Origin of the sequence: Streptomyces sp. NPDC091292, assembly GCF_044757265.1 — a bacterium.
Taxonomy (GTDB): Bacteria; Actinomycetota; Actinomycetes; order Streptomycetales; family Streptomycetaceae; genus Streptomyces.
Genome location: NZ_JBIVUQ010000015.1, coordinates 114,015 through 169,623 on the forward strand (window position 1 = coordinate 114,015; position 55,609 = coordinate 169,623).

Consider the following 55,609-nt stretch of genomic DNA (forward strand, 5'->3'; position numbering starts at 1 on the left):
GTGCGCCTACTGGGACTCCCCGGACGGCACCCTGGAGGACGCCCAGCGCGACAAGCTCGACCTGATCAGCCGCAAGCTCGACCTGAAGCCCGGAATGCGGCTGCTCGACGTCGGCTGCGGCTGGGGCTCCATGGCGATCCACGCGGCCCGCGAGTACGGCGTCCGCGTCGTCGGCGTCACCCTCTCGCACGAGCAGGCGGCCTTCGCCCGCAAGCGGGTCGCCGAGGAAGGTCTCACCGACCGGGTCGAGATCCGCGTCCAGGACTACCGCGACGTCGCCGACGGCCCGTACGACGCGATCTCCTCGATCGGGATGGCCGAGCACGTCGGCTCCGCCCGCTATCTGGAGTACGCGCAGGACCTGCACGCCCTTCTGAAGCCGGGCGGACGCCTGCTCAACCACCAGATCGCGCGCCGCCCGCAGCGCGACGAAGAGGCGTACCACGTGGACGAGTTCATCGACGCGTACGTCTTCCCGGACGGCGAGCTGGCGCCCGTCGGCACCACCGTCGGGCTGCTCGAACAGGCCGGATTCGAGGTCCGTGACGTGGAGGCGATCCGCGAGCACTACGCGCTCACGCTGCGCCGCTGGGTCGCCAACCTGGAGAAGCACTGGGCACAGGCCGTCCGGCTGACCAGCCCAGGCCGGGCCCGGATCTGGCGCCTCTACATGGCCGCGTCGGCCCTGTCCTTCGAGCGCAACCGGATCGGCGTGAACCAGGTCCTCGCGATCCGCACCCCCGACGGGGGCGGGTCGGGGATGGCGCTGCGGGCACGGGTCTGGGGCTGATCCGGCGGATTCACGGATTCACGGATTCACGGATTCACCGGGGCCGACGGCCCCTGCGGCACGGGGAAGGGCCCGTACGGCGATGTCCGCCGTACGGGCCCTTCCCCGTGGTGGTGCGGCTACTCCGACTTGATCGCCATGAGCATGTTCAGCCGCGACGCGCGGCGCGCCGGCCACAGCGCCGCGAGGATGCCGACGACGCCCGCGAGCAGCAGGAACAGACCCATCCGCTCCCACGGCACGACCAGCGAGTACGTCGCCATTTGGGCGCCGATCAGCTCACCGCCCGCCCAGCCGAAGAAGACACCGAGCCCGAGCCCGAGCACCGCGCCGAACAGCGAGATGACCAGCGACTCCAGGCGGACCATCCGCTTGATGCCCTTGCGGTCGAGACCGATCGCGCGGAGCATCCCGATCTCCTGCTGACGCTCGAACACGGACATCGCCAGGGTGTTGACGACACCGAGCACCGCGACGATCACCGCCATGGCGAGCAGCCCGTACAGCATGTTCAGCATCAGCGTGAACATCTGCGCGATCTCGTTGGACATGTCCTTCTTGTCCTGGACCTTGATCGCCGGGTTGTCGCCGAGCGCCTTCTCCAGCTTGTCCTTCACGGCCGCCGATGTGCCGTCGGACGTCTTGAGCATGACCTGCATGTCACGGGCTTCCCGCTGGTGCGGCGCCAGTGTCTTCACGTCCATGATGATCCCGCGGATCATCTCGTTGCCCTCGTAGATCCCCGCGACGGTCAGGGTCTCCTTCTTGCCGTCCTCGAAGGACGTGGGGAGGCGCGAGCCGACCTTCCAGCCCTTCTCCTTGGCCGTCTTGTCGTCCACGACGACGCCGGTACCGGCGACCTTGAACGCGCCGCTGTCGACCGGGAGATCGGTCAGCTCGTTGATCGCGGAGCCGTTTACTCCGGTCAGGTACTCGGTCTTCCCGTCGATCCGGGAGTCCGCGTTGCGCAGCGGGGTGGTCGCGGTGACGCCCGGGACGTCCTTGAGCTTCTGCTCCACCTCGGGCGAGAGCGCGTGGTAGTTCGCCATGCTGACCGTGTAGTCGGCCTTGATGGCGGAGGTCGCCATCTTGTCGATCGCGTTCTGGGCGCTGCCCGCGATGACCGTCATACCTGTGATCAGGGTGAGGCCGATCATCAGCGCGGACGCGGTCGCGGCGGTACGGCGCGGGTTGCGCACCGAGTTCTGCCGGGCCAGCTTGCCCGCGACACCGAAGATCCGCAGGAACGGCGACGACGCGGCGATCAGCGGCCGTGACAGCAGCGGCGTCAGCACGAACACGCCGATGACCAGCAGACCCGCGCCGACACCCATCGGGAGGTTGCCGTCCGAACCGCTCATTCCGGTGGCGGCCAGGACCAGCGCGGCACCGGCGGCCGAGAACAGGGCGCCGATCGAGTTCCGTACCACCAGGGACTTCGTCGTCGCGACGGCGTGCACGCTGCTCATCGCGGCGACCGGCGGGATCTTCGCGGCGCGGCGGCCGGGCAGCCAGGCGGCGAGCACGGTGACGACGATGCCGACGAGCAGGGAGGTCAGGACGGTGCCCGAGGAGACGATCACCGGACCGTCCGGGACGGTCTCGCCCGTCGCGCCGATCAGGGCGCGCAGTCCGACGCCGATGCCGATACCGGCGGCCAGACCGGCGGCGGCGGCGACCGCGCCGACGAAGAACGCCTCAAGCAGCACGGAACGGGTCACCTGGCGGCGCGAGGCGCCGACCGCCCGCATCAGCGCCAGCTCCTTGGTGCGTTGCGCGACGAGCATCGTGAACGTGTTGGCGATGATGAACACACCGACGAACAGGGAGATCCCGGCGAAGGCGAGCATGCCCGTCTTCATGCCGCTCATCCCGGACGCGATCTGCTCGGCCTCGTCGTCGGCGAGCTTCTTGCCGGTCGTGGTCTCGGCGGCATCCTTCGGCAGGACCTTGTCGAGGGCGGCCTTGAGCTGGGTCTGCGTGGTGCCGGCGGCGGCCTTCACATCGATCTGGTCGTACTCGCCGGGCTTGTGGAAGAGCTGCTGCGCGGTCGCCGTGTCGAACAGGGCGAGGCTGCCGCCCGCGGCGACATTGCCGTCGTCGGTGGTGAAGATGCCGGAGACGGTCGGCTTCAGGACGGGGCCGTCGATGGACATCCGGACGGTGTCGCCGACCTTGTAGCCACCGCGGTCGGCGGTCCGCTCGTCGATGGCGACCTGGCCCTTGCCCTGCGGGGCCTTGCCCTCCTTCAGCGGGTAACGGGAGTCCTTCGCGCCCCAGTAGTTGGCGCCGGCGGAGTTGAAGCCGCCGCCGATGAGCTTGCCGTCCTTGTCGGCGATGGCGGCGAACCCGTTGACCACACCGACCGCGGACCCGGTACCGGGCGCCTTGGCCACCGTGTCGAGCGTCGCCTTCGTCAGCGGCTGGTCCTTGCCGACGGTGTCGCCCGTGCTCTCGGTGAACCCCGGCCGAACGGCGACGTCGACCTGATCGAAACCCTTCGACGAACTCTTCTGGTAGGCGGCGGAAATGGTGTTGGTGAAGACCAGGGTGCCGGAGACGAACGCGACGCCGAGCATGACGGCGAGCACGGTCATCAACAACCTGGCCTTGTGCGCGAAGACATTGCGCAGGGCGGTACGGAACATGGAGGCGTCCTGGTGAGAGGGGCGAAAGCCGCGCCCTTCAGGGGCGCGGGGAAGTACGGCAGCCTGGCGACGGCCGGTGGCGTTCCTTAAGGGGCGCGGGGAACTGCGCAATCGGTGAGGCCGACCCCCCACAGGGGCGCGGGGAACTGCGCAACCAGCCACGACGGGCCGTCAGCCGAGCGACAGCCCGCGGACCCCCTTAAAGGGGCGCGAGGAACTGCGCAATCAGCTGGTCCGACCCTTCGCATCGAACCGCTTCATCAGATCAAGCACCCCATCAGCGGTAGGCGAGTACAACTCGTCCACAATCCGCCCGTCGGCGAGAAACACCACCCGGTCGGCATAGGCCGCAGCCACCGGATCATGCGTAACCATGACGACGGTCTGCCCCAGCTCCCGCACCGAGTTCCGCAGGAACCCCAGCACCTCGGCGCCGGCCCGCGAGTCGAGGTTTCCGGTCGGCTCGTCACCGAAGATGATGTCGGGCCGGGCGGCCAGCGCACGGGCCACGGCCACGCGCTGCTGCTGCCCACCGGAGAGCTGCGCCGGGCGGTGCTTGAGGCGGTCGCCGAGACCGACCATACGGATCACGGTCTCCAGCCACTGCTGGTCGGGCTTGCGGCCCGCGATGTCCATCGGGAGCGTGATGTTCTCCAGTGCGTTCAGCGTCGGCAGCAGGTTGAACGCCTGGAAGATGAAGCCGATCTTGTCCCGGCGGAGCTTGGTGAGCTGCTTGTCCTTGAGGGACCCCAGCTCGACCTCGCCGATCCGTACGGAACCGCTGCTGAAGGAGTCGAGCCCGGCGACGCAGTGCATCAGCGTCGACTTTCCGGAGCCGGAAGGACCCATGATCGCGGTGAACTCGGCCTGCCGGAAGTCGACGGAGACCCGGTCCAGGGCGACCACCTTGGTCTCCCCCTGCCCGTAGACCTTGCTCAGCTCGGTGGCTCGGGCGGCCACGGTGGTGCTCGGGGCGGCGATGTGAGTGGTGGTCACGGGAGGGTGCTCCTGTCGGTACGACGATTGAGGGCTCGCGCTCTACGGCTGCGGGCGCCGTGCGTCGCGAAGACCTCTCCATCGTCGCGGCCGATCCCGGCCCTGGAGTCAGCCGCTGTTCCGGTTCCGGGGGCAGTCTTCGGTCGGACCACCGGGCCCGCTCTCATACCTGGGGATGACGGCCGACCCCGAGATGGGGATGACACGGGGTGCGCGGTGGGTCCGGTGCGGGTCCGGTGTCGGTCCGCTGTCGAACAGCGACAGATTTTTGCCGTTGACGGTGAAATTCCGTCATTCCGCGTACGTCGCATGAGACCCGGGGAAGGGTGATTTGCGGGTCCGAACGGCCCGGGACCTGGGCTGATGCTCCCTCAGACCTCAATAAAATAAGACAACATCGGACTGTCGATCTGCTGTCCGAGGGACCGCTCCCGATAGGCTCGGACCCTCGTCGCGGAGCCCATGGCCTGCCCGGATGGTGGAATGCAGACACGGCGAGCTTAAACCTCGCTGCCCTTCTCGGGGCGTACCGGTTCAAGTCCGGTTCCGGGCACCACCGCTCACGCTGCGCCTCCGCGCGACGACGGGGGGTGTGTGCGAACCGGAACTCCTCCGGCCCCCGAACCTTACCCGTGGCCTCCCGGCGCAGCCGCTCGCCCCTGTCGCTCTCTGTTCGCCATGCGTTGCAGAACGGGATGTGCGCTTCGGGTCGGATGTGTGCGCTTCAGTCCTAACCGAGGTCCGGTTGGATCAGGGAGTTCAGTTCGGCGTCGAAGAGGAGTGCGGGGTCGAACGTCATCCCCGTGAAGTGGCCCGCGAGTTCCAGGGAGAGAACGCCGTGGAGCCGGGTCCAGAAGGACAGGGCGCGGTGCAGGACGGCGTTCGGTGCGGGGTGGTCGGCCGCCCAGGCCCTGTGGTCCCCGAGGTGCGCCTCGAACGGGGTCTCGGGGCCGCCGTGCGCGGGGAGATCCACGAAGGTGTCGAGCATCGCCGCCATGATCTCGGACGCGATCGCGGTGATGTCGTCGGGAGCGTGATAGCCGGGCACGGGGGTGCCGTAGACGAGGAAGTACCGCTGTGGGTCGGCCAGCGCCCAGCCGCGCAGGGTGTGGGCAAGGGCGGGCAGGTCGGCGCCGGAACCGGCGGCGGCGCGGACGGCGTCGGCGAGGCTGCGGTACGCGTCCCTGATGAGCGCGGTGATCAGGTCGTCGCGGCTCCCGAAGTACCGGTACAGCGCGGGCCCGCTCATGCCCATCTGCTTGGCGATCGCGTTGAGGGAGAGCGCGGACGCGCCCGCCGCCGCGATCTGTTCCCAGGCGCGCTCCTTGATCTCCGTACGCACCTGGGCGCGGTAGCGCTCGCGCGGGGTCGTGCCTGCGCCTGTCCCCGTGCCCGTCTCGGCCATCCGTCCGCCGCCTCCGTATTCGCGCATGGCGATACTCTCAAGATTTCGTTAGAGGCTATCACGGACCCTCTTGACGCTAACCACTCGCTGCCGTTACAACTTCTAACCAACGGCAAGCCATCTAGCCACAAGGAAGCCTCGAAGCCTCATGACAACGCCGACGACGTCATCCGTGACCCCCACAGCCCGTCGCATCCCCCTCTCCCTCACCCTCTCCGCCTGGGCCGCCCCGGTCCTCGTGCTCGTCCAGTTCTCCCTGGTGGCGGCCGTCCCGGTCGCGATCGCCCTGGTCACAGGGCTCGGCCGCGCCCGCGACCGGGCGGTGCGCCTCGCGGCCGGCCTGCTCGCCGTCACCTTCGCGGCCCCGCTCACCATCTGGCTGGTGCGGCCCGACGGCGCGCCGAGCCTGTCCAAGGACATGCACCCCGCGTTCCTGGCACTGTTCGTCGCCGCGTCCGCCGTACTCCTCACCACCCTCCACGGCGCCCGCCGCCCACGCCTTCGCGGACGGCGGCGCCTTCGGCTCAGGTGACGATGCGGCAGCTGGTGACCGTGGTGTCGTGGCGGCCGGGGATGAAGCGGCAGGTGTTGGTGCCGGTCTGCCCGTCGACGGAGCCGCCGCGACTGCCGGAGGTGTCGGAGCTGCGGGGGGTACCCGCGGTGACGGTGATGGTGTCGTTGCCCGCGCCGCCCGTGATGATCCCGTACACGTTGCCTTCGCCGCCGCGGCTCGTGCCGATGGCGTTGTCCGGGGCGGTGCCTCCGGTGACGCGGATGGTGTCGGGTCCGGGTCCGCCGGTGATCCGTGCCCGGTCGCCCGGATTGGGTCCGTTTCCGGTGCCGCCGCTGTCGCGGCCATTGCCGCCGGTGACGGTGAGGGCGGTTCCCGCCGGGTGGGTTGCGGTGATCTTCCCGAGGTTGGCGGTTCCTCCGTCGATTTGGAGCGAGGGGCCGCCTTGGACGGTGATGCGGCGGGCGCCGCCTCCCGAGGGTCCGGCGATGATTTCTCCCGTGTTGCCGTCACCACCGTCGCCGACGCCGGTACCGCCGGTGACCTTGATCTCTCCACTGCGGCTGCCGCCGCGGACTGTGCCGCGGTTGCCTACTCCGCCATCGACGTAGGCGAGGGCGGTGGTGTTGCCGCCGCGGACGGTGACCGTGCCGGTGGTGCTGCCCTGGATCGCCCCTCCGTTCCCGTTCCCGTCGCCGGGGACGGGGCCGCCATCCCGCAGGACGGTCGTACCGCCCGTCGCCGACACGGAGGCGCTGCCACTGCCACCGTTGACGGTGCCGGTGTTGCCGGTCCCGGCTCCGCCCGAGCCGTAGGCGTTGCGGTCGTCTCCTCCGATGACGGAGACGCTGCCCGAGGCGGCGCCGGTGACGCCACCGGTGTTCCCGGTCCCGCCCTCGCCCTTCCCCTCCCCGCTGCCGCCGGTGAGGGTGATGGCGACCGACCCGGTCCCGCCGGTGACCGTACCCGCGTTTCCGGGCCCGGCCTCCGCCAGATGCGCGTCCCGGGCCGGTCCGCCGGTCACCCGCACCGTTCCCTTGGGGGCGGTGACGTCCACCCGGCCGCCCTTGGCGACACCCGGCGCCGCGGTCGTGTTCGTGGTCACGGTGATGGTGGCGGTGATGCCACCGGAGCGGACCGTGCCGTACACGGTTCCGCGCATAGTGAGGGTGTTCGCCGCCTTGGATCCGCCCTGGACCGTGTCCCCGGCCTTCACCCCGTTGGGGCAGACGATCGTGTTCTGACCTGTGGCGTTGCCCTGGATCACGGGTTTGGCCGCCGTCGTGGTCTGGGCCCGCCCGTTGACGGTGCAGGTCGTGCCACCCGCCGCGGCGGCCGGCGGCGCCACCAGGCCCGTCAAGGCGATCACGCCCGTGACTGCGGCTGCCACGGACGCCGGCCATCCCGTGACATGACGGGCCGGCGCTTCACTTCCTGGATGTGGAGAGGGTGAATCCACGGGACCTCGCACGACAACTCCCTGTACACCGTGCCGCGCCCCGGCCGGGGGCGACTGAACTTCACAGCGTGCCCGCCGCCCGACGGCCCGATCGCTGACCACGGCGAGGCTGTCGCCCGGAGGGAGCAGGTCAGGACACCCGGAACTCGCTGAAGCGGGACGCCGTGTGCAGATCGCGCTCGATGGCCGCCGCCGTCCGCCGCAGCGCCGGGAGCAGCCGGTCCCGGGTGGTGGTCAGAGGTGTCGTACCGGAGTGCTGGGCGACGTTCAGGGCGGCGACGACCCGGCCCCGGGCGTCCCGCAGCGGGACCGCGACCGAGCGCAGCCCCTCCTCCAACTCCTCGTCGATCGTGGCGTACCCCTGGCGCGCCGCCGCTTCGACCGCGCGCGCCAGGGCCCCCGGCGAGGTCAGCGTGTGCCGGGTCAGCGGCCGGGGAGCGCTCGCCGCGAGCAGCGCGTCCCGCTCCCCGGCGGGCAGGTCCGCCAGCAGGACGCGGCCCATCGCGGTCGCGTACGCGGGGAAGCGGGTGCCGGGCGCGATGTGCACGCTCATGATCCGTACGGTCGGTACGCGCGCCACGTACCGGATGTCCGTACCGTCCAGGACCGTCACGGACGTCGACTCGTGCACCTCCTCGACCAGGTCCCGCAGGTGTGGTTCGGCGAGTTCGGTGAAGGGGAGGCGGGAGAGGCGGGCGTAGCCCAGTTCCAGGACGCGGGGGAGTGGCCGGAAGAGGCGGCCGGTGTGGGTCGCGTAGCCCTCCTGTTCGAGGGTCAGCAGACAGCGGCGTGCCGTCGCGCGCGGGAGCCCGGTCGCGTCGGCGAGCGCGGTGAGCGGCAGCCCGTCGCCCCGGGCGGCGCCCAGCGCGCGCAGGACGGCGAGCCCGCGCGCGAGTGACTGGAGGAACTCGGGGCCGAGTTCGGCCTTGGCGTCACGGGTGACGGCACCCCCGTGGTGGTCCGGGTCCTGGGAGCCCTCCGCGCCCCCTCCGACCCCCGCGAACAGCTTCCCCAGTTCGCCCGCCTCCGCCCGCAGCCTCCCCAGCACCAGATCCGCCAGGTCCGCCGCGCTGTGGCGGCTCGTATGGCTGACCGCGCTGAGGGCGGCCGGCGGGCGGCCGTCCGGCGTGCGGACCGGGACCGCGACCGCGACCAGGCCCGGTTCGATCAGTTGGTCGTCCACGGCGTGGCCCGTCTCGGCCGCGCCGGTGACCCGGGCCGTGAAGTCGGACTCCCGGATCTCGCGTGGCGGCACCACGGGGAACCCCGTGTTCAGCGGGTCGGCGAGGCGGCGGGCCCGCCACGCGTCCCACCGCTCCGGCGACCAGTCCGCCGCGAACAGCGCGCCCGGAGCGCACCGTTCCGCCGGCAGCAGGTCGCCCACATGGAACGCCACCGACATCGCGCGGCGCCGCGTGGCCTGCGCCACGAACCGGACCCCGTCGCCGTCCGGCACCGCGAGGGACACCGACTCGTCCAACTCGTCGGCGAGCCGGGCGGTCCGCGCGGCGACCTCGTCCAGCGGGCCGCTCGCCGCCAAGTAGGCGTTGCCCAGCTCCATCAGGCGGGGCGTCAGCGACAGCTCCTGGCCCTGGCGGCGTACCAGGCCGAGGTGGTGCAGGGTCGCCACCACCCGGTCGACCGTGGACCGCGCGAGCCCTGTCGTACGGACCAGGTCTCCGGCCCGGGTCCGCTCGGCGGCGGGCGCCGACGCCAGCGCGCGCAGGACGGCGAGCCCCCGCTCAAGGGGACGGACCGATTCCGCCCCCCGACCGGTGTCGGCCGCCGACTCCGCCCCCGACTCCGCCCCCGACTCCGCCCCCGATTCCGTCGCCGCTTCAGGCATGGCGCTCCCTCGATTTCGTCCGGCGGGCCGTGCCGGGACCGTTGACAGCGGCCCGGACTGGGCAGACACTCCCGCTGAGCACATTATGAACAAAAGTTCATCAGGCGAACAGGCGAACAAGAGGCTACTCCATGCGTACCACCGTGGGCATCATCGGGGCCGGTCCCGCCGGACTCCTCCTCGCCCGGCTGCTGCACAACGCGGGCATCGACTCCGTCGTCCTCGAATCACGCGACCGCTCCTACGTCGAACACCGCCAGCGCGCCGGCATCCTCGAACAGGGCACCGTCGACGTGCTGCGCGCGGCAGGCGCGGGCGAGCGCATGGACCGCGAGGGGCTGCCCCACGACGGCATCGAACTGCGCTTCGACCGCCGCAGGCACCGCGTCGACTTCCCCGCACTCACCGGCGGCCGGTCCGTGATGGTCTACGCCCAGACCGAGGTCGTGAAGGACCTCATCGCGCTCCAGCTCAAGGACGGCGGCCCGCTGCTCTTCGAGACGGAGGCCCTGGAGGTCACGGGCGCGGAATCCGACCACCCCCGCATCGTCTTCCGGCAAGCGGACGGTACCCAGGACGTCCTCGACTGCGACTACGTCGTCGGCTGCGACGGCTTCTGGGGCGTCTCCCGCACCGCCGTCCCCACCACCCTGTCCCGCGTCTTCGAGCGCACGTACCCCTTCGGCTGGCTCGGCATCCTCGCCGACGTACCGCCCTCGCACGACGAACTCGTCTACGCCCGCCACGACCGCGGTTTCGCCCTGCTCAGCATGCGCTCACCCGTCGTCTCCCGGCTCTACCTCCAGGTCCCCGAGGGCACCGACGCCGCCGACTGGAGCGACGAGGAGATCTGGGACGAACTGGAACTCCGCCTGGAGACCGACGACGACTGGACCCTGCGGCGCGGCCCGGTCACCGCCAAATCCGTCACCCCGATGCGCAGTTACGTCCATGAGCCGATGCGGCACGGGCGGCTCTTCCTCGCCGGGGACGCCGCCCACATCGTGCCGCCCACCGGCGCCAAGGGCCTCAACCTCGCCGTCGGCGACGTCGTCACCTTCGCCCGCGCCCTGATCCACCGGCGCGACACCGGCGACACCGGGCCCCTCGACGCGTACTCCGCGACCTGTCTGCGCCGCGTCTGGCAGGCCGAGCGGTTCTCGTACGCGATGACGACGATGCTGCACCGCCCCGACGGCGCCACCCTCTTCGACGACCGCATCCAGCGCGCGAGCCTCGACCGGATCACCAGTTCCCGGTCCGCCGAGGCCGACCTCGCGGAGTCCTACACCGGCTTCCCGCTCGACCTCGACCTCCCCGAAGCCTGACCGGCGCACGTCCCCTTCCCCCGCGACTTCCCCCACGACGAAGTGAGAGAACCGTGACCGCTGAACCCCCCACCCGCTCGGCAGAACCCTCAACCCGCCCGGAACGCTCCTTCCGGGCGGTCGCGCTCGTGATGGCCCTGTGCTGGGTCGCCGTCTTCTTCGACGGGATGGACGTCAACATCTACGGCGCCGTCATGCCGCACCTCCTCGACGACCCCGACCTCGGCTTCAGCCCCGGTCTGGCCGGCACCATCGGGAGCTGGACCACCTTCGGCATGCTGATCGGCGCGCTCACCGCCGGCACCCTCACCGACTGGCTGGGCCGCAAACCGCTGGTCACCGGAAGCGTCGTCCTGTTCTCGCTCGGCTCCGCGCTGTGCGCCCTCGCGCCGGGCGCCGCCCTGTTCGGCGCGGGACGCTTCGTCTCAGGTCTGGGCCTCGGCGGTCTGATGCCGATCGGTCTGGCGATCGTCGCCGAGTTCGCGCCGCCGCGCCGGGCCGCCCTCGCCACCGGCCTGATGATGACCTCGTACCACGCGGGCGGCATGGCGGCCACGGGCATCGGCCTGGCCGTCGCGCCCGACCACGGGTGGCGCTGGGTGTTCTGGGCGGGCGTGCTGCCCGCCGTCATCGCGGTGCCGCTCGTCGTGAAGTGGCTGCCGGAGTCCCCGGGCGTCCTGTTCGCCAAGGGCCGCGTCGAGGAGGCGTACGCGACCGCCGACCGTTATCGCTTGGACCGCCCGGTGCCCGCCGAGGCGCCCGAGGCCGGTGCCAAGGGCCGGCTCGCCGCGATCGGCGCCCTGTTCGCGCCGGGCACCCGCTGGGCGACCCCGCTGCTGTGGATCGCGTCCTTCGCGGGGCTGCTCCTCGTCTACGGCGTCTCCACCTGGCTGCCCGAACTGATGCGCGCCTCCGGCTACTCGCTCTCCTCCTCCGTCACCTTCCTCATGGTGATCAACGCGGGCGGCATCGTCGGCATGCTCGTCGCGGGCCGCACCGCCGACCGGTTCGGGCCGGTCAAGGTCTCCGCGATCTGGTTCGTCCTCACCGCCGCGGGCACCTTCCTGCTCCGCGCCCACCTGCCCCTCGGCGTCGCCTACACGGTGGTCTTCCTCACCGGCGTCTGGCTGTTCAGCGCCCAGGTCATGGTCTACGCGGCCACCGCCCGGGTCTACGCGCCGGGCGAGCGCGCCACCGGGCTCGGCTGGGTCACAGGCGTCGGCCGTACCGGCGCGGTCGTCGGACCCACCCTCGGCGGCGCCGTCATCGCGGGCGGCAACGCGGGCCTCGGCTTCACCACCTTCGCCGTCGCCGCCGTCCTGGGCGCCGTCGCGATCACTCTGGTGCCGCTCGTCCGGCGTAGCCGGCGCGAGGTGGCGCCGGGCGCGGAGCCGGGCGCGGGGTCGACGGCGTTGGCGAGCTGATCCGCCAGCTGATCCGTTAAATCCCGCGAATACCGGGGAAAAGAGCGGGGAACGCCCGGCGTCCGCCGGGCGTTGCCTGTAACGGATGGGGAAAGATCCTCCCTGAGCACTAGGCTCAGGTCTTTGCCCGGCCATTACTCTTGGACCCAAGTGCCACAAAGGGTGGCCATGGAGGAGTGCAATGAGGAGCAGTAACCCGGTCTTCTCGCGACGGGGGTTCAGCCGCGACAACGGTTATGCGGGCTTCAACGCCGCGCCGCAGGCCGGGGGACCCACCGCCGTCGGTACGCAGGCCAACCCGTACGCCACGGGGAACCCGTACGCGACGGCGCCCACCGCGCCCACCAACCCGTACGCGCAGCAGGACCTTCAGTACGGAGCGCCGCCGCAGGCGCCCGCCACCACCGGACGCATGACGATGGACGACGTCATCATGCGCACCGCCACCACGCTCGGCATCCTCGTCGTGACGGCCGCGCTCGCCTGGGCGCTGCTGCCGGTGGACGACGCGAACATCGGCCGTTCGTACGGCATCGGGATCGGCGCCGCGCTGATCGCGATGGTCCTGGGGCTCGTCCAGTCCTTCAAGCGCAAGGCGTCCCCTGCGCTGATCGTGTCGTACGCCGCCCTGGAAGGTGTCTTCCTCGGCGTCGTCTCCAGCGTCGTGGACAACCGCATCGCGAGCGGCGCGGCGATGCAGGCCGTCATCGGCACCATGGCGGTCTTCGTGGCCGTCCTGGTGGCGTACAAAGCGGGCTGGATCCGCGTCAACCGCAGGTTCTACGGCTTCGTGATGGCCGCGGCCATGGGCTTCGTCCTGCTGATGATGGTGAACCTGCTGTTCTCCGTCTTCGGCGGCGGCGACGGCCTCGGCTTCCGCAGCGGCGGCCTCGGCATCGTGTTCGGCATCATCGGTGTGCTCCTCGGGGCGTGCTTCCTGGCGCTGGACTTCAAGCAGATCGAGGACGGCGTCGCCTATGGCGCGCCGCGTGAGGAGGCGTGGCTCGCCGCGTTCGGCCTGACGCTCACCCTCGTCTGGATCTACCTGGAGTTCCTGCGGCTGATCGCGATCCTCCAGGGCAACGACTGATCGCGGGTCACTGACCCACTGACGCGGAAGGGCCCGCGAACCGTCTCCTCGGTTCGCGGGCCCTTCCGTGTCTCTCGTGGTTCACGGGGTCTCGTGGCCTTCTGCGGTCCTGGTGGTGGCTTTCGCGGGTGTGGTGCGCGCTGCTCAGAGCAGTTTGCGCGCGGCCCTCCTCAGGTCGTACTCGTGAATGATCGCCTTGGCGTGGCCGTACGCGAGGTCGTGCTCGCCGCGTAGCCAGCTGACCTTCTCCTCGAAGCGGAAGAGAGAGGGGCCTTCGTCGACGGTGCGCAGCCAGTCGGAGATCTCACGACCGGTGCAGTGCGGGATGCGGGCGAGCAGATTTCGATGGGTCTCCGCGGAGAAGACTTGGGACATCGGCGCCTCCGGACGCGTTCGATGTGGTCCGTCCTTCACGCCACCGTGCCTGAGCGTTCGGGTGTTGGCAACAGTCCGGGTCCGACGCATAGGGTCACGGCGTGCTTGATACGACCCCCCTCACCGCCGCCGTGGACCGATTCGCCGACCATTTGCGGGCCGCGCCGCAGAGCCGGCTCCAGCGAGGCGCGGCGGCCGAGGCGCTCGCCCTGGCCAGGGAACTCGCCACCCGCGCCCAGCGGTTGGAGAACCCGGACGCGCCGCCGCACGAGATGCCGGACGCGGGCATGTTCGCCGCCGCAGACCAGATCACCGTCGCGGGCCACGATCTGGCCGTCGCGCTGACGGATCCCGCCCAGCTCACGGAAGCGGTGCTCCTTGTGGAGGAGGCACAGAAACGCGCCGGGGTGTGAATCCCCGGCGCGCGAGGGTCGCCTGTGCGGTGTCGTCCGTGCGGTGTCGCCTGTTCGTACGGTGGTGCGGTCCGGGTCAGATGGAGGCTATGACGCGGTCCGCGAGGACGTACACGCTGTCGGCGCCGCAGGAGAAGGTGAGCGCGTAGGCGCCCGAGATTCCTGAGCCGCCGAGCAGGACGGGGGCGTCGCCGGCGCGCAGGGCCCCGGCGAGGCGCTCCGCGGTCTCGCGGTGCCCCGGCGTCATGCACAGGGTGGTGCCGTCCTCGAAGACGTAGACGTCGAGCGTGCCGAGCGGGCCCGGCCGTACGTCGGCGAGCGCCGCGCGGGTCGCGGCCAGCTCCTCCAGACACAGCACCGTGCGCTCGTGGTCGCCGCTGATCGGGGACCGCTCGGGCGCGTGCGACTGCGACTGGGAGGGGACCGGGACGAAGTCCGGGTGCGAGGGGTGGCGGCGGCGGGCCGCGGCCAGCTCCGGCGAGTCACCCGCGTACCCGCCGTCCAGGGCGGTGGACTCCACGGCCTCGGCGACCCCGGTCACGCCGGTCACACCGGTGTACTCGACGGCGTCGGCGGCCTCCGGGTACTCGGCGAGAGCGTCGCCCTCGTCGAGGTCCGGGCCCGGCTCGGTCAGCGGCTGGAGGCCGACGAAATCGGCCTGGCGCGGCAGATACAGCTCGTCCGACGGCAGCGGCAGTCCGAGCAGCGACGGCGCGTCCGAGGCGTCGCGCGCCTCCTGGGCGGCCCAGAACGCGCGGGCCTCGGCCATCTCGCGCTCCCGCTCGTCGGCCAGGGCCTCCGCGACGGCCGCGCGTATCTCCTCGGTGTCCGGACCCGTACGGGCGGCCGGCACGACCGCGCGCGCCTCCATCGGCGCATGGCGTTCCGCCAGCTCCGTACGGAGTGCGGTGATCTGCCGACGCAGTCCGTGCACGGCATGCAGGGCGGCGGCGCCCACGGCCGTGGCGGCGGCCGTGGAGAGCAACAGGGCTAGGGGCATGGCGCTCACTGATGTACTCCCGTGTCAGTCGACCCCCGACTACTACCTCAGCTTGAAGCCTGGCCTCTCATCCTGTCAGTGCCTTACGTCACGATTTGGGTAGTTCTTTCGGTCCGGTGTTTACTCCGGATTCACGTGTGACCTGCGCAAATGAACTCCCCCAGGAGATAGATCACATCCTGGGGGAGATTGGGTCACGAATCGGCCCGTGCGCCGGGGGCGCGTACGCCCGCGCGGGGCCGCGCCGGCACGGCGTAGGGGGTCAGCTGAGGCGTTCGATGACCATGGCCATGCCCTGGCCGCCGCCGACGCACATGGTCTCCAGGCCGAACTGCTTGTCGTGGAACTGGAGGCTGTTGATCAGCGTGCCGGTGATCCGGGCGCCGGTCATGCCGAAGGGGTGTCCGACGGCGATGGCGCCGCCGTTGACGTTCAGCCGGTCCAGGTCGACGCCCAGCTCACGGTAGGAGGGGATGACCTGGGCGGCGAACGCCTCGTTGATCTCGACCAGATCGATGTCGCCGATACCGAGGCCGGCGCGCCCGAGCGCCTGCTTCGACGCCTCGACCGGGCCCAGGCCCATGATCTCCGGGGAGAGGCCCGAGACGCCGGTGGACACGATCCGCGCGAGCGGGGTCAGGCCCAGCTCGCGGGCCTTGGTGTCGCTCATGATGACCAGCGCGGCGGCGCCGTCGTTCAGCGGGCAGCAGTTGCCCGCCGTGACCAGGCCGTCCGGGCGGAACGCCGGCTTCAGGCCCTCGACGCCCTCCAGCGTGACGCCCGCGCGCGGACCGTCGTCCGTGCTGACGACCGTGCCGTCCGGTGTGGTCACCGGGGTGATCTCGCGCTCCCAGAAACCTTTCGCGATGGCCGCTTCGGCGAGGTTCTGCGACCGTACGCCGAACTCGTCCATGTCCTGGCGCGTGACGCCCTTGAGCCGGGCCAGGTTCTCGGCGGTCTGGCCCATCGCGATGTACGCGTCCGGGACCAGGCCGTCCTCGCGCGGGTCGTGCCAGGAGGCGCCGGCCGACCCGGCGACGGCCGCCGTACGGGCCTCGGCGTCGGCGAACAGCGGGTTGTGCGTGTCGGGCAGGCTGTCGGAGTTGCCCTTCACGAAGCGGGACACCATCTCGACGCCCGCGGAGATGAAGACGTCGCCCTCGCCCGCCTTGATCGCGTGCAGGGCCATACGGCTCGTCTGGAGCGAGGAGGAGCAGTAGCGGGTGACCGTACAGCCCGGGAGCTGGTCCATGCCCATCTGTACGGCGACGATCCGGCCCAGGTTGTTGCCCTGCTCGCCGCCGGGGAGGCCGCAGCCGAGCATCAGGTCGTCGATGTCCTGCGGATCCAGCTCCGGGACCTTGGCCAGCGCGGTCCGGATGATCGTGGCGGTGAGGTCGTCGGGGCGCAGGTCCTTGAGGGAGCCCTTGAAGGCGCGGCCGATGGGGGAGCGGGCGGCGGAGACGATCACGGCTTCGGGCATGTTCGACGGCTCCTTGGCAGGGGGCTTGACCGGTGTCCTTGCGGGTTCTTACGGGTCCTTACGGGAAGTTATCGGCCCGTACCGTTCTGGTCACCGGGGTGGGAGTGTGATGCCCACCGCACTTGTCCAAGCGCTTGCTCAGTCCAGGTCTCAGTCTACGGGGAGGCCGCCTCGTTGTGCCTGTCCGGTGGGGCGGGAGTCCGCGTCCGGGGTGCCCGGTGCCGGAGTGTCCGGTGCCGGGGTGTCCTCGGGGGCCTGCTGCGGCGATTCGTGGATCCGACGCCTCCGCCTCCGCTTCAGGAGGGCCCAGGGACCTCGGGGACCGCTCGGCATCGCCGCCGTCACCTCCGTGCCGCCCTCCGCCGCCGCCCGTACCGCCGCTCGGGCCACCGGCAGGAAGCCCTCGTCCCGGGAGACGTCGGGCCGCTCCTCCTCCGGCCACAGGCCCAGGGACGCGCAGAGTGTGGGCAGGACCGCCATCGCCGCCGTCGCGTACCCCTCGGCCGACGGGTGGTAGTTGTCGGGGCCGAACAGCTCCCGGGGGTTCGCCGCGAACTCGGGGCCGAGCAGGTCGCCCAGCGACACCGTACGGCCGCCCTGCTCCACGGCGCCGATCGTCTGCGCCGCCGCGAGCTGCCGCGAGGCCCGGCGGGCCAGCCAGCTCAGCGGCTGGTACACCGGCTCGATCGTGCCGAGGTCCGGACACGTACCCACGACGACCTCCGCGCCCGCCGTGCGCAGCCGCCGCACGGCCGCCGACAGGCAGCGCACCGACTCGGTGGCCGGCATCCGGTGCGTCACGTCGTTCGCGCCGATCATGATCACGCAGACGTCCGGTACCCATGAGGTGTCCGCGATCACCACGCCCACCTGGCGTTCCAGGTCGTCCGAGCGGGCGCCCGGCAACGCCACGTTCCGCAGCTCCACCGGGCGCTCCGCGACTGCCGCGAGGCCCGACGCGAGCAGCGCGCCCGGTGTCTGGCGGGCCCTGCGGACCCCCTGTCCGGCCGCCGTCGAGTCCCCGAGCATCACGAAACGCAGCGGCTCCGTACCGCCCGTACCGCCGCCGCCCTTACCGCCACCCGGCCCGCGGCCCGTACGCCCCGCGAACCCCGCTCCGTAGAGGCCGTCGGCGCGGGGCGGCGGCGCACCCCCGCCGTTCCCGTGGTTGCCCACCTGCCGTTTCGCCAACTGCACCTCGGCCACCAGAACGCCCACCGCCGCCACGCCCAGCAGACCGATCCCGCTTCCGCCGTACGCCGCGCCCGCGGCGATCCGCCGTGCCACCCTCGCCCTCGACATGCGTCGCAGCCACCTCCTTCGAGCCGTACACCCACTCCTTGCCCCGTCCGGGCGGTCGGCCAATCGCACCGGAGAGTGAACAGGCTTCGGAGCGGGGTCTCGGACCGTGGCCTTAGGCTGACGGCACCCATCCTTGAAGCCTTCTTGCAGCCCGGAGACAACGGTGCGATTCCACGACTCGATGATCAGCCTCGTCGGCAACACCCCGCTGGTACGGCTCAACCACGTCACCGGCGACATCCGGGCGACGGTCCTGGCCAAGGTCGAGTACTTCAACCCCGGCGGCTCCGTGAAGGACCGCATCGCGGTGCGCATGATCGAGGCGGCCGAACAGAGCGGCGCGCTCAAGCCGGGCGGCACCATTGTCGAGCCGACCAGCGGAAACACCGGCGTCGGCCTGGCGATCGTGGCCCAGCAGAAGGGCTATCACTGCATCTTCGTCTGCCCGGACAAGGTGTCCACGGACAAGATCAACGTGCTGCGCGCGTACGGTGCCGATGTCGTCGTCTGCCCCACGGCCGTCGACCCGGAGCACCCGGACTCCTACTACAACGTCTCCGACCGGCTGGTCCGCGAGACGCCCGGCGCGTGGAAGCCCGACCAGTACAGCAACCCGCACAACCCGCTCTCGCACTACCACTCGACCGGCCCCGAGCTGTGGGACCAGACCGAGGGGAAGATCACCCATTTCGTCGCGGGCGTCGGCACCGGCGGCACCATCTCCGGCACCGGCCGCTACCTCAAGGACGTCAGCGAAGGCCGCGTCCAGGTGATCGGCGCGGACCCCGAGGGCTCCGTCTACTCCGGCGGCTCCGGACGCCCGTACCTGGTCGAGGGCGTCGGTGAGGACTTCTGGCCCACCGCCTATGACCGTACGGTCGCGGACGAGATCGTCGCCGTGTCCGACAAGGACTCCTTCCAGATGACGCGCCGGCTCGCCAAGGAGGAGGGGCTGCTCGTCGGCGGCTCCTGCGGGATGGCGGTGGTGGCCGCGCTGCGCGTCGCCGAGCGGCTCGGCCCCGACGACGTGGTGGTCGTCCTGCTCCCGGACAGCGGGCGCGGCTATCTCTCCAAGATCTTCAACGACGAGTGGATGGCCGACTACGGCTTCCTGGCGGACACCGGGCCGTCCGCGCGCGTCGGTGACGTCCTGCGCGACAAGGAGGGCGGCCTGCCCTCGCTCGTCCACATGCACCCGGACGAGACCGTCGGGCAGGCCATCGAGGTGCTGCGCGAGTACGGCGTCTCGCAGATGCCGATCGTCAAGCCGGGCGCCGGGCACCCCGATGTGATGGCCGCCGAGGTCATCGGCTCCGTGGTCGAGCGGGAGCTGCTGGACGCCCTGTTCGCCCAGCGCGCCTCACTGACCGACCCGCTGGACAAGCACATGTCGCCGCCGCTGCCGCAGGTCGGCTCCGGGGAGCCGGTCGCCGACCTGATGTCGGTGCTCGGCAAGGCGGACGCGGCGATCGTGCTGGTCGAGGGCAAGCCGACCGGGGTGGTCAGCCGCCAGGACCTGCTCTCCTTCCTGGCACGCGGCGAGAAGCAGTAACGCCTTCTCGGAGGGGGGAGAGGTTCCTCGAAGTGGTACGAGCACGTCACGTCCGCGCAGCACCGGCTTAACACGGGTCCGGCAGATTAGTGGATGTCGACAGGGGCGGGAGCGGCTCCCCGCCCCGGTCGACGAAGACGGCGCCAAGGACCTCCGGAGCGGCTCCCGGACCTCCATGGACGCCTGGCGCGGCCGGCCTGACCCGGCCCGCGCCCCTCGCGGGGACCGCCGTCGTCCCGCCCCCCGTTCACGGGGGTGCGGCGGTCCCCGCGCATATCTTCGTCACCGGTGCTCCGGTCCCCGGCACTTGCTGAATCGGCGCGATCGGCTCCCTGATCGGCGCCGCTGTCCGACCCGCTGGATCAGCACCTGGGGCCCTGAAGCAGCGCGTGGTCAGGTGAGGTTCAGAGGAGTCATCACCCGAGGGGAGCCCGTGATGGGACGCGAAGCCGAGCCGTCGCGGGCGCTGGCGCCCTACGTGACCATGGCCGAACTCTTCGTCTCCGGACGGATCGACGCGCGGGAGTTCGAGTCGAGGTTCTGGGAGGAGTTCCGTCGTCTGCGGGACATCTCGGACGAGGAATTCGCTGTCCTCAACGAACTCTTCTACGTTGTCGAGGACTTCGTGGCGGATGTCACCGCGCGGGATCCCGGTGACGTGACGGAGACCGAACTGCTCGACGGCGCGAAGACCTTTCTGGCCGCCTCCGGAGCGACGTGACCAAACGGGCGCTTCGAGATGGCGAATCGTGAGCAAGCATCCTGACCAGCACACACACCAGCCGCCAGCGGATCATCAGTCCCGCAGGTCATCAGTCCCGCGGGGTATCAGTCCCTCTACCTGTGGTCCCCCTACTCCTCCCAGTCCGAGTCCTTCTCCCTGCGGAGGAAGCGGGGGAAGCCGTGCCAGGCGTGGACTGCGTTGACGCCCACGATGCCCACCCAGGTGATCAACAGACCCGGGATGCCCGCATTGACCGCGCCGATCGCCGACAGTGGGATCGCCAGGATCAGCGACACCATGCCGAAGCCGAAGCGCTCGCCCCATGAGTCCGGGCTCTGCGGACTGCGGGCCCCTCGGGCGACGACCATCTGCTGCTCGGCGAGCTGGCGCCGCACCCGGCGGTCCACCGCCCCGTCCACACGCTGCTCGACCTTCTCCAGGAACGAGTCGACCAGCGCCGAGTCGTACTCCTCGCCCAGATCCCTGCGAGCATGCAGGGTGGCGTCGAGTTCCTTCTTGAGTTCGGCGTCACGGTGCTCCATGCCGTCCACGGTACGAAGCCCCTCGCGTCCGCACAGTGGGGTTAGCCCCCCTTTTCCGCGCGGACCGGTGCCGGTCCTGCATATCGTCATGCAGAGTACGGTGAACCTGAATAAGGTGGGCCGCCATGACCGACAGTCCGGCCGCACGGCTGCAGCAGCTCTTCGAGGGGCACCGGCTGACCCCCACCCAGCGGCGTATCGCGCACAGCATGGTGCGGCGGGCCGCCGACGTGCCGTTCCTGTCCAGCGTCGAGCTGGCCGAACTCGCCGGGGTCAGCCAGCCCTCCGTCACGCGCTTCGCGGTGGCGCTCGGCTTCGACGGGTACCCGGCGCTGCGCCGCCATCTGCGCGAGGTCGCGCCCCTCGACGTACCGGACGACGGCACGGCCGAGCGCAACGAGTACCAGCAGGCCGTGGACGCCGAGATCGAGAACCTCCGGCACCTCGCCGACCTCCTCGCCGACCCCGGGCCCGTGCGGCGCGCGGGCCGGCTGCTCGCCGCCTCGCGTCCGCTGCCGGTGCTCGGCCTGCGCGCGGCGGCTTCGCAGGCGTACGGCTTCGCGTACTTCGCCGCCAAGGTCCACCCCGATGTCCGCCTCCTCGACGAGGGCGGCACGATGCTCGCCGACCGGATCGACGCGGCGGCGCGCGCCGGGGCGGGCGCGCTGCTCTGCTTCGCGCTGCCGCGCCACCCCCGCGAGGTCGTGGACGCGCTGGTGCACGCGCGGGAGGCCGGACTGACCGTCGTCACCGTCGCCGACAGCGCGTTCGCGCCCGTCGCGAAGGTGTCCGACCTGCTGCTGCCCGCCGCCGTCGGCACGGGCCTCGCCTTCGACACGGCGTGCGCGCCGATGCTGCTCGGACGAGTGCTCCTGGAGGCGATGTGCGACGACCTGCCGGACGCGCAGGCACGCCTGGAGGAGTTCGACGCCGGGGCGGCGGCGCGGGGCTTGTTCGTGGAGTGACTTGGTGGAGTGACTTGGTGAAGTGATCCCACGCGCTCCGGACAACTCCTTGTCCGTCCTCATCGGCTCCTCAGAAAATGGCGCTAGCGTGCCGGATCCGGCAGCGGTGGAGGCGATGTGCTGAGGAGGAGAGGGACATGTCGCGCGGAGGACAGGGGCTGGCTCGGGTGGCGGTGGTCGTACGGGCGGGGGCGGCGCCCCTGTGGTGGGTCGGCGTGTTCGGCGCCGGGATCGGCGTCCTGGTGCCCGGGTTCACCGGGCGCCGGATAGGAGTGCTCGCCGGGGCCGCGCTGTTCCTCGTGGTGGCGGCGGTCGTGGCGTACGGGCGGCGCAAGCCGTACGCGGCGCTGGCCAAGGGCGCCGCGCGGGCCGGCCGGCACGACATCCTCCAGGACCGGGCCGTCACCACCCGCGCCTGGCGGCGCGGGCACCGGTGGTGGCTGCTGCTCGCACTCCTCGCGGCCGTCGGCAGCTCCTTCGCGGCGCCCGCGACGCTGGGCATGGTGTGCGCCGGTGCCGGGGCGGGCCTGCGCCTGAAGTCGGCGTGGCTCGGCCGCCGCGAGCGGTCCGACGAGGCGTTGCTGTGGGTGCGCGTCGACTGGCTGAACGGCCGGGGCGGCGGGCCGGTGGGGAAGCCGGTGAAGGGGTACCGCACGACGGGGACGTCCGCGGGGGACGCCACGCCGGGCGGCTCCCGTCGCAAGGCCACCGTCTGACCCGACCTGCCCTCGGCCGCCTAGACCTCCAAGTCGGCCTCGATCCGGCGGAGTTGGTGGCGGGCCATGGCCAGGTTCGCGCGGGTCTTGTCGAGGGCGAGGTAGAGGAACAGGCCGCTGTGGCCGCGGCCCTTGAGCATGCGGATCAGGTGGTACTGGTCCCCCAGCGTGATCAGGATGTCCTCGATCTCGTCCTTGATACCGAGGAGTTCCATGGCGCGGAGCTTGGCGCGGACCACGTCCGTGTTGGCCGCGGCGGCGATCGTGAGGTCCAGGTCCTTGCTGCCGCCGAGCGTGCCGAGCGCCATTCCGCTCGTGTAGTCGACCAGGGCGATTCCGATGACCCCTTCTATCGAGGTGGACGCGTCCTTCAGGCTGGTCTCGGTGTTCGTCATGACTTCTCCGCTCCCTTGGTGTGTGCTGTTCGGTCGTGAAGGTGATCGTGGTCGGCGGCCGGGTCGATCAGCCCGCCGACGAGGGTGCCCGCGCGGCGGGCCTCCAGATGCAGCCGGCCCACGTTCACGCGGGGCTCGGCCAGCAGGGTGAGGACGGCCGACGAGCCGGCCGCGTACGTCGCGACATAGCCGCCGGAGCCACGGATCAGCAGCTCGCGGAACGTGCCGTGGCCCGCCGCCCCGGTCAGCCGCAGGGACACGCCCAGGGCGGCGGCGGTCAGCGCCGCCAGCCCCTCGGGTTCGACGTCGCCGGTGTCCTGTACGAGGACGAGCCCGTCGACACTGGCCACGAGGGCGCCCGTGAGCTGCGGGATCCTGGCCCGCAGGCGCTTCAGTTCGGCGAGTACCTCCGCTTCGGCGGCCATCCGTTGTCTCCTCTCGGCGCGCTGCCACAGTGCGAACCGCTTCATGACACCGGCCCGTTCACAGCGCGGCCTCCAGGGCGTCACGGAGCCGGCGCAGGAGGGCGACGTCCGGGTCGGCGTACAGGTCGGTGCCGAGTTCCTTTCCGACGTCCGTGGCCCAGGGCGGGACGGCTCCCGGCCCCTCCTGAGTCCCGGCGGTCTCCGTCTCGACCAGTCCCGCCGCGGCCAGCCGCCGTACCTCGATCAGGGTGTGGAACGCGGGCCGCCCCAGCTCCCACGCGATGGCCGACGGCGTACGGACCCCGTCCGCGAGGCGCAGAACCGCCCGCAGCCGCTCGCCGACCGGCCGCCCCGGCGCGGGCGGGCGCGGCACCACGGGCGCGGTGTCCAGGCCGGCGCCCGGCCACACCCCGTCGAGCAGGGCCCGCCGCCGCCGGGACTCCCGGTCCACGGCGCCCGCGTCGACCTGCTGGACCCGGCCGAGCCAGTGCGCGACCCCGTACCGGAACCTGGTCGGCCCCGAGGTCGGCCCGAGCACGAAGTACGCGGCGTCGAACAGGGCGCCGAGATGGCACATCTGCAAGGCGCCCTCGGCGAGGTGCCCGCTGTCGACGAGGTGCCGGCCGACGGCGTTGCGCGCACCGGCCTGCGCGACGGCGTCCCACCAGCCTTCGGGGGGCAGGGTGCCGCCGCGGATCAGGAGGATGTCGAGGCCGGGCGCTGCGGGGCTTTCGGCGTGCACGATCCGGCCGTCGGCGAGGTAGAGGGTGCCCTGGTCGCGGATGAGGGCGCCGGTGGCGCGTTCGCGGGCCAGGCGCAGCAGCATCGGGGAGACGGCCGACTTCTCCGACGGGGCCGACGGGGCCGCCGGATCCGTGGAGGCCGGTATGCCGCCGCTCACCCGAGGACCAGCCGTACGGACAGGTCGCGCAGGCGCATCCGGGCCAGGGCCAGATTGCCGGTCCTCCGGTCCAGCCAGAGGTAGAGGAAGGCGCTGCTGTCGAAGGTCGTCTCCACGAAGTGCATCAGGTGGAAGGCGGTACGGGTGGCGACCATCAGGTCCTCCACGGCGGGGCCCTCGGGGGAGCCTGCGGCGCTGGTCCCGCCAGGCTCGGCCGGGTCCGGTGCGAACACCGCGAACTCCGCCGCCGCCCGCGCCATCTCGGCGGTCTCGGCGGCGGTCGTCTCATGGTCGCCGCCCGCCGGATCGCCGACCGATCCGAGCGCGAGCCCGCTGGTCCAGTCGACGATCGCCGCTCCCCGCGCACCGGGCAGCGTCATCGCCTCCAGCAGGCACTCGTCGATTCCGGGCACGCGGCTCCCCTCCCCATGGGCGCGTCCGGAGGCGGTGACCCGCCCCGGTGACGGGGACGCTACGCAACGCACACGGTGTTTCCGGGGCCTCTGGCATTTTCCAGAGGAACATGCCCGCGACTGAGGGATCGCGACCGTGGAATGTTGTATTCCGGGCGGAAGGCGACCGTTTCGGATCGTTTCGGGTACGGGTCAGACCCCGTTGGTCAACGCGTTCGTCAACGCATCCACCTGGGCGCCGCCCGACTCCGCCACGATCTCCTCGACCGTCTGCGCCGCCCGCACCAACGCGAACCGCACCCCGCGTCCGCCCCCCGCCACGCCCCCGGCGAACCCGTACACGGCAGGCCGCGCCAGCGAGTTGTACGCGTAGTGATGCGCGAAGTAATAGGCCCCGGTGTCGAGCGCCGCCGCGTAGTCGCCCTGGTCGAGCGGGGGCAGGGAGCGGTTCTCGGCCAGGAGGTCGCCCGCGAAGCAGGCCGGTCCCGCCACGTCCTGGGCGACCTCGGGGCCCGACTTGGGCAGCCCCTTCGCGTCGTACGCGGCGATCCGCAGCGGCCAGGCGTCCGGCGCGTACACCGTGCGGGCGGCGATCTGGACGCCCGCGTGGGTGACCGCGATGCGGCGCCCGCCGGAGGACTTCGTGTACTCGACGCGGGCCAGGACCGTGCCGTGCTTGGCGAGGAGCGAGCGGCCGAACTCGGTGACGAGCCCGTACCGCCCGTCGAACAGCCCCGGCACCCGCTCCGCGAGCAGCCGCGCGTACGCCGCGTACGTCGGGGTCTGCTCGTCGGACGTGAAGTTGACCGGGAGTCCGCCGCCGATGTCGACGGTGTCGATCTGCCGGCGCCCCAGGCGCGCGTTGACCTCCTCGGCCAGCGCGTACGTCTCCTCGATGCCCCGCGCCATCAGGCCGAGCGGCATCCCCTGCGAACCGGAGTGGGCGTGCAGCCGGGTCAGCCACGGCCGCTCCCGATAGGCGCGTACGACCCACTCGCGCGCCCCTTCGTCGCGCAGCGCGACCCCGAACTTCGACGTCGGTGTGGCCGTCGACAACGCCCCGATGGACCCGCCGCCGACCTGCGGATTGACCCGCAGGCCGAGCGGGGAGCGGGTCGGCGCGGAGGCCACCAGCGCGTCGATACGGGCCAGTTCCTGCGGGTTGTCCGCGTTGACCGCGATCCCCAGGGCGAGGGCTTCGCGGAGTTCGGCGGGGGTCTTGGCGGGGGAGTCCAGGACGGTGTGGTCGGCGCGCACGCCGGCGGCGCGGGCCAGCGCCAGTTCGCCGGGGCTTGCCACCTCGGCGCCGATGCCCTCCGTACGCAGCAGCCGCAGGACCGGCACGAGCGGCGCGGCCTTCACGGCGAACGCGTGCAGGACCGGCGTACCGGGCGCCGTGACCGCGTCGAAGGCGGCCCGCAGCGCGGCGGCGCCCTCCCGGATGCCGGCCACGTCGAGCAGTCCGATGATGGGGGTCCCGGGCCCGACCAGGCCCTGTTCCACCGCGCTCCGTACGGCCTCGTCGCGGCGCGTCGTCGTGTGTGGTGCTCCGCCGTCAGTCATGTGATCCAGCCAAGCACCCGACGCGCGCGGGCGCGGGGCCACTCCCGCTATTGACTAGTTCTATTCAGCAGTTCAGGATGTGAATAGGCGAGCTGAATAATTGTTGGATCACCGTTGCAGTACCCGCGAGGAGGCAGACCATGTCAGGACCCCGCCCCGTACGAGCACCACGCGGTACGGAACTGAGCGCCCTGGGATGGCAGCAGGAGGCCGCGCTGCGGATGCTCCAGAACAACCTCGACCCGGAGGTCGCCGAACACCCCGACCAGCTCGTCGTCTACGGCGGCACCGGCAAGGCGGCCCGCGACTGGCGGTCCTTCGACGCGATGGTCCGCACCCTGCGCACCCTCAAGCAGGACGAGACGATGCTCGTCCAGTCCGGGCGCCCGGTCGGTGTGATGCAGACCCACGAGTGGGCGCCGCGCGTGCTGCTCGCCAACTCCAACCTGGTCGGCGACTGGGCGAACTGGGAGGAGTTCCGCCGCCTCGAAGCGCTCGGTCTCACCATGTACGGGCAGATGACCGCCGGTTCCTGGATCTACATCGGCACCCAGGGCATCCTCCAGGGCACCTACGAGACGTTCGCCGCCGTCGCCGCCAAGAAGTTCGGCGGCACCCTCGCCGGAACGATCACGCTGACCGCCGGGCTGGGCGGCATGGGCGGCGCCCAGCCGCTCGCCGTCACCATGAACGACGGCGTCGTGATCTGTATCGACTGCGACCCGCGCGCCATCGAGCGCCGGATCGAGCACCGGTACCTCGACGTCAAGGCGGACTCGCCCGAGCACGCGCTCCAGCTCGCCGTCGACGCCCGCGACCGCCGCAAGCCTCTCTCCATCGGCCTGCTCGGCAACGCCGCCGACCTGCTGCCCCGCCTCCTCGCCGAGGGCGCGCCCATCGACATCGTCACCGACCAGACCTCCGCGCACGACCCCCTCGCCTACCTCCCGTCCGGCGTCGACTTCGCCGACATGGCCGCGTACGCCGCCGAGAAGCCCGCCGACTTCACGCTGCGCGCCCGGGAGTCGATGGCGCGGCACGTCGAGGCGATGGTCGGCTTCCAGGACGCGGGCGCCGAGGTCTTCGACTACGGCAACTCGATCCGAGGAGAGGCGCAACTCGCGGGCTATGAGCGGGCGTTCGCCTTCCCCGGCTTCGTCCCCGCCTACATCCGCCCCCTCTTCTGCGAGGGCAAGGGCCCCTTCCGCTGGGCCGCGCTGTCCGGCGAGGCGTCCGACATCCACAAGACGGACCGGGCGATGCTCGACCTCTTCCCGGAGAACGAGTCGCTGCGCCGCTGGATCACGCTGGCCGGCGAGCGCGTCCACTTCCAGGGCCTGCCGGCCCGTATCTGCTGGCTCGGCTACGGCGAGCGGGACCGCGCCGGCGAGCGCTTCAACGACATGGTGGCGAGCGGCGAGCTGGCGGCGCCACTGGCGATCGGCCGCGACCACCTGGACTGCGGGTCCGTCGCCTCCCCGTATCGCGAGACCGAGGCCATGCTCGACGGCTCCGACGCCATCGCCGACTGGCCCCTCCTGAACGCCATGGTGAACGTCGCGTCCGGCGCGTCCTGGGTCTCCATCCACCACGGCGGCGGCGTCGGCATGGGCCGCTCGATCCACGCGGGTCAGGTCACGGTCGCCGACGGCACGCCGCTCGCGGGCGAGAAGATCCGCCGCGTCCTGACCAACGACCCCGGCATGGGCGTCATCCGCCATGTCGACGCCGGGTACGACACCGCCGAAGCCGTGGCGGCCGACAAGGGCGTCCGCGTCCCGATGCGCGAGGGTTCCGAGTGACCCGAGTGACGTTTCACGAGATGTGGGCGGAGCTGCTGCCCATCGGGCGGAGCCCGGAGAGCGGTGGATACCGCCGGTACGCCTGGACGGGCGCGGACACCGACTGCCGCGCCTGGTTCCGCGCGCAGGCCGAGGCCCGGGGGCTGGCGTACGAAGTCGACCGCAATGGCAATCAGTGGGCCTGGTACGGCGACCCGGCCCGGGGAGACGCCGTGGTCACCGGGTCCCACCTGGACTCGGTCCCGGACGGCGGCGCGTACGACGGGCCCCTCGGTGTCGTCTCGGCCTTCGCCGCCCTCGACGAACTGCGCGCCCGTCAGGCCGAGTTCACGCGTCCGCTGGGCATCGTCAACTTCGGTGACGAGGAGGGCGCCCGCTTCGGCCTCGCCTGCGTCGGCTCCCGCCTCACGGCCGGGCAGCTCACCCGCGAGAAGGCGTACGCGCTCCGCGACGCGGACGGGATCACATTGCCGCAGGCGATGGAGGCGGCCGGTCACGATCCGGAGGCCATCGGCCCGGACCCGGAGCGGCTGGCCCGTATCGGCGCTTTCGTGGAACTCCACGTCGAGCAGGGCCGCGCCCTCGACCTCACCGGCGACCGGATCGGTATCGCGTCCGCGATCTGGCCGCACGGCCGCTGGCGCTTCGACTTCCGGGGCGAGGCCAACCACGCGGGCACCACCCGCCTCGCCGACCGGCGCGACCCGATGCTGTCGTACGCCGAGACCGTGCTCGCCGCCCGCCGGGAGGCCGAACTCGCGGGCGCCGTCGCCACCTTCGGCAAGATCGCCGTCGAGCCCAACGGCGTCAACGCGATCCCGTCCCTGGTCCGGGGCTGGCTCGACGCGCGCGCCGCCGACCAGGCAGCCCTGGACACCGTGGTCACCGCCGTCGAGAAGGCCGCCGGGGCGTACGCGGACCGGTACGGCATCGAACTCGCCGTCGCCCGCGAGTCGTTCACGCCGGTGGTCGACTTCGAGGACGCGCTCCGGGACGAGCTGGCCCGCGTCCTGGGCCGCGCGGGCTCCCCGGTGCCGGTGCTCGGCACGGGTGCGGGACACGACGCCGGAATCCTGTCCGGCAGCGTCCCGACGGCCATGCTGTTCGTACGCAACCCGACGGGCGTCTCGCACTCCCCGGCAGAATTCGCCGCCGAGGACGACTGCCTGGCCGGGGTGACCGCACTCGCCGACGTCCTGGAAGGTCTCGCGTGCCGCTGAACCCGTCATACTGGCTGGAGTACGCCTGGCTCGACACCCATGTCGAGCCCGGGGTACTGGTGACCACGGAAAATGGCCACATCACCGAGGTCCGCAAGGATGTGGCCACTTCTCCCAGCGGGGCCGTCCCCCTGCGCGGCCTGACGCTGCCGGGCCTCGCGAACACCCATTCGCACGCCTTCCACCGGGCGCTGCGTGGCACGGTCCAGGTCGGCAGCGGCACGTTCTGGACCTGGCGCGAGATCATGTACTCGGTCGCGGACCGGCTCACTCCGGACACGTACCACCAGCTCGCACGGGCGGTGTACGCGGAGATGGCGCTCGCCGGGATCACCGTCGTCGGCGAGTTCCACTACCTCCACCACGCCCCGGGCGGCGCCCGCTACGCCGACCCGAACGCGATGGGTGAGGCGCTGATCGCGGCGGCGGACGACGCGGGCATCCGCATCACGCTCCTCGACACCGCGTACGTCTCCTCGGGCTTCGGCGAACCCCCGGGCCGCCATCAGCTCCGCTTCTCGGACGGCACCACGGACGCCTGGGCGGAGCGCGCATCGGCGCTCAAGGGCGCCCCGCACGCCCGGATCGGCGCGGCGATCCACTCCGTACGCGCCGTCCCCGCACGGCAGTTGGGCACCGTCGCGCAATGGGCCGAGGCCCGCCAGGCACCCCTCCACGTCCACCTCTCCGAACAGACGGCCGAGAACGAGGCGTGCGCACGCGCCCACGGCCGCACCCCGGCCCGCCTCCTCGCCGACCACGGCGTCCTCGGCCCCCGCACGACCGGCGTCCACAACACCCACCTCACGGACGCGGACATCCACCTCATCGGCACAACCGGCACCGGCACCTGCATGTGCCCGACCACGGAACGGGACCTCGCCGACGGCATCGGCCCGGCCCCCGCGCTCCAGTCGGCCGGCTCCCCGCTCTCCCTCGGCACCGACAGCCACGCCATGATCGACGTCCTGGAGGAGGCACGGGCCCTGGAGCTGAACGAACGCCTCCGCACCCACCGCCGAGGCCACTGGACGGCCGCGTCCCTGCTGCGCGCCGCGTCCCCCGACGGCTACGCGGCCCTCGGCTGGCCGGAGGGCGGCGCGCTCACCCCTGGCGCCCTGGCCGACCTCACCACGGTCGCCCTCGACACGGTCCGCACGGCGGGCCCGGCCCCCCGCCTGGCGGCGGAAGCGGCCGTCTTCGCCGCCACATCGGCGGACATCCGCCACACGGTGGTGGCGGCCCGCCAAGTGGTCAAGGACGGCACCCACACCACAGTCCCCGACCCCGCGACAGCCCTGACCGCAGCCATCACGGCACTCGACGACTGAGCCGGGCACCTGGGCCGAGAGCGCCGGACGAGCCGAAAGGACCACATGAGCACCGCCACCTTGATCACCGAGATCAGCGCCCTCGTCACCAACGATCCGGCGGTGGGCGAGGGACCGCTGGGGATCCTGCGGGACGCCGCCGTCGTCATCGAGGGGGAGCGGGTCGCGTGGGTGGGGGAAGCGCGGGAGGCCCCGGAGGCCGACGCCGTCCACCGGGTCGGCGGGCGCAGTGCCCTGCCCGGCTTCGTCGACTCGCACTCCCATCTCGTCTTCGCGGGGGACCGTACGGAGGAGTTCAACGCCCGGATGTCCGGGCGCCCGTACAGCGCCGGGGGGATCCGGACGACCGTCGCCGCCACGCGTGCCGCTTCCGACAGTGAGCTGGAGGCCGGGCTCGTACGGCATCTGCGGGAGGCGCTGCGGCAGGGGACCACGACGTTCGAGACCAAGTCGGGGTACGGGCTCACCGTCGAGGACGAGGTGCGCGCCCTGCGGATCGCCGCCCGGCACACCGATGAGGTCACCTACCTCGGCGCCCACATCGTCCCGCCGGAACACGCCGACGACCCGGCCGCGTACGTCGACCTCGTCACCGGACCCATGCTCGACGCCTGCGCCCCGCACGCCCGCTGGGTCGACGTGTTCTGCGAGCGGGGCGCCTTCGACGGGGACCAGGCGCGCGCCGTCCTCGCGGCCGGCATCGCCAAGGGGCTCCAGGCGCGCGTGCACGCCAACCAGCTCTCCTACGGGCCCGGCGTCCAGCTCGCCGTCGAACTCGGCGCCGCCAGCGCCGACCACTGCACCCATCTCACCGACGAGGACGTGGCCGCGCTCGCCGACGGCTCCACCGTCGCGACGCTGCTGCCGGGCGCCGAGTTCTCCACCCAGGCCACCTGGCCGGACGCCCGCTGCCTCCTGGACGCGGGCGCCACCGTCGCCCTGTCCACCGACTGCAACCCGGGCTCCTCGTACACCTCGTCCATGCCCTTCTGCATCGCCCTCGCCGTACGGGACATGGGCATGACCCCGGACGAGGCGGTCTGGTCGGCCACGGCGGGCGGCGCGGCGGCCCTGCGGCGCACCGACATCGGACGGCTCACCCCCGGCGCGTACGCCGACCTGGCCGTGCTCGACGCCCCGAGCCATGTGCACCTCGCCTACCGGCCCGGCGTGCCGCTGGTGAGCGAGGTGTGGCGGCGGGGGGCGCGGGTGGCCGGCTGAGGGGGTCGTGGGCTTACGGGGGCGTCGGCTGAGGGGGCGGTCGCCGGTCAGCGTCGGCCGTGACCGCCGCCGTGGTGGTCACCGTCCCGGTGACGGTCGTGGTCCCCGCCGCCGTGATCGGTGCCGCCGTGATCGGTGTCCCTTCAAATCGGGGCGGCGCCCGCGACCCAGCGCTGCTCCCGGCCACCGTCCACGCGGTCGAATCCGAGCCGGGCCCCCGTACCGCCCGAGTGCGGTGTGACCGCGTGGTCGAGGGCGATCTGGGGGCGGACACGGCCCTCGGCGTCGATGAAGAACTGGAGGTTGCGGCCGTTGCGGCTGTGCACCGAAGCGCAGCTCCAGATGCCGACACCCTGTTCCGTGTCGCCCCGGCTGTCCAGGCAGAAGTCGCGGTCCGCCCAGGACTCCACGGTCCCGCGCGCGGGGTCCATGCGCCAGCGCTGGGTGTCGGTGGCCGTGCAGCGCGCCATCACGACATCGTTGCCGCTGAAGAAATCGCCGTCCGCCACGTCCAGGCAGAGGCCGGTGGCCGCGTTGACGAACTGCGTGAACGCGGTGCCCGGAGGCGAGGGCGCCTTCGACGGCTTCTTCGGGGGCGGCTCGGGCGCGGGTGGCTTCGGGGCATTCGAACTCGGCGTCGGGGAAGGGGACTTGGAGGGCGACGGTGAGGGGGAGGCGGACGGGGACGGGGATGTCGTCATGGTCGCGGTCACCGTGACGGGCGGCGGGGCGGGCGGCTGCGGCTGGCTCCCGGGGCCGTTCGCCGCGTCGCTGTCGGAGCCTCCGCTGAGCAGGACGACGAGGAGCGGCGTCAGAGCGACGCCGAACGCGACCGCGACCAGCACGAACCGTTTCGACGGGCGCCACGCGAGCAGATCCCCGTCAGGCGCAGCCCCGCCCCCCGTTCCGCGCCCCGTCGCACCCCGCCCTCCCACCCCCGCCCGGCGGCCGAACACGTCCGACGCCACCGACGCGAACGCCGACATCGCGGTCACGGTCGCCGCCGCGCCGGTCATACCGCCCGTGCGGGCGTGCGGGACGGGAGGGACGGGCGGGAGTACGGCGGTCGGCTCACCGTCCGGGCCGTCCGGATTCTCCTGAGCGGGCGAGGGCTCCGGCCCGCCCGCCGCGTGCCGCCGCCGAGCCGACGACATATCCCCCGGGGACACGGGGGCTACGGGGGGTACGGGGGGCACGGGGGGTACGACATCTTGACGTGACGTCACATAGGCGGCGCCGTCCCAGGGCAGCAACCCGTCGGCCAGTACCGGCCGGGGCGTCTCCCGCAGGGCGAGCAGCGTCGCGTGGGCCCGGCCGCAGCACGGGCACGCGTCCAGGTGCTGGAACAGGTCGCCGCTGTGCCGGGGATCGCGGGGACGGACGGACTCCTCGATCAGCCGCCGGAAGCCCTGGCAGCGCGCGTCCCCGTACCGGGCCAGATGTGCCTTGAGGAACGCCCGCGCGAGAACCTCCACCGCCGCGCCCTTCGCCCACGGGATCTCGTCCTCCCTCATACCGAGGAAGAGCGCCGTGCCGGCGTCGGGCTCGGCGTCCACGAGCCCGTACCAGAGCACGCCCTGGGTACGCGCCGGGAGGCTGTGGAAGGCGGCCAGCATCGGGGATTCGGCGGGCCGGGGGCGGGCGAAGGCGGGCAGGTCCCCGGCCTCGGCCTCCTCGGCGGCGAGCAGGTCGGCGAAGCCGGGCCGCAGCCGTACGCGCCGGTCGTCGCCGAGCCAGGACGCGGCGACCCTGCGCACCAGGAGCATCACATGGTGCCGCCAGGCGCCCACCGGATCGGCGCCGCGTTTGACGTCCTTGGCACCCAGCGCGAACGCCTGCGCCGTCAGCAGTTTCGCCGCCGCCTCGTCGGTCCCGCACAGCCGCGCGTACGCCAGCGCCGACCCGTGATGACGGCGGCGCAGTTCGCGCAGCGCCGGATACGCGGTGGCCGTGTCCGCGCGCAGGAGGTCCGTGAGGCGCGTGTCGGGCACGCGGGCGTGCACACCTTCCGCTGCCTCAGCGCCGCTGTCCGTCGGGCTGCGCCGTGGCATCCGCACACCTCCTCGGCCAAGTGGCCGTGGCCGCCCGGCATTTCTCCGCTCAACGACATACCAAGGGGTATGTGAGGGAGACCATAGTGATGGAAGAGGCGCGTTCGGGAAAGGGGTTTCCGGCGGTAATGCGGGTGGGGTCAAAGGGAGTTCGGCAGAAAGCGATTGCGGGAGCGCTTCCATGGACACCGTGCCTTCGATGTCGGTGGGAAACGCTCCCGCGCCGCTGGGTCGAGCAGGCCGAACCGGTCTCTACTCCTCGACCGTAAGTCCCTTGCGCAGCCGTACGAGTGTGCGGGAGAGCAGGCGTGAGACATGCATCTGCGAGATGCCCAGCTCGTCACCGATCTCCGACTGCGTCATATTCGCGACGAACCTCAGCGAGAGGATCTTCCTGTCCCTCGGCGCGAGTTCGGCGATGAGCGGCTTGAGCGACTCGACGTACTCGATGCCTTCGAGCCCGTGGTCCTCGTACCCGATCCGGTCCGCGAGCGCGCCCTCCGAGTCGTCCTCCTCGGGCTGGGCGTCCAGCGAGCTGGCCGTGTAGGCGTTGCTCGCGGCCATGCCCTCGACGACCTCGTCATGGCTGAGGTCGAGGCGCTCGGCGAGTTCGGCCACGGTGGGGGCGCGGTCGAGCTGCTGGGCCAGTTCGTCGCCCGCCTTGGCGAGGTCGAGGCGGAGTTCCTGGAGCCGGCGGGGGACCCGGACCGACCAACTGGTGTCCCGGAAGAAGCGCTTGATCTCACCGACGATGGTCGGCATCGCGAACGTCGGGAACTCCACGCCCCGGCTCAGCTCGAAGCGGTCGATCGCCTTGATCAGACCGATCGTGCCGACCTGGATGATGTCCTCCATCGGCTCGCTGCGGGAGCGGAAGCGCGAGGCGGCGAACTTGACCAGGGCCAGGTTGAGTTCCACGAGCGTGTTGCGGACGTACGCGTAGTCGTGGGTGCCTTCTTCGAGGTCCTGAAGGCGGGCGAAGAGGGTCTTCGACAGCGCTCGCGCGTCCATCGGGCCCACTTCGTCGAACGGGGGGATGTCCGGGAGGTCCGCCAGCGGGTCCGACTGCGGGTCGGACGGTGCGTCGAAGGTGACCGTCGGTGTGCCGGACCGGTCCGCCGGGGTGTCCTGGTGCGCACGGGGGCCCGGGACCTTGGTGTCGAGCGGGTGGGGAGTGGGTGTCGACGTCGCCTGCTCAGTGTGCGATTCGTCGAGCCGGGGTGACATGTAGTCCTCCATCGTTCTCGGCATATGGCTGCCGATGCCAATACGTGCACTGCGGTGTGCGGCGCCTCCAAAGCCGGCCGTTTCGATTGATGACTCTTCTACCCCTACCCGTTCCCGCGAACCTATGGCAAGTTCTGTTGACGGTGAAATGTCCGATTTCATACGGTTGTTCGGGTACCCCGTGGCGTAGGGAAGGCGTAGTGTTCGAGAACGTCAGCCATTCATGAGGACGCTGGTGACAGGGCGTCCGTGAGCAGCTACAACACAGCTAGGACGCGGCCGGGTCGGTGACGGCGGGCGTCGGGGTGGCGGCCGGGTCGGCCGCCGGTACGGCTGTGGTGACGGCGGCTATGACAGCAGCGATGACAGCAGTGACGACGGTAGTGATGACGGTCGGAGAGAGAGACGGCATGGACCGCGGGACGGTCGGCAGCGCGAGCGCACACCGGGGGCGGCTTCTGGTCGAGGTGCGGAAACAGGGGTCGAGCGCCGTGGTGACGGCGGTGGGTGAGCTGGATCACCACACCGCCGAGCTGCTGCGCGAGCCGCTCGACGGCTGCCTCGACGAGGGCTTCGCCCGGTTGGTCGTGGACTGTTCGGAGCTGGAGTTCTGCGACTCCACCGGCCTGAACGTCCTGCTCGGCGCCCGGCTCAAGGCCGAGGCGGCCGGGGGCGGGGTCCATCTGGCCGGTATGCGGCCTGTCGTGGCCAGGGTGTTTGAGATCACCGGAGCGGATGCCGTATTCACGGTCCACGACACCGTCGCGGCGGCGCTGGTCGAATGAGACCCTGAGGGGTCGGCGGGGGGGTGTTTCGGGGTGGGGTTCGGTGTGGCGTTCGGTGTGGCGTTCGGTGTGGCGTTCGGTGTGGCGTTCGGGGGGCGGGCCATGGTGCGAGATGTCGCTTACATCCCTTTTGTGCGGGCTGGGGTGGTGGAACCATGTGCCGATTGCCGTGAGGTGATGCACGCGTTACGCGCGTCACATCACCCGTGCCGAAAAAGTGGGTGTTCTCACGGATGGGCAGGGCAGGAGACATCCTGGATCCGTGACCACCGAAACGACAGGAATGTCCTGGGCCCCGGGCGCGGAACGGCAGAACGAGGGCATCGCTGTAGATCGTTGATGGAACTGAGTAGCTGAGTAACTGAGTACTGGTGAATCGGTGAGGTGAACCGCTGATGAGCACCACCCGGCCTTGCTCGCCGGGCGACCGCGGCCCGGAGCCGGACGCCGACGGCGCTTCGGGGCTGCCCGGGGTGTCCGGGGGGCCCGACGGGTCCGAGGCGCCCGGGGCTTCCGGTGTGTCCGATGTGCCCTCGGGTGAGGCGCTGGGCGACCCCGTCGGTGACCCCGTCGCCGCTGCCCGGCCGGTCGGGCGCCAGGCGCGGCGGCTGAGCTTCGCCGACGCCAGTGGAATCGTGCCGCTCGCCCGGGACTTCGCCCGTCAGGCGCTGTACGCGTGGGGCTGGCTGCCCGCGTCCGGCGCCGACCGGAGGGCCGCCGCCGAGGATGTCCTGCTGGTCGTCTCCGAACTCGTCACCAATGCCTGTCTGCACGCCGACGGGCCCGAGGAGATGTGGATCGCCTGCGAGGGCAAGGTGCTTCGGGTGGAGGTGTCCGACCGGGGCACCGGGGTGCCCGCGCCCCGCACCCCGCACCAGGCCGGGCGCCCCGGGGGCCACGGAATGTTCATCGTCCAACGGCTCTGTCTGGACTGGGGGGTGACCCGTACGGAGGGGGTTGCCGGGAAGACGGTGTGGGCGGAACTTGGGGCTGTCGGCGGCTGAGGTTGCCGTTGTCCGGTGCTTCGGTGCTGTGCGTCTCGGTGTGCGGGGTGCTCCCGCCCGCCCGCCCCATGTGTGGTTGCCGTGGGGTGGCCGCTGTCCGGTGCTTCGGTGCTGTGCGTCTCGGTGTGCGGGGTGCTCCCGCCCGCCCGCCCCATGTGTGGTTGCCGTGGGGTGGCCGCTGTCCGGTACTTCGGTCCTGTCCGACTCCGCGTTCGGGGCACTCCCGCCCACCCACCCGATGACGCGTGCGCAGCCGACCGGGGTGGAGGGGGAGTTCGTCGAGGCGTACCTGCCGATCGGCGAGTACGGTCCGTACCCCGAGCGGTTGCGCCAGTAGTTCGACGGCGTGGTCCGGTGGTTCAGGAGCGGCGGGCAGTGGCGGGAGACGCCGCAGAAATTCGGTGCCCGATGGTCGACGGTGTCCCACCGTTTCCGGCAGTGGCGTGACGCCGGCGGGTGCGAGTCCCTGCTGAAGGGCCTGATCATGGACGCCGCGAAGCGGCGTGAGGTGGATCTGCCGCTGGTCGGTATCGACTCCACCACCGCCGCCGGCCCCTCACGATGCCGCCGGGATGCACCCGAGTCAGGACGTGCTCGCCGCTTTGGCGAAGGCTGCCGCCGCGGAGGAGGTGGCCGGGTCGAAGGGGGCAGTCCGGAGGGCGAAGCGGGTAGGGCGGTGGTGCTGATCCGGAGGGGGCGGGCGGCGATGTGTCCGGCGCCGGCGCCGGCGCCGGGTTCGCGGAAGGCCGCTCTGCTGGGGCGCTCACCGGGCGGGCAGACGTCAGGGGTCCGTCTCGCCGCCGGTGTTCGTCTTGAGCGCGGGACGGGCGGGCGACAGTCCGCAGTTCGTCCCGGTGCTCGGGAATCCTGCGGCAAGCCCAAACCAGGGCCGGGAACCGGGAACCGGGAAAATCGGGAATCGCGAGCCGCGTAGGTCATCGTGCGCCGCCGACGCGGTCTCCGCCCGCCGGCTCAGACGAGGGCGGCGGCCAGCAGGGCGAAGGCGGCGATGATGACGGCGACGCGGACGTAGTGGAAGCGGTCCCAGCGGTGCATCTGCTCCTTCCAGTCCTCCGGCCGGTTCTCGGGGGTCCACGTCTTGCCCTGGTCGTTGATCGGGACGAGCAGCAGGATCGACATGAGCACGCTGACGATCAGTAGCGCACCCGCGGTGACGACGAGTCCGGTGCCGTCGTGGTGCCATCCGGCGACGGCCCATACCGCGACGAGGACGAGTGAGGTGATGTACCAGACCGGCATCACGGCACCGAGCATCCGGCCCCCGTGGGCGCGGCCGAGTTGGCCACTGTCACCGGGGAGTGCGTCGAGGATCCGGTTGATGACGAAGGCGACGGAGAACTCCACCCCCACCATCAAGCCGACGACCACGATGGTGAACACCTCAAGTGCGTTGAGCATGGTGACCCCTCCTGGTATTCAGTTCCTGGTATCCAGTGAATCTAGTGTTGCTAGCTGACGGGCCGACGCTAGCACTGCTGTCGCTTGATTGTCTAGCGATGCTAGGATCGGCTCATGTCGGTACAGGAACGCAAGCAGCGCGAACGGGCGGAGCGCGAACGCCTCATCGTGGCGACGGCCCGCGAACTCGCCGAGCAGCAGGGCTGGGACGCGGTCACCACCCGTCGGCTCGCCGAGCGCATCGAGTACAGCCAGCCCGTCCTCTACAGCCACTTCCGCGGCAAACGCGAGATCATCGGCGCCGTCGCCCTAGAAGGCGCCACCGAGATGGCCGTGGCGCTGCGCGCCGCGACCTCCGCCGCGGACGGCCCCCGCGCCCGGGTCGCCGCCCTCGCCCGCACCTACCTCGACTTCGCCGCACGCAACCCGGCGGTCTACGACGCCCTGTTCCAGCTCGACGGCGGCCTGGCCTTCGCGAACGAGGACACCCCAGCACCTCTGAAGGACGCCTTCGCCGCCCTGCTGGAAAGCCTCGGCGAGGTCGCCGGGGACGGCGTCCACCCGGCACTGTTCACCGAGGTGTTCTGGGCGGCCCTGCACGGACTGGCCACCCTGACCCGAGCGGGACGGGTGCCGCCGGAGGACGCCGAGCGGAGGGTGGAGCTGCTGGTGGACCGGCTCGCCGTGCTCTGACGCACCGCCCCGGCCGGGCACGCGGCGTGGCCGGGGTCCCGGGGCCCCGCTGCCTGCCTCCGGCATTGCTTCAGGCATGGCCTCCGGCGTGGCTTGCGGTCACTCGCGCCCAGACGGCGCAGCCGCAGACCGCCGGGCCGCGAACCCCGGACGGCCACCCGCCCCGCACCCGCCCCGCAAGCTGCGACGCCCATTGATCGCGACCCGATACGCGCCCTCGGTGTTCTGTCTCGGGAGATTGGGGACGGCGAGGGTGCGACCCGGTCCGCGCCCATGGGTGGGTGGGAGTGTCGGGGGCGTGTGTTGGCGGCCCTCGCGTGGTCCGCACCGTATGGGTGGGTGGGCGGGAGTGCCCCGGGTGTGGAGTCGGTCAGTACCGAGGTTCCGGACAGGGGGCATAGGGCGGCGGCCCTTGGGGCGGGGTGCCCGGGGGGATGGGGTGGCGGGGTGTGGTCCGCACCGTATGGGTGGGTGGGCGGGAGTGCCCCCCGGCGTCGAGTCGGCCAGTACCGAGGTTCCGGACCGAGCCCATCCACCGGCACCCCCAGGTCCCCTCGGCCCCCGATCCGCAAGGATCCGAGGCGTCCCGTGTCTTCCCTCGACACCCTCCCCGGCGTACCTTGAGCGCCCAATCTGATGCGCCGTCAGTAACTTTCCGTCAGCAACTTCCGCATGCCTGGAGCGACGGCGCGTACCAACGGCAAGAACGGCAAGAGGGGAACCCGTGGTGTCGTACCGGACGTACCAGAAACGAACGGCCGCGCTCGCGCTCGGCGCGGCCCTGGCCGGCTCGGCGGTGCTGATGGCCGCCCCCGCGGCCCACGCCGTGGTCGTCGACGTCAACTACCAGTGCAAGACGCCGATCGGCGACAAGGCGGCGGTCTCGCCGATCGACATCAAGGCCGTGAAGAGCGGCAGCGGATACTCCGTGACGATGTCCTTCCAGAAGGGCGTCTCGTCCAGCCCGGTCGAACTGGGCAAGGGCGCGATGAACCCGAGCGCGGTCATCAAACTCGGCGGCGCCGACACCGGCACCCTCGCGGTCAAGGGACCCGCGAACGCCGAGGCCATTCCCGCCAACAGCCCCATCAAAATCAGCGACTTGACGGGCACGTACACGCCGAAGAAGTCGGGGACGGTCACGTTCACCGCCGGGGTCCTCACCATCAAGGCCCTGGGGACGACGACGACCTGTACGCCGTCCAACAACCCGAAGCCGAGCCTTTCGCTGGCGGTCACCGCCGCCGGAGGATCGGGCGGCTCGTCCAGCGACGGCGGCAGCTCGTCGTCCGGTGCGTCGGGCGGCGGCGGCGACCAGCTCCCGCAGACCGGCCCCGCCGACTCGGCCGTGGCGCTCGGCACCCTCGGCGGCACCGTCCTCCTCGCCGGCGCGGCAGGCGTGCTCTGGCTGACCCGCCGCAACCAGACGGCGTCCCGCTAGGACCGGCCCGCCCCCGACTCCGTACGCGCCGACGACCAGGAGCCGCCGATGTCGCCGTACCACCGAAGGGACCGCCCGCGCGCCCCCGCCCCCGCCGCCGCGTGCGTCCTGGCCACGACGCTCCTCCTCCTGGCCGCGACACCAGCGACACCGGCGACACCCGCCTACGCGGAGCCCGCCGATTCCTGGACCGTGGCCCCCGCCCCCGGAGGGCGCCCGTACGTCTACGCGGAAGGCGCCCCCGGCACCGTCCTGGAGGACGCCGTGTCCGTCAGCAACACCGGCACCCGCGCGCTGACGGTACGGCTGCGCGGCGCGGACGCCGACAACACCGAGGGCGGCGGCTTCTCGGTACGGGACAAGCCGGTGGACACCGGCGCCTGGATCACCTTCGCCGAGCGGACCGTACGCATCCCGGCCCGCACCCGCGCCGACGTCCCGTTCACGGTGACCGTCCCGGCCGGCGCGAACCCCGGTGACCACCCGGGCGCGATCGTCGTCAGCGCGGGCGGGCGCGACGCGGGCGTACGGGTCCATCTGCGCGTCAGCGGCCCCACGCTCTCCGCGCTCACCGTCGAGAAGGTACGTACGGACGGCGACCGCATCGTCTACGACCTGGTCAACCGCGGCAACACCGTCCTGTCCCCGAAGCTCGCGGTGCGCGCCGACGGGGTGTTCGGCACGGTGCTGGAGCGGCCGGCCCGCGCGCTGCCCGTCGAACTGCTGCCGGGCCGCCGCATCACCCTGCGCGAACCGTGGGACCCGCCCGCGTTCGACTCCGTCGACGTACGGCTCAGGGTCACCGCGGCCGGTGCCGCCCCGGACACCGCGACCGCGACGGCCCGCTTCGTGCCCTGGGCACCGCTGACCGGAGCGGCCCTGCTCCTGGCAGCGGCGGCGGCCGTCGGCGCCCGAGCCGTACGCGTAAGGAGACGGGCACCACGGGATGTACGGGAAGCGGAGGCGCCGCCACCGCCCAGGCAACCGGCCCTGGCCGGATCGAGGAACGGTTCCGGGACAGGAGACGGACTGTGAACCGCAGGCCCAGCACGATCAGACCCAGGACCGCCATACTGCTCGCGGCCCTCGCCGCACTCGTCACGACACTGCTGCCCGCCATCGCGGCGCCCCCCGCCTCGGCCGCCTCCTCCGCCGACGGCCCGACCGTCGCCGTCTCCACCCCTCAGGCGGGCGTCGGCGGTTCGATCACCGTCACCGGCAAGGGCTGGCGGCCCGACACCCTGCTGATGATGCTGATCTGCGGCCAGAACATGATCGGCGGCACCAACTCCTGCGCCAACGCCGACGGCCGCGCCGTCACCACCGACAACTCCGGCGCCTTCAGCAAGAAACTCCCCGTCGCCGCGCCCCCGAAGCCCTGCCCGTGTGTCGTGCACGTGGCGACGGTGACCGGTGAACAGGCCCTCGCCGACGCCGAGTTCAAGGTCGCGGGTCACCCCACGGCGCCGCTGCCCGAACCCAGCGGCGAGGGCCGCCTCTCGATCCTCACGGACACTCGGCTCGACGGTTCGGGGGGCGTCCTGACCTGGTTCGGTGCCCCGCCGTCCCGCACGCTCGTGTTCACCGTCGGCAATCTCGGCGCGTCCCCGGTGAAGGACCCCGTCTTCCAGGTCGGCACCTCGCACGGCGTGTTCGCCCCGCAGTGGGAGGACCAGCAGTGGCGGGGCACGGTCGCGCCGGGCACCAAGGCGCAGGTCAGGCTCCCCGTCGAACTCTCCGCCGGCGCGCACGGCGGCTATCTGGTCTCCGTCCGCCACGGCGGCAAGGTACTCGCCGAACAGCCCTGGGGCGTGGGCCGCCCGTGGGGCGTCACGCTCTTCTGGGTGCTGCTCTGCGTCGTCGTACCGGCCGCCGTGTTCCGTATCGGCATGGCCGTCGTCGACCGGGTGCGCCCGCGCGGCTCCCGACGCCCCGCCGCCACCGGACGCCACCGGGGCGTGAGCCTGACCGACCTCACCGTACGGCTGCCGAAACTGTCCTCCGCTCCACCGGAGCCCAAGGAGGCACCGGCGACTTCGACCCTGCCGTGGTTCACACCGGACAACGATCCGGGAGCACCGGCGAGTCGGCTCTCCGCACCGTCCGCACCGCGCGAACCGTCCGAGCAACCACCGACGAACACTCAGCCAAAGAGGGGTACCACGTGAGCACGCAAGTGAGGGTGAGCGCACGGCGGAGAGCGGGCGCGGCCGGCGCCGCGATGATGCTCGGCGGCGCCGGGCTCCTGCTGGCCGCCGGTCCCGCGCAGGCCGCCGAGGTGTCGTACGCGACCGAGTGCATTCCGCCCGCGATCTCGGGGCTGCCGCCCGTGCAGGGGACCACCAAGGTGGACATCTCGGCGCCCGCCGAGGCGAAGGTCGGCGACGAGGTCGAGATCGTGTGGAAGACCACGCAGGCCGCGTCCAAGAACCCGGACGTCCTCGACCTGGAGAAGGACACCGTCAAACCGTCCGGAACCCTCAAGGTCAAGGGTGCGCAGACCGGTGACCTCGCGATGGCGGGCCCGCGCCAGAATCCGCCCATCCCCAAGAACAGCGCGATGATCCTGCCCGACATGACGGCCAAGCTGAAGCTGACGGCGCCGGGCGAGGTGACGCTCACGCCGGACGCGTACACGATCAACGTCAGCAAGCCGATCTCCACGGACACCAAGTGCACGCCCAAGGAGACGGTGCAGCCGGCGGCGACCATCAAGGTGACGGAGGGCGGGACGAGTTCGGGCGGTACGACATCGGGAACGACGACCGGTACGACCTCCGGCACTACGAGCGGCACTACTAGCGGCACCACGAGTGGCGCTACGGGTGGCAGTACTGGTGGCAGTACGGGCGGCGGCGGTGACGGTCAGACCGACTTCACCGGCAAGGAGGTGCAGGTCCCGTACGCCTGTAAGACCCCCATCGGCGACAAGAACGCCACCTCGCCCGTGCAGATCAACGCCAAGAAGAACGGCGGCTCCTTCGATCTGACGGTCAAGTTCAAGAAGTCCGTCATGGACAGTCCGGCGCCGATCCCGGCGGACTCCGTGAAGCCGTCGATGGAGGTCAAGCTAGGCGGCGCGGACAAGGGCACGGTCCATGTCGAGGGTCCGACCAACAAGGACCCGATCGAGACCGGCGCCCCGATCGCGATCCCTGATCTGACGGGCACGTACAAGCCGGGCGCCGACGGCAAGTCGACGCTCTCGCCGGGCGTCCTCACGGTGAAGGCGCTGGGCACGACCACGACGTGTACGCCCACCAAGTCCGAGGTGTCCCTGGAGATCGACACGACGGCGCAGCCGGGCGGCGCGTCCGGCGGTTCGGGGTCGGCGGGCGGTTCGGCGGGCGGCTCGGCCTCCGGCTCCGGCGGCAGCGGCGGCGGCCTCGCGGAGACCGGCGCGGAGAACAACGGCGCGCTGCGGGCGCTGGGCCTGGTCGCGGGAACGGTGATCCTGCTCGGCGGCGCGGTGTTCACGTTCCTGCCAAGGCGCCGCACGCACTGAGGCACAGGCACAGGCACGGACACAGGCAGGCGTACGAGGAAGGGCCGCCGCACCATCCAAGGCGCGGCGACCCTCCCTACAGTGGGCTGACGCTACGACAACGTCAACGTACGTCCCCCATAAGGGACTTGACCTTCTTGCGGTACATGAACACCGCGGCGCCCGCGGCGATGGCGAGTGCGGCCTCCATGCCGACGATGCCGGTCTGGTTGAGGTCGACGCCCGCCAGCGAGAGGAGGCTGGTGGTGCAGTCGCCCGCGGTGACGGCGAGGAACCAGACACCCATCATCTGGGAGCCGTACTTCACCGGCGCCATCTTCGTGGTGACGGACAGGCCGACCGGCGAGAGGCACAGCTCGCCGACGGTCTGGGCGAAGTAGATGGCGACCATCCACCAGGCGGCGACCTTCGCACCGTCCCCGGCCATGGAGAGCGGGATCAGGAACACCAGGAAGGAGACACCGACCAGGAACAGACCGGACGCGAACTTCACGACCGTGCTGGGCTCCTTGCCGCGCCGGTTGAGCGCCAGCCAGATCCAGGCGACGACCGGGGCCAGCGCCATGATGAGCACCGGGTTGATCGACTGGTACCAGGAGACCGGGAAGTCGAAGCCGAGGATCGTGGTGTTGGTGGACTTGTCGCCGAACAGGGCCAGCGTGGAGCCGCCCTGGTCGTAGATCATCCAGAACACGGCGGCGGCCACGAAGAACCAGATGTACCCGGTCATCTTCGACTGCTCGGTCTCCGTCAGCTCCTTGTCCCGCTTGATCCGCGTCAGCACCATGATCGGGATGATGAGGCCGGCGAGGGTGATCGGTACGAGGGCCCAGTTGAGGGTGTAGGTGCCGGTGCCGACGACGACGCCGTAGAACACGACGGCGACGGCCAGCCAGATGAGGCCCTTGCGCAGCGTGGTCTGCCGCTCCTGGACGCTGAGCGGCTTCGGTACGACGCTGGACCGCTCGCTCAGATGCCGCGTACCCATGAGGAACTGGGCGAGACCCAGGGCCATGCCGAGCGCGGCGAGGGCGAAGCCGAGGTGCCAGTTGACGTTCTCGCCGACGGTGCCGATGACGAGGGGCGCGGCGAAGGCGCCGAGGTTGATGCCCATGTAGAAGACGGTGAAGCCACCGTCGCGGCGCGGGTCGTCGGGGCCGTCGTAGAGCTGGCCGACCATGGTGGAGATGTTGGCCTTCAGCAGCCCGGAGCCGAGCGCGACGAGACCGAGGCCCGCGAAGAAGGTGCCCTGTCCGGGCAGTGCCAGCGTCAGGTGGCCGACCATGATGACGGCGGCCGAGATGGTCACGGTCTTACGGGGACCCCAGACACGGTCGCCGAACCAGCCGCCGGGCATGGCGAGCAGGTACACCATCGCCAGGTAGATCGAGTAGATCGCGGTGGCCGTGGCCGGGTTCATGTTCAGGCCGCCGGGGGCGACGAGATACAGCGGGAGCAGCGCCCGCATGCCGTAGAAGCTGAAGCGCTCCCACATCTCGGTCATGAAGAGAGTGGCCAGGCCGCGGGGGTGGCCGAAGAAGGTCTTCTCGCTGCCAGGCGTACTGGGCGAGTCCTTCGTCAGGCTGGACGCCATGGGTCGATCCTCGTGAGTTCGGGACGCGCCGCACGAAGGGGTACGGGCGCCCGGTGGGGGGCGGGCCTGGTTCGGGGCCGGTGGGGGGCCGTCCCGGCACACAAAAGGACCCTTGGCACGCAATAGTGGGCCAAAGGTCCATCAGTAGTGCGACAGGCGTCCTTCCACCTTAAGACACGACAGCGCCCCAATTGGAAGGACTTGAGACACGGATCACAGGAAAACCAGGAACAACAGAACCACTTTCCAAGGCTCCACACCAAAGCCCCCGGCACATTGACCCGCGCCACCGTTCTGTGGAAGTGCCCCGCACTCCGATTCCGCCGCGACGGCGCCAGGCCGGAACGGCGCATCCCGGCGGTGCCAAGCCGCTGTGTGGAAGTGCTCCGCACTTCGATCCCGCCGCGACGGTGCGAAGCCGTTCTGTGGAAGTGCTCCGCACTTCGATTCCGCCGCGACGGCGCCAAGCCGGGACGGCGCATCCCGGCGGTGCCAAGCCGCTGTGTGGAAGTGCTCCGCACTTCGATCCCGCCGCGACGGTGCGAAGCCGTTCTGTGGAAGTGCCTGGCACTTCGATTCCGCCGCGACGGCGCCAGGCCGGGACGGCGCATCCCGGCGGTGCCAAGCCCGCTCTGTGGAAGTGCTCCGCACTTCGATCCCGCCGCCACGGCGCCAAGCCAGGACGGCGCATCCCGGCGGTGCCAAGCCGTCCCCAGCCCACGAAGCTCCCCACCACTGCCCCCCCAAGCCGGCCGCAGGCCACCCCCCCCGGCGGAGCCGAAAGCCGCCCGCAGGCCACCCCCCGGCGGAGCCGAAAGCCGGCCGCAGGCCAAGTGCCGGCCGCAGGCCGAACCCGGTCAGGCCAAGCGCAAGCGATACCTCGCTATTCTCAAGGGCATGACCCGTGTACTGCTCGCCGAGGACGACGCGTCCATCTCGGAGCCACTGGCCCGTGCCCTGCGCCGGGAGGGTTACGAGGTCGAAGTGCGTGAGGACGGACCGACCGCGCTGGACGCGGGCATGCAGGGGGGAGTCGACCTGGTCGTACTCGACCTCGGCCTGCCCGGTATGGACGGCCTGGAGGTGGCCCGCAGACTCCGCGCCGAGGGCCACACGGTGCCGATCCTCATCCTCACCGCGCGCGCCGACGAGGTCGACACCGTCGTCGGCCTCGACGCGGGCGCCGACGACTACGTGACCAAGCCCTTCCGGCTTGCCGAACTTCTGGCCCGGGTGCGGGCCCTGCTGCGGCGCGGCGCCGCCGAACCCCAGCAGCCGCCGGCCACCCACGGCGTCCGGATCGACGTGGAGTCGCACCGCGCGTGGATGGGCGAGGAGGAACTCCAGCTCACCGCCAAGGAGTTCGACCTGCTGAGGGTCCTGGTCCGGGACGCGGGCCGGGTCGTCACGCGCGACCAGTTGATGCGCGAGGTCTGGGACACCACCTGGTGGTCCTCGACCAAGACGCTCGACATGCACATCTCCTGGCTGCGCAAGAAACTGGGCGACGACGCCGCGAACCCCCGCTACATCGCCACAGTCCGGGGCGTAGGTTTCCGCTTCGAGAAAAGCTGACGACACCCCCTGACGACACCCCACCCCCGGGCCACCGAACGTTGGAACCATGCGCCGCCGTCTGATCAACTCCACGCTCGCCGTAGTGCTCGTCGTGATCGCCGTGTTCGGGGTCTCCCTGGTCATCGTGGAGACCCGCACGATCAGCAGCAGCGCCCAGGAGCGCGTGGACTCCGAGGCGCGGCGCCTGGCCGGCATCGTCGACAGCAGGCTCTTCAGCGACGAGAGCATCACCGCGGCGGTCCTCAGGAACCAGGTCGCCCACGACCGGTACGCCGTCATCGAGGTACCGGGCAAGGCCCCCGTGGTGATCGGCACCCGCCCCAAGGGCGACGTGATCCACGGCGAGGCCAAGGGCGAGCAGGGCGAGACGGTCACCGTCGAGGAGTCCAGCTCGGCGGTGACCCGCGAGGTCGGCCGCACCCTCCTGATCATCGCCGCGGTCGCCCTGCTCGCGATCGTCGCCGCCGTCCTGCTCGCCGTACGGCAGGCCAACCGGCTCACCTCCCCGCTCACCGATCTCGCCGAGACCGCGGAACGCCTCGGCTCGGGCGACCCGCGCCCCCGCCACAAGCGGTACGGGGTGCCCGAGCTGGACCGGGTCGCGGACGTCCTGGACTCCAGCGCCGAGCGCATCGCGCGGATGCTCACGGCCGAGCGGCGCCTCGCGGCCGACGCCTCGCACCAGCTCCGTACACCGCTGACCGCGCTGTCGATGCGGCTGGAGGAGATCACCGTCACCGAGGATCTGGAGACGGTACGGGAGGAGGCGACGGTGGCGCTGGCCCAGGTCGAACGGCTCACGGACGTCGTCGAGCGGCTGCTGACGAACTCCCGGGACCCGCGGACCGGCTCCGCGGTCTCCTTCGACCTGGACGAGGTCATCAAGCAGCAGCTGGAGGAGTGGAGGCCGGTCTACCGCAGTGTGGGCCGCGCCATCGTCAGCTCCGGCAAACGGCATCTGCGGGCCGTCGGCACCCCGGGCGCGGTCGCCCAGGTCCTGGCCGCGCTCATCGAGAACTCCCTCATGCACGGCGGCGGCACCGTCGCGCTGCGCACCCGGGTCACCGGCAACCAGGCCGTCATCGAGGTCACCGACGAGGGCGCGGGCGTCCCGCCCGAACTGGGCTCCCGGATCTTCGAGCGGACCATCAGCGGCCGTAACTCGACGGGCATCGGTCTCGCCGTCGCCCGGGACCTCGCGGAGGCCGACGGGGGCCGCCTGGAGATGCTCCAGGGCAAGCCCCCGGTGTTCGGCCTGTTCCTGTCCCGTACGCCCCTGAAGAAGCAGGGCGCGGGCGGCGACGACCACACGGTCCGCTGACCCCCGGCCCCCAGCTCTCAGGCCGCGCGCTGCCGGTCCCGCTCCTCGCCGCCCCCGCCCCCGCCGCCGTCGAGGAACGTTTCGCTGCTCGTGACCGTCGCCCCCGCCGGCAGTGTCTTGAAGACCCATGTGCGGTACGACCAGAACCGGAACAGGGTCGCGATCCCGATGCCGAGGAACTTGAAGACGTTGCTCTGCAGCGGGCTGTCCCAGCCGAACCCGTACGTCGCGAGGTACAGGACCCCGTTCTCGATGACGAGGCCGACCGCGCTGAACGCCAGGAACAGCGTCATCTCGCGGGTGCTGCCGCTCTTGTCACGGTCCCGGTACGTGAAGTAGCGGAAGCCGATGTAGTTGAAGATGATCGCCACGATCGTGGCGACGACACTGGCGCGTACCACCTGGAGATCGGTCACGTGCCGCATCAGGTTGAACACGAGGAGGTTGACCGCCAGACCCGCGCCACCCACCGCCCCGAACTTCGCGATCTCACGCCACAACTGTTCGACGTGCCGTCGCAGGGACCCGCCCGATGAGGTGCGCGTTCCCGGAGAACCACCCTTGTCCATGGTGCCGCCCAGTCCCCGCTCCGTCGGATTCGTCACACGGTCAATTCCGCCCATGCTATCCAGCACCCTCCGTCGGCGCCTGCGGACGCCCCCACCCAGCGCGCCGATACCCTGGGGAGCGTGACATTCCCGGTAGTCGGCATGGTCGGCGGGGGTCAGCTCGCTCGTATGACACACGAGGCGGGCATCCCGCTCGGCATCAGGTTCAAGCTCCTCAGCGACACCCCGCAGGATTCGGCGGCGCAAGTGGTCAGCGATGTCGTCATCGGCGACTATCGCGATCTGGCGACGCTGCGTGAGTTCGCGCGGGGCTGCGACGTGATCACTTTCGATCACGAGCACGTCCCCACCGAGCATCTGCGGGCCCTGGAGGCGGACGGCATCCCCGTGCGCCCCGGGCCCGACGCGCTCGTGCACGCCCAGGACAAGGGCGTGATGCGCGCGAAGCTCACCGAGATCGGCGCGCCCTGCCCGCGCCACCGGATCGTGCGCGACCCGGCGGACGTCGCGGCCTTCGCGACAGAGGGCGCCCCGGACGGCGGTGACGGCTTCCCGGTGATCCTCAAGACGGTCCGCGGCGGTTACGACGGCAAAGGCGTCTGGGTGGTCCGGTCCCTGGCGGACGCCGCCGAGCCGTTCCGCGCGGGCGTCCCGGTCCTCGCCGAGGAGAAGGTCGACTTCGTCAGGGAACTCGCCGCCAATGTGGTGCGCTCCCCGCACGGCCAGGCCGTCGCGTACCCGGTCGTGGAGTCCCGGCAGGTCGACGGCGTCTGCGACACGGTGATCGCCCCCGCCCCCGGCCTCGACGAGAACTTGGCGCTGCGCGCAGAGGAGTTGGCCCTGCGCATCGCGAAGGAGCTGAACGTCGTCGGCCACCTCGCCGTCGAACTCTTCGAGACGCCCGACGGCCGCGTCCTGGTCAACGAACTCGCCATGCGCCCGCACAACTCCGGGCACTGGACGCAGGACGGCGCGATCACCTCGCAGTTCGCCAACCACGTCCGCGCGGTGCTCGACCTCCCGCTCGGCGACCCGCGCCCGCGCGCCCCCTGGACGGTCATGTGCAACGTCCTGGGCGGCGACTACCCGGACATGTACGGCGCGTATCTGCACTGCATGGCCCGCGACCCGCGGCTGAAGATCCACATGTACGGCAAGGACGTGAAGCCGGGCCGCAAGGTCGGGCACGTCAACACCTACGGCGACGACCTGGACGACGTGCTGGAGCGCGCCCGTCACGCAGCCGGCTACCTCAGGGGAACGATCACCGAATGACCACCTCCGCTGCCTCAGCCGCCTCCTCTGCCTCCTCCACCGCCTCCTCCGGGCCCGTCGTGGGCATCGTCATGGGTTCGGACTCCGACTGGCCCGTCATGGAGGCCGCGGCGCAGGCGCTCGACGAGTTCGAGATCGCCTACGAGGTCGACGTCGTCTCCGCCCACCGCATGCCCCGCGAGATGATCGCGTACGGGGAGCACGCCGCCGACCGGGGCCTGAAGGCGATCATCGCGGGCGCCGGGGGAGCGGCCCATCTGCCGGGCATGCTCGCCTCGGTGACCCCGCTGCCGGTGATCGGCGTGCCCGTCCCGCTGAAGTACCTCGACGGCATGGACAGCCTGCTGTCCATCGTGCAGATGCCGGCGGGCGTGCCCGTCGCCACGGTCTCGGTCGGCGGCGCGCGCAACGCGGGCCTGCTCGCGGTCCGGATGCTCGCCGCGCACGACGAGGAACTGCTCGGCCGGGTACGGGAGTTCCAGCAGGAGCTGAACGACCAGGCGACGGAGAAGGGCAAGCGGCTGCGGGCCAAGGTCGACGGCGGCGCTGCCGGTTTCGGCTTCGGCTCGGGAAAGTGACGGCCATGACTCTCTCCCCCCGCCTCGAAGAGGCCCGCGCCCTGCTCCAGGACTTCCCGGTGGCCGACGGCCACAACGACCTGCCGTGGGCCCTGCGCGAGCAGGTGCGGTACGACCTCGGCGCCCGGGACATCGCCACCGACCAGAGCGCCCATCTGCACACCGACCTGGCCCGGCTGCGGGCGGGCGGCGTCGGCGCCCAGTTCTGGTCGGTGTACGTACGGTCCGACCTCGCCGGGGACAGCGCGGTCAGCGCGACGCTCGAACAGATCGACTGCGTACGGCAGTTGCTGGCCCGCTACCCGCAGGACCTGGCGCCCGCGCTGACGGCCGCCGACATGGAAGGGGCCCGCGCCGAAGGCCGTATCGCCTCCCTCATGGGCGCCGAGGGCGGCCACTCCATCAACAACTCCCTGGCGACCCTGCGGGCCCTGCACACCCTGGGCGTCCGCTACATGACGCTCACGCACAACGACAACATCGCCTGGGCGGACTCGGCGACGGACGCCCCGGGCGTGGGCGGCCTCTCGGACTTCGGCCGCGAGGTCGTACGGGAGATGAACCGGGTAGGCATGCTCGTGGACCTGTCCCACGTGGCGGCGACGACGATGAGAGACGCGCTGGACACGACAGTCGCGCCCGTGATCTTCTCCCACTCCTCGTCCCGGGCGGTGTGCGACCACCCGAGGAACATCCCGGACGACGTCCTGGAACGCCTCCCCGGCAACGGCGGTGTGGCGATGGCGACGTTCGTCCCGAAGTTCGTCCTCCAGGCGGCCGTCGACTGGACGGAGGCGGCGGACGAGAATCTGCGCACCCACGGCTTCCACCACCTGGACACCTCACCCGAGGCGATGAAGCTGCACCTGGCCTTCGAGGAGGCCCACCCGCGCCCGGTCGCGACGGCGGCCACGGTCGCCGACCACCTCGACCACATGCGCGAGGTGGCGGGCATCGACCACATCGGCATCGGCGGCGACTACGACGGCACGGCCTTCACCCCCGAGAACCTGAACGACGTCTCCTCGTACCCCCACCTGATCGCGGAACTCCTGACCCGGTCCTGGTCGAAAGAAGACCTGTCGAAGCTGACATGGGCGAACGCGGTGAGGGTGCTGGGTGACGCGGAATCGGTGGCGACGGCGGAACAGGCCAGGAGGGGCCCGTCGCACGCGACGCTGACCTGATCGCGCGTCAGCAGGCGCAGAGGCAGAACGGATGGCCCGCCGGGTCCGCGTACACCCGCCATGTACGCGCCCGGTCCGCCGTCTCCAGCGCGACCGCGCCCAGCGCCAGCACCCGCGCCTCGGCCGTGTCCATGTCGTCGACGGTCAGGTCGAGGTGGAACTGCTGGGACGCGTGGGGGCTGGGCCACTTCGGGGGTACGAAGCCCGGGGCGGACTGGAAGGCCATGGTGCCGCCGGCGGGCAACTCCAGTTCCACCCAGCGGTCCTCGTCCTCGCCCCCGCCCTGCTCGCTCACGGTCCCGCCCAGCACCTCGGCGTAGAACCCGGCCAGGGCGCGGGGGTCCGGACAGTCCAGGACTACGGCGCCCAGGGTCGCGACAGCGGACATGACTCCTCCTTGGTCGATGCATCGGGTTACCGTCAAACCAGCTTCACCGGTAACGGTTACCGCATACTCCCGCATAGGAGGTAACGTCGCAAGCATGAGTGAAAGAGCCCCCGCTCCCGGCGGCCTCGCCTTGGTGGAGGCCCTGGTCAACACGGTCGACCTGGCGACCGGCGCCGACCGGCTGGACACGGTGGAGGGGCGGGCCGTGTTCGGGCTGGCGGCGGAGGAGGCGCAGTCCGCGAAGGATCTGCGCGAGTCGCTGCGGGTCGTCTGCCTGGCCCACGCGGGCCATCCGCCGCACCGTACGGCGGTCCTCCCGCTCGGCGATCTGCTGGCCGAGGCCCCGCTCGTCGTGGCGGTCGACACGGCGGACGGCGCGGCAACTCTGGTCCCGAGCCGCCGTCCGACCGCCCTGACCTCACGCGTCGCCACCGCCATCGCCGAAGCCGTCACGGCTGGCACCTGGCTCCGCCTCAAGGCCTGCGAGTCCCCCACCTGCCACTGGGCGTACTACGACAGAAGCCCGGCGGGCAAAGGGCGTTGGTGCTCGATGGCGGTCTGCGGAGCCAGGGCGAAGATGAAGACGTACCGGGCGAGAGGCAAGTAACGCCCGGACACCCGTCGGGTCGGATCCGATCAGGTCGGGTCAGGACGTGGCCTCGCGGGTGGTGGTGTGCTGAGCACGGGGTGGCCGCTCGGGCGGGACCAGCGTCGGGCCAGGCCCGCGCAGATGACCAGTTGCAACTGGTGGTAGGCCATGAGTGGCAGCACGATCAGCGCCGCCTGCCCGCCGAACAGCACCGCCGCCATCGGCAGCCCGCTCGCCAGACTCTTCTGCGAGCCGCACAGCACGGCCGCGATACGGGCCGGGGGATCCAGCCCGAGCAGCCGGGCGGCGGCCGTCGTACAGCCCAGGGCGACGAAGAAGAGGGCGGTGAGCACGGCAACGAGGACGAGCAGCGAGGCGACGGTGACCTGTTGCCAGACGCCCTGGTTCATCCCGGAGCTGAACGCCGCGTAGACGACCAGCAGGATGGAGGCCCGGTCGACCGGGCCCAGCACCCGCTTGTGCCGCGCGACGAAGCCGCCGATCCAGCGCCGGAGCAACTGCCCGGCGATGAAGGGGGCGAGCAACTGCGCGCCCAGGCGCAGCAGTCCGTCCATGGACAGCGCGGCCTCCGAGCCGATCAGCCAGGCGGCGAGAAGGGGGGTCGCCGCCAGGCCGACCAGGCTGGAGTAGGTACCGGCGCAGATCGCCGCGGGCACGTCGCCCTTGGCGAGGGCGGTGAGCGCCACCGCGGACTGCACCGTGGACGGCACGACGCACAGGAACAGGACGCCCGCCTGGAGTTGCGCGGGCAACTGGGGCAGCATCACGGCGCCCAGTCCGAGCAGGGGGAAGAGGACGAAGGTGGACAGCAGCACCAGGGTGTGCAGCCTCACATGGCGCAGCCCGGCGAGGGTCTCCCGGGTGGAGAGCCGGGCGCCGTAGAGGAAGAAGAGCAGACCGATGGCCAGTTCGGACGTGATGTTCGCGATGTCCGCCGCCCGCCCGGTGGCGGGCAGCAGACAGGCGAGGACGACCGTGCCCGCGAGGGCCGCGACATAGGGGTCGACGGCCTTCGGGAACCGCAAGCGGCCTTTCCCGATCCCGAACAGCCGGTTTCTGGGGAACTTCACGAACTTCAAACGATCCGGCGGGTCCGGGCGCACGGCCGTGTCCGTGACAGTGCCGAGGGGCGCCGGACCAGGAGGCGCGGCGAGCTGCCCGCCGTCCGCGCGCCCGACGTCCGCACACCCACCGTTCTCCTGCCCGGCGCCGCTCATGACTGGCCCTGCCTCATGACTGGTCCTGCTCTTCCCCGGGACGGTCCGGGTTGATCAGCGTGTCCATCAGGTCGACCGCGCTGCCGTCGTGGTCGCTGCCGGAGGTACCGGGGCCATGGTTGGTGTTCAGCGTCCGGTCGACCTCCAGCCAGGAATCCGCGTTCGAGTTGTCGACCAGGGTGAGGACGACGAGGCCGTCGGCCGCCTGGGCCGGAAGCGACCCCGCGCCCAGGGCGGCGGCTGCCGCCGCCAGGGTCAGGGCCGCCGTCCTGGCGGCGGGAATGCGCGTGAGCGTCCGGCGGCTGCCGGGGGCATTCGTCATGCCGGTACGTCCACGAGCGCGGGGTGGTGGCGGCTGATGTTCCTGGCCAGCAGCTCGGTGGACTCCCTGACGCCCACCGCGGCGGCGTCGTCCCTGACGGCCGGCAGCCGGCCGTCGGCGTACTTCAGCTCGGCCAGTGCGGTGTCCATCGCCTGGTGCGCCGCGAACAGGCACGGCGTGCTGTAGATCGCCACGTCCACGCCGAGTTCGGTCAGTTCGGACAGGGAGAGCCGGGGGGACTTGCCGCCGGCGATCTGGTTGAACAGCAGTGGTTTGTCGCCGACGACCGCGCGGATCCGGCGGATCCACTCGACGCTGCGCACCCCGTCGACCAGCACCACATCGGCGTCGGTCCGGGCCAGGGCCTCGGCCCTGCGCAGGATCTCGTCCTCCTCCGTCGCGTCCGTACGGGCGACCACGAGCAGGTCGGTACGGCTGGCCAGGACGAGGTTCAGCTTCTCCAGGTACTCGTCCAGCGGCAGCACCATCTTGCCGTCGGCGTGCCCGCAGCGGCGCGGACGTTTCTGGTCCTCCAGGATCACCCCGGACGCCCCGATCCGTTCCAGCCGCTGGACGACATGGCAGGCGACCTCGGGGTCGACGTACCCGTCGTCGATGTCCACCAGGAGGTGGTGGCGCGGGAAGGCCCCGCGCAGCCGCTCGGCGAAGGCCACCATGTCCGGCCACGCGATGAAGCCGATGTCCGGCAACCCGTAGTGCGAGGCGGCGAAGCCGAAGCCCGAGACGAAGAAGCCGTTGTAGTGCCCGGCGGCGACCGACGCCGAGTACATGTCGTAGATGCCGATCAGGGGTGTCGTTCCCGCTGCCGTGACCTCGTCACGGAGCGCGCTTCCGTAGCGCATGCGCTGTCTTCTTTCTGTGGGGAAGCACCGCGGCACAGACTCCATGTGGCTGCGCCATGCATGCGCATGGGCAGGTCTCGCCTTGGCGCGGCACTTCTTTGCCGAAAACGCATCAGCGCTAGACTTGCCGAAGACGGAATAT

54 protein-coding genes and 1 tRNA gene (1 of these 55 running past the window's edge) are annotated in these 55,609 nt (G+C 71.4%); 30 read left to right on the forward strand and 25 right to left on the reverse strand.

The window, feature by feature from the left end:
• A protein-coding gene (locus ACIQNU_RS31845) for a class I SAM-dependent methyltransferase (RefSeq protein ID WP_401373023.1) crosses the window boundary here: on the forward strand, positions 1–790 show its 3' portion. It extends 506 nt beyond the left edge of the window; 790 of the gene's 1,296 nt are visible here — the last part of the coding sequence; its start codon lies beyond the left edge, outside the window; the stop codon is at positions 788–790.
• 119 nt (positions 791–909) lie between these two features.
• On the opposite strand, the gene ACIQNU_RS31850 is transcribed toward ACIQNU_RS31845, so the two are convergent.
• Together ACIQNU_RS31850 and ACIQNU_RS31855 are read right to left on the reverse strand one after the other, a co-directional pair.
• Positions 910–3,438, reverse strand: coding sequence for an ABC transporter permease (locus ACIQNU_RS31850; protein WP_401373024.1), 2,529 nt, complete (start codon positions 3,436–3,438; stop codon positions 910–912).
• Positions 3,439–3,663: 225 nt separating this feature from the next.
• Complete coding sequence (locus ACIQNU_RS31855; RefSeq protein WP_401373026.1) at positions 3,664–4,434, reverse strand: ABC transporter ATP-binding protein; 771 nt, start codon at positions 4,432–4,434, stop codon at positions 3,664–3,666.
• Positions 4,435–4,903: 469 nt separating this feature from the next.
• On the opposite strand from ACIQNU_RS31855, the gene ACIQNU_RS31860 reads away from it, so the two are divergent.
• Positions 4,904–4,990: transfer RNA gene (locus ACIQNU_RS31860), tRNA-Leu, on the forward strand.
• Between the two features lie 174 nt (positions 4,991–5,164).
• Here the strand turns inward: ACIQNU_RS31860 and ACIQNU_RS31865 are convergent.
• Positions 5,165–5,839, reverse strand: a complete 675-nt coding sequence (locus ACIQNU_RS31865; protein ID WP_401373153.1) for a TetR/AcrR family transcriptional regulator — start codon at positions 5,837–5,839, stop codon at positions 5,165–5,167.
• A gap of 172 nt (positions 5,840–6,011) precedes the next feature.
• Between ACIQNU_RS31865 and ACIQNU_RS31870 the strand changes: the two genes are divergently transcribed.
• Positions 6,012–6,371, forward strand: coding sequence for a hypothetical protein (locus ACIQNU_RS31870; protein WP_401373028.1), 360 nt, complete (start codon positions 6,012–6,014; stop codon positions 6,369–6,371).
• On the opposite strand, the gene ACIQNU_RS31875 is transcribed toward ACIQNU_RS31870, so the two are convergent.
• Both ACIQNU_RS31875 and ACIQNU_RS31880 read right to left on the reverse strand, forming a co-directional pair.
• The gene (locus ACIQNU_RS31875; protein WP_401373030.1) at positions 6,364–7,740 is read right to left on the reverse strand and encodes a hypothetical protein; all 1,377 of its coding nucleotides are present in this window, start codon (positions 7,738–7,740) and stop codon (positions 6,364–6,366) included. The two genes, ACIQNU_RS31870 and ACIQNU_RS31875, sit on opposite strands and share 8 nt — an antisense overlap.
• Positions 7,741–7,939: 199 nt before the next feature.
• Positions 7,940–9,655 carry an IclR family transcriptional regulator C-terminal domain-containing protein gene (locus ACIQNU_RS31880; RefSeq protein WP_401373032.1) on the reverse strand — a complete coding sequence of 572 codons (1,716 nt, stop codon included), beginning with the start codon at positions 9,653–9,655 and terminating at the stop codon, positions 7,940–7,942.
• 131 nt (positions 9,656–9,786) lie between these two features.
• Between ACIQNU_RS31880 and ACIQNU_RS31885 the strand changes: the two genes are divergently transcribed.
• From ACIQNU_RS31885 to ACIQNU_RS31895, 3 genes are all read left to right on the forward strand, one after another.
• Entirely contained in the window at positions 9,787–10,983 is a 1,197-nt protein-coding gene (locus tag ACIQNU_RS31885; protein ID WP_401373034.1) for a 4-hydroxybenzoate 3-monooxygenase, read from the forward strand.
• Between the two features lie 53 nt (positions 10,984–11,036).
• Positions 11,037–12,407: an MFS transporter gene (locus tag ACIQNU_RS31890; protein WP_401373035.1), complete on the forward strand. Its 1,371-nt coding sequence runs from the start codon at positions 11,037–11,039 to the stop codon at positions 12,405–12,407.
• A 181-nt stretch (positions 12,408–12,588) separates the two neighbouring features.
• Entirely contained in the window at positions 12,589–13,497 is a 909-nt protein-coding gene (locus ACIQNU_RS31895) for a Bax inhibitor-1/YccA family protein (protein WP_401373037.1), read from the forward strand.
• 144 nt (positions 13,498–13,641) lie between these two features.
• Here the strand turns inward: ACIQNU_RS31895 and ACIQNU_RS31900 are convergent, their stop codons facing one another.
• Positions 13,642–13,872, reverse strand: a complete 231-nt coding sequence (locus ACIQNU_RS31900; protein WP_401373039.1) for a DUF4287 domain-containing protein — start codon at positions 13,870–13,872, stop codon at positions 13,642–13,644.
• Positions 13,873–13,973: 101 nt separating this feature from the next.
• Between ACIQNU_RS31900 and ACIQNU_RS31905 the strand changes: the two genes are divergently transcribed.
• Positions 13,974–14,285 carry a hypothetical protein gene (locus ACIQNU_RS31905; RefSeq protein WP_401373041.1) on the forward strand — a complete coding sequence of 104 codons (312 nt, stop codon included), beginning with the start codon at positions 13,974–13,976 and terminating at the stop codon, positions 14,283–14,285.
• Positions 14,286–14,361: 76 nt separating this feature from the next.
• On the opposite strand, the gene ACIQNU_RS31910 is transcribed toward ACIQNU_RS31905, so the two are convergent.
• The 3 genes from ACIQNU_RS31910 to ACIQNU_RS31920 all read right to left on the reverse strand — a co-directional run bounded on the left by ACIQNU_RS31910 (position 14,362) and on the right by ACIQNU_RS31920 (position 18,055).
• The gene (locus tag ACIQNU_RS31910) at positions 14,362–15,285 is read right to left on the reverse strand and encodes a hypothetical protein (RefSeq protein WP_401373155.1); all 924 of its coding nucleotides are present in this window, start codon (positions 15,283–15,285) and stop codon (positions 14,362–14,364) included.
• A gap of 262 nt (positions 15,286–15,547) precedes the next feature.
• The gene (locus ACIQNU_RS31915) at positions 15,548–16,768 is read right to left on the reverse strand and encodes an acetyl-CoA C-acetyltransferase (RefSeq protein ID WP_401373043.1); all 1,221 of its coding nucleotides are present in this window, start codon (positions 16,766–16,768) and stop codon (positions 15,548–15,550) included.
• A 150-nt stretch (positions 16,769–16,918) separates the two neighbouring features.
• Positions 16,919–18,055: an SGNH/GDSL hydrolase family protein gene (locus ACIQNU_RS31920; protein ID WP_401373157.1), complete on the reverse strand. Its 1,137-nt coding sequence runs from the start codon at positions 18,053–18,055 to the stop codon at positions 16,919–16,921.
• Positions 18,056–18,233: 178 nt separating this feature from the next.
• Here ACIQNU_RS31920 and ACIQNU_RS31925 point away from each other — a divergent pair, with 178 nt between their 5' ends.
• Both ACIQNU_RS31925 and ACIQNU_RS31930 read left to right on the forward strand, forming a co-directional pair.
• Positions 18,234–19,622: a cystathionine beta-synthase gene (locus ACIQNU_RS31925; protein ID WP_401373045.1), complete on the forward strand. Its 1,389-nt coding sequence runs from the start codon at positions 18,234–18,236 to the stop codon at positions 19,620–19,622.
• Positions 19,623–20,058: 436 nt separating this feature from the next.
• A complete protein-coding gene (locus tag ACIQNU_RS31930; protein WP_401373047.1) occupies positions 20,059–20,343 on the forward strand; it encodes a colicin immunity domain-containing protein in 285 nt (94 codons plus the stop codon).
• A gap of 131 nt (positions 20,344–20,474) precedes the next feature.
• Here ACIQNU_RS31930 and ACIQNU_RS31935 read toward each other — a convergent pair whose 3' ends face one another.
• A complete protein-coding gene (locus ACIQNU_RS31935) occupies positions 20,475–20,888 on the reverse strand; it encodes a hypothetical protein (RefSeq protein WP_401373048.1) in 414 nt (137 codons plus the stop codon).
• Positions 20,889–21,013: 125 nt separating this feature from the next.
• On the opposite strand from ACIQNU_RS31935, the gene ACIQNU_RS31940 reads away from it, so the two are divergent.
• Together ACIQNU_RS31940 and ACIQNU_RS31945 are read left to right on the forward strand one after the other, a co-directional pair.
• Positions 21,014–21,853 (forward strand): MurR/RpiR family transcriptional regulator, encoded by an 840-nt coding sequence (locus ACIQNU_RS31940; RefSeq protein WP_401373050.1) that lies wholly within the window; start codon positions 21,014–21,016, stop codon positions 21,851–21,853.
• Between the two features lie 137 nt (positions 21,854–21,990).
• Positions 21,991–22,569 (forward strand): hypothetical protein, encoded by a 579-nt coding sequence (locus tag ACIQNU_RS31945; RefSeq protein ID WP_401373052.1) that lies wholly within the window; start codon positions 21,991–21,993, stop codon positions 22,567–22,569.
• A gap of 20 nt (positions 22,570–22,589) precedes the next feature.
• Here ACIQNU_RS31945 and ACIQNU_RS31950 read toward each other — a convergent pair whose 3' ends face one another.
• The 5 genes from ACIQNU_RS31950 to ACIQNU_RS31970 form a co-directional block, all read right to left on the reverse strand.
• Positions 22,590–22,964 (reverse strand): hypothetical protein, encoded by a 375-nt coding sequence (locus tag ACIQNU_RS31950; protein WP_401373054.1) that lies wholly within the window; start codon positions 22,962–22,964, stop codon positions 22,590–22,592.
• Positions 22,961–23,389 (reverse strand): roadblock/LC7 domain-containing protein, encoded by a 429-nt coding sequence (locus tag ACIQNU_RS31955; RefSeq protein ID WP_401373055.1) that lies wholly within the window; start codon positions 23,387–23,389, stop codon positions 22,961–22,963. Before ACIQNU_RS31955 ends, ACIQNU_RS31950 begins: the two co-directional genes overlap by 4 nt.
• A gap of 58 nt (positions 23,390–23,447) precedes the next feature.
• Entirely contained in the window at positions 23,448–24,215 is a 768-nt protein-coding gene (locus ACIQNU_RS31960; RefSeq protein WP_401373159.1) for a transcriptional regulator, read from the reverse strand.
• A 71-nt stretch (positions 24,216–24,286) separates the two neighbouring features.
• Positions 24,287–24,703: a hypothetical protein gene (locus tag ACIQNU_RS31965; RefSeq protein WP_401373057.1), complete on the reverse strand. Its 417-nt coding sequence runs from the start codon at positions 24,701–24,703 to the stop codon at positions 24,287–24,289.
• Positions 24,704–24,895: 192 nt separating this feature from the next.
• Complete coding sequence (locus ACIQNU_RS31970; RefSeq protein ID WP_401373058.1) at positions 24,896–26,266, reverse strand: diaminopimelate decarboxylase; 1,371 nt, start codon at positions 26,264–26,266, stop codon at positions 24,896–24,898.
• 140 nt (positions 26,267–26,406) lie between these two features.
• Here ACIQNU_RS31970 and hutU point away from each other — a divergent pair, with 140 nt between their 5' ends.
• From hutU to hutI, 4 genes are read left to right on the forward strand one after another with little or no spacing between them, the layout of a single operon-like run.
• Positions 26,407–28,068 (forward strand): urocanate hydratase, encoded by a 1,662-nt coding sequence (gene hutU, locus ACIQNU_RS31975; protein ID WP_401373060.1) that lies wholly within the window; start codon positions 26,407–26,409, stop codon positions 28,066–28,068.
• Positions 28,069–28,073: 5 nt separating this feature from the next.
• A complete protein-coding gene (locus ACIQNU_RS31980; protein ID WP_401373061.1) occupies positions 28,074–29,288 on the forward strand; it encodes an allantoate amidohydrolase in 1,215 nt (404 codons plus the stop codon).
• Positions 29,285–30,619, forward strand: a complete 1,335-nt coding sequence (locus ACIQNU_RS31985; protein ID WP_401373161.1) for a formimidoylglutamate deiminase — start codon at positions 29,285–29,287, stop codon at positions 30,617–30,619. Before ACIQNU_RS31980 ends, ACIQNU_RS31985 begins: the two co-directional genes overlap by 4 nt.
• Before the next feature lie 45 nt (positions 30,620–30,664).
• Positions 30,665–31,840, forward strand: a complete 1,176-nt coding sequence (gene hutI, locus ACIQNU_RS31990) for an imidazolonepropionase (protein ID WP_401373063.1) — start codon at positions 30,665–30,667, stop codon at positions 31,838–31,840.
• A 143-nt stretch (positions 31,841–31,983) separates the two neighbouring features.
• Here hutI and ACIQNU_RS31995 read toward each other — a convergent pair whose 3' ends face one another.
• The 3 genes from ACIQNU_RS31995 to ACIQNU_RS32005 all read right to left on the reverse strand — a co-directional run bounded on the left by ACIQNU_RS31995 (position 31,984) and on the right by ACIQNU_RS32005 (position 35,530).
• Entirely contained in the window at positions 31,984–33,831 is a 1,848-nt protein-coding gene (locus ACIQNU_RS31995; RefSeq protein ID WP_401373064.1) for a ricin-type beta-trefoil lectin domain protein, read from the reverse strand.
• A gap of 312 nt (positions 33,832–34,143) precedes the next feature.
• A complete protein-coding gene (locus ACIQNU_RS32000; protein ID WP_401373066.1) occupies positions 34,144–35,130 on the reverse strand; it encodes an RNA polymerase sigma factor SigF in 987 nt (328 codons plus the stop codon).
• Between the two features lie 256 nt (positions 35,131–35,386).
• Complete coding sequence (locus ACIQNU_RS32005; RefSeq protein WP_401373067.1) at positions 35,387–35,530, reverse strand: hypothetical protein; 144 nt, start codon at positions 35,528–35,530, stop codon at positions 35,387–35,389.
• Between ACIQNU_RS32005 and ACIQNU_RS32010 the strand changes: the two genes are divergently transcribed.
• From ACIQNU_RS32010 to ACIQNU_RS32025, 4 genes are all read left to right on the forward strand, one after another.
• The gene (locus ACIQNU_RS32010) at positions 35,529–35,903 is read left to right on the forward strand and encodes an STAS domain-containing protein (RefSeq protein WP_401373068.1); all 375 of its coding nucleotides are present in this window, start codon (positions 35,529–35,531) and stop codon (positions 35,901–35,903) included. The two genes, ACIQNU_RS32005 and ACIQNU_RS32010, sit on opposite strands and share 2 nt — an antisense overlap.
• Before the next feature lie 395 nt (positions 35,904–36,298).
• Complete coding sequence (locus tag ACIQNU_RS32015; RefSeq protein ID WP_401373070.1) at positions 36,299–36,907, forward strand: ATP-binding protein; 609 nt, start codon at positions 36,299–36,301, stop codon at positions 36,905–36,907.
• Positions 36,908–37,073: 166 nt separating this feature from the next.
• Positions 37,074–37,244, forward strand: coding sequence for a hypothetical protein (locus tag ACIQNU_RS32020; RefSeq protein WP_401373071.1), 171 nt, complete (start codon positions 37,074–37,076; stop codon positions 37,242–37,244).
• A 9-nt stretch (positions 37,245–37,253) separates the two neighbouring features.
• Positions 37,254–37,841 carry a hypothetical protein gene (locus ACIQNU_RS32025; protein WP_401373073.1) on the forward strand — a complete coding sequence of 196 codons (588 nt, stop codon included), beginning with the start codon at positions 37,254–37,256 and terminating at the stop codon, positions 37,839–37,841.
• Positions 37,842–37,879: 38 nt separating this feature from the next.
• Here ACIQNU_RS32025 and ACIQNU_RS32030 read toward each other — a convergent pair whose 3' ends face one another.
• Positions 37,880–38,326: a DUF1772 domain-containing protein gene (locus ACIQNU_RS32030; protein ID WP_401373074.1), complete on the reverse strand. Its 447-nt coding sequence runs from the start codon at positions 38,324–38,326 to the stop codon at positions 37,880–37,882.
• 114 nt (positions 38,327–38,440) lie between these two features.
• Between ACIQNU_RS32030 and ACIQNU_RS32035 the strand changes: the two genes are divergently transcribed.
• From ACIQNU_RS32035 to ACIQNU_RS32055, 5 genes are all read left to right on the forward strand, one after another.
• Positions 38,441–39,019, forward strand: coding sequence for a TetR/AcrR family transcriptional regulator (locus ACIQNU_RS32035; RefSeq protein ID WP_401373075.1), 579 nt, complete (start codon positions 38,441–38,443; stop codon positions 39,017–39,019).
• Positions 39,020–39,746: 727 nt separating this feature from the next.
• Positions 39,747–40,460 carry an LPXTG cell wall anchor domain-containing protein gene (locus tag ACIQNU_RS32040; protein ID WP_401373163.1) on the forward strand — a complete coding sequence of 238 codons (714 nt, stop codon included), beginning with the start codon at positions 39,747–39,749 and terminating at the stop codon, positions 40,458–40,460.
• 48 nt (positions 40,461–40,508) lie between these two features.
• Entirely contained in the window at positions 40,509–41,495 is a 987-nt protein-coding gene (locus ACIQNU_RS32045; RefSeq protein WP_401373076.1) for a hypothetical protein, read from the forward strand.
• The gene (locus ACIQNU_RS32050; protein ID WP_401373077.1) at positions 41,492–42,628 is read left to right on the forward strand and encodes a hypothetical protein; all 1,137 of its coding nucleotides are present in this window, start codon (positions 41,492–41,494) and stop codon (positions 42,626–42,628) included. Before ACIQNU_RS32045 ends, ACIQNU_RS32050 begins: the two co-directional genes overlap by 4 nt.
• 56 nt (positions 42,629–42,684) lie before the next feature.
• Positions 42,685–43,965 (forward strand): hypothetical protein, encoded by a 1,281-nt coding sequence (locus tag ACIQNU_RS32055; RefSeq protein WP_401373165.1) that lies wholly within the window; start codon positions 42,685–42,687, stop codon positions 43,963–43,965.
• A 103-nt stretch (positions 43,966–44,068) separates the two neighbouring features.
• Here ACIQNU_RS32055 and ACIQNU_RS32060 read toward each other — a convergent pair whose 3' ends face one another.
• Positions 44,069–45,559, reverse strand: a complete 1,491-nt coding sequence (locus ACIQNU_RS32060) for a peptide MFS transporter (RefSeq protein WP_401373078.1) — start codon at positions 45,557–45,559, stop codon at positions 44,069–44,071.
• 897 nt (positions 45,560–46,456) lie between these two features.
• Between ACIQNU_RS32060 and ACIQNU_RS32065 the strand changes: the two genes are divergently transcribed.
• Positions 46,457–47,134, forward strand: coding sequence for a response regulator transcription factor (locus ACIQNU_RS32065; protein WP_235457590.1), 678 nt, complete (start codon positions 46,457–46,459; stop codon positions 47,132–47,134).
• 49 nt (positions 47,135–47,183) lie between these two features.
• Complete coding sequence (locus tag ACIQNU_RS32070; RefSeq protein WP_401373080.1) at positions 47,184–48,458, forward strand: ATP-binding protein; 1,275 nt, start codon at positions 47,184–47,186, stop codon at positions 48,456–48,458.
• Positions 48,459–48,475: 17 nt separating this feature from the next.
• On the opposite strand, the gene ACIQNU_RS32075 is transcribed toward ACIQNU_RS32070, so the two are convergent.
• Positions 48,476–49,027: a GtrA family protein gene (locus ACIQNU_RS32075; RefSeq protein ID WP_401373166.1), complete on the reverse strand. Its 552-nt coding sequence runs from the start codon at positions 49,025–49,027 to the stop codon at positions 48,476–48,478.
• A 120-nt stretch (positions 49,028–49,147) separates the two neighbouring features.
• On the opposite strand from ACIQNU_RS32075, the gene ACIQNU_RS32080 reads away from it, so the two are divergent.
• Genes ACIQNU_RS32080 through ACIQNU_RS32090 form a run of 3 tightly spaced genes read left to right on the forward strand, consistent with a single transcriptional unit; the run spans position 49,148 to position 52,067 of the window.
• A complete protein-coding gene (locus ACIQNU_RS32080; protein ID WP_401373081.1) occupies positions 49,148–50,302 on the forward strand; it encodes a 5-(carboxyamino)imidazole ribonucleotide synthase in 1,155 nt (384 codons plus the stop codon).
• Complete coding sequence (gene purE, locus ACIQNU_RS32085) at positions 50,299–50,880, forward strand: 5-(carboxyamino)imidazole ribonucleotide mutase (RefSeq protein ID WP_401373083.1); 582 nt, start codon at positions 50,299–50,301, stop codon at positions 50,878–50,880. Before ACIQNU_RS32080 ends, purE begins: the two co-directional genes overlap by 4 nt.
• Before the next feature lie 5 nt (positions 50,881–50,885).
• Positions 50,886–52,067, forward strand: a complete 1,182-nt coding sequence (locus ACIQNU_RS32090) for a dipeptidase (RefSeq protein ID WP_401373085.1) — start codon at positions 50,886–50,888, stop codon at positions 52,065–52,067.
• A gap of 7 nt (positions 52,068–52,074) precedes the next feature.
• Here ACIQNU_RS32090 and ACIQNU_RS32095 read toward each other — a convergent pair whose 3' ends face one another.
• Positions 52,075–52,455 carry a VOC family protein gene (locus tag ACIQNU_RS32095; protein WP_401373086.1) on the reverse strand — a complete coding sequence of 127 codons (381 nt, stop codon included), beginning with the start codon at positions 52,453–52,455 and terminating at the stop codon, positions 52,075–52,077.
• Between the two features lie 94 nt (positions 52,456–52,549).
• On the opposite strand from ACIQNU_RS32095, the gene ACIQNU_RS32100 reads away from it, so the two are divergent.
• The gene (locus ACIQNU_RS32100; RefSeq protein WP_401373088.1) at positions 52,550–53,062 is read left to right on the forward strand and encodes a CGNR zinc finger domain-containing protein; all 513 of its coding nucleotides are present in this window, start codon (positions 52,550–52,552) and stop codon (positions 53,060–53,062) included.
• A 29-nt stretch (positions 53,063–53,091) separates the two neighbouring features.
• Here the strand turns inward: ACIQNU_RS32100 and ACIQNU_RS32105 are convergent, their stop codons facing one another.
• From ACIQNU_RS32105 to ACIQNU_RS32115, 3 genes are read right to left on the reverse strand one after another with little or no spacing between them, the layout of a single operon-like run.
• Positions 53,092–54,282, reverse strand: coding sequence for a bile acid:sodium symporter family protein (locus ACIQNU_RS32105; protein WP_401373089.1), 1,191 nt, complete (start codon positions 54,280–54,282; stop codon positions 53,092–53,094).
• Between the two features lie 13 nt (positions 54,283–54,295).
• Positions 54,296–54,604: a hypothetical protein gene (locus ACIQNU_RS32110; RefSeq protein ID WP_401373090.1), complete on the reverse strand. Its 309-nt coding sequence runs from the start codon at positions 54,602–54,604 to the stop codon at positions 54,296–54,298.
• Positions 54,601–55,467 carry an oxaloacetate decarboxylase gene (locus tag ACIQNU_RS32115; RefSeq protein ID WP_401373092.1) on the reverse strand — a complete coding sequence of 289 codons (867 nt, stop codon included), beginning with the start codon at positions 55,465–55,467 and terminating at the stop codon, positions 54,601–54,603. Before ACIQNU_RS32115 ends, ACIQNU_RS32110 begins: the two co-directional genes overlap by 4 nt.
• Positions 55,468–55,609: the final 142 nt, after the last annotated feature.

Bases quoted from the DNA above. Each gene is read 5' to 3' on its own strand.
- ACIQNU_RS31850 (WP_401373024.1), bottom strand. From the start codon at position 3,438: ATGTTCCGTACCGCCCTGCGCAATGTCTTCGCGCACAAGGCCAGGTTG.
- ACIQNU_RS31865 (WP_401373153.1), bottom strand. From the start codon at position 5,839: ATGGCCGAGACGGGCACGGGGACAGGCGCAGGCACGACCCCGCGCGAG.
- ACIQNU_RS31880 (WP_401373032.1), bottom strand. From the start codon at position 9,655: ATGCCTGAAGCGGCGACGGAATCGGGGGCGGAGTCGGGGGCGGAGTCG.
- ACIQNU_RS31885 (WP_401373034.1), top strand. From the start codon at position 9,787: ATGCGTACCACCGTGGGCATCATCGGGGCCGGTCCCGCCGGACTCCTC.
- ACIQNU_RS31895 (WP_401373037.1), top strand. From the start codon at position 12,589: ATGAGGAGCAGTAACCCGGTCTTCTCGCGACGGGGGTTCAGCCGCGAC.
- ACIQNU_RS31900 (WP_401373039.1), bottom strand. From the start codon at position 13,872: ATGTCCCAAGTCTTCTCCGCGGAGACCCATCGAAATCTGCTCGCCCGC.
- ACIQNU_RS31910 (WP_401373155.1), bottom strand. From the start codon at position 15,285: ATGCCCCTAGCCCTGTTGCTCTCCACGGCCGCCGCCACGGCCGTGGGC.
- ACIQNU_RS31915 (WP_401373043.1), bottom strand. From the start codon at position 16,768: ATGCCCGAAGCCGTGATCGTCTCCGCCGCCCGCTCCCCCATCGGCCGC.
- ACIQNU_RS31930 (WP_401373047.1), top strand. From the start codon at position 20,059: ATGGGACGCGAAGCCGAGCCGTCGCGGGCGCTGGCGCCCTACGTGACC.
- ACIQNU_RS31935 (WP_401373048.1), bottom strand. From the start codon at position 20,888: ATGGAGCACCGTGACGCCGAACTCAAGAAGGAACTCGACGCCACCCTG.
- ACIQNU_RS31940 (WP_401373050.1), top strand. From the start codon at position 21,014: ATGACCGACAGTCCGGCCGCACGGCTGCAGCAGCTCTTCGAGGGGCAC.
- ACIQNU_RS31945 (WP_401373052.1), top strand. From the start codon at position 21,991: ATGTCGCGCGGAGGACAGGGGCTGGCTCGGGTGGCGGTGGTCGTACGG.
- ACIQNU_RS31950 (WP_401373054.1), bottom strand. From the start codon at position 22,964: ATGACGAACACCGAGACCAGCCTGAAGGACGCGTCCACCTCGATAGAA.
- ACIQNU_RS31955 (WP_401373055.1), bottom strand. From the start codon at position 23,389: ATGGCCGCCGAAGCGGAGGTACTCGCCGAACTGAAGCGCCTGCGGGCC.
- ACIQNU_RS31960 (WP_401373159.1), bottom strand. From the start codon at position 24,215: ATGCTGCTGCGCCTGGCCCGCGAACGCGCCACCGGCGCCCTCATCCGC.
- ACIQNU_RS31970 (WP_401373058.1), bottom strand. From the start codon at position 26,266: ATGACTGACGGCGGAGCACCACACACGACGACGCGCCGCGACGAGGCC.
- hutU (WP_401373060.1), top strand. From the start codon at position 26,407: ATGTCAGGACCCCGCCCCGTACGAGCACCACGCGGTACGGAACTGAGC.
- hutI (WP_401373063.1), top strand. From the start codon at position 30,665: ATGAGCACCGCCACCTTGATCACCGAGATCAGCGCCCTCGTCACCAAC.
- ACIQNU_RS32000 (WP_401373066.1), bottom strand. From the start codon at position 35,130: ATGGAGGACTACATGTCACCCCGGCTCGACGAATCGCACACTGAGCAG.
- ACIQNU_RS32010 (WP_401373068.1), top strand. From the start codon at position 35,529: ATGGACCGCGGGACGGTCGGCAGCGCGAGCGCACACCGGGGGCGGCTT.
- ACIQNU_RS32005 (WP_401373067.1), bottom strand. From the start codon at position 35,530: ATGCCGTCTCTCTCTCCGACCGTCATCACTACCGTCGTCACTGCTGTC.
- ACIQNU_RS32015 (WP_401373070.1), top strand. From the start codon at position 36,299: ATGAGCACCACCCGGCCTTGCTCGCCGGGCGACCGCGGCCCGGAGCCG.
- ACIQNU_RS32030 (WP_401373074.1), bottom strand. From the start codon at position 38,326: ATGCTCAACGCACTTGAGGTGTTCACCATCGTGGTCGTCGGCTTGATG.
- ACIQNU_RS32035 (WP_401373075.1), top strand. From the start codon at position 38,441: ATGTCGGTACAGGAACGCAAGCAGCGCGAACGGGCGGAGCGCGAACGC.
- ACIQNU_RS32045 (WP_401373076.1), top strand. From the start codon at position 40,509: ATGTCGCCGTACCACCGAAGGGACCGCCCGCGCGCCCCCGCCCCCGCC.
- ACIQNU_RS32055 (WP_401373165.1), top strand. From the start codon at position 42,685: ATGCTCGGCGGCGCCGGGCTCCTGCTGGCCGCCGGTCCCGCGCAGGCC.
- ACIQNU_RS32060 (WP_401373078.1), bottom strand. From the start codon at position 45,559: ATGGCGTCCAGCCTGACGAAGGACTCGCCCAGTACGCCTGGCAGCGAG.
- ACIQNU_RS32065 (WP_235457590.1), top strand. From the start codon at position 46,457: ATGACCCGTGTACTGCTCGCCGAGGACGACGCGTCCATCTCGGAGCCA.
- ACIQNU_RS32070 (WP_401373080.1), top strand. From the start codon at position 47,184: ATGCGCCGCCGTCTGATCAACTCCACGCTCGCCGTAGTGCTCGTCGTG.
- ACIQNU_RS32075 (WP_401373166.1), bottom strand. From the start codon at position 49,027: ATGGACAAGGGTGGTTCTCCGGGAACGCGCACCTCATCGGGCGGGTCC.
- purE (WP_401373083.1), top strand. From the start codon at position 50,299: ATGACCACCTCCGCTGCCTCAGCCGCCTCCTCTGCCTCCTCCACCGCC.
- ACIQNU_RS32090 (WP_401373085.1), top strand. From the start codon at position 50,886: ATGACTCTCTCCCCCCGCCTCGAAGAGGCCCGCGCCCTGCTCCAGGAC.
- ACIQNU_RS32095 (WP_401373086.1), bottom strand. From the start codon at position 52,455: ATGTCCGCTGTCGCGACCCTGGGCGCCGTAGTCCTGGACTGTCCGGAC.
- ACIQNU_RS32100 (WP_401373088.1), top strand. From the start codon at position 52,550: ATGAGTGAAAGAGCCCCCGCTCCCGGCGGCCTCGCCTTGGTGGAGGCC.
- ACIQNU_RS32105 (WP_401373089.1), bottom strand. From the start codon at position 54,282: ATGAGCGGCGCCGGGCAGGAGAACGGTGGGTGTGCGGACGTCGGGCGC.
- ACIQNU_RS32110 (WP_401373090.1), bottom strand. From the start codon at position 54,604: ATGACGAATGCCCCCGGCAGCCGCCGGACGCTCACGCGCATTCCCGCC.
- ACIQNU_RS32115 (WP_401373092.1), bottom strand. From the start codon at position 55,467: ATGCGCTACGGAAGCGCGCTCCGTGACGAGGTCACGGCAGCGGGAACG.